Annotated in this window: 57 protein-coding genes (1 of these 57 only partly in view); 38 read left to right on the top strand and 19 right to left on the bottom strand. The window is 35.8% G+C overall.

What is annotated here, in order from left to right; all coding sequences use genetic code 11:
* Positions 1 to 46: 46 nt before the first annotated feature.
* The 5 genes from B0A80_RS03240 (at position 47) to B0A80_RS03260 (ending at position 3226) form a co-directional block, all read left to right on the top strand.
* Positions 47 to 772 (top strand): PH domain-containing protein, encoded by a 726-nt coding sequence (locus B0A80_RS03240; RefSeq protein ID WP_394364266.1) that lies wholly within the window; start codon positions 47 to 49, stop codon positions 770 to 772.
* Positions 773 to 775: 3 nt separating this feature from the next.
* A complete protein-coding gene (locus B0A80_RS03245; RefSeq protein WP_083342535.1) occupies positions 776 to 985 on the top strand; it encodes a TM2 domain-containing protein in 210 nt (69 codons plus the stop codon).
* 22 nt (positions 986 to 1007) lie between these two features.
* Positions 1008 to 1430: a hypothetical protein gene (locus B0A80_RS03250; RefSeq protein WP_233430702.1), complete on the top strand. Its 423-nt coding sequence runs from the start codon at positions 1008 to 1010 to the stop codon at positions 1428 to 1430.
* 24 nt (positions 1431 to 1454) lie between these two features.
* Positions 1455 to 1658, top strand: a complete 204-nt coding sequence (locus tag B0A80_RS03255) for a hypothetical protein (RefSeq protein ID WP_083342537.1) — start codon at positions 1455 to 1457, stop codon at positions 1656 to 1658.
* Between the two features lie 215 nt (positions 1659 to 1873).
* Complete coding sequence (locus B0A80_RS03260; protein WP_089076404.1) at positions 1874 to 3226, top strand: GH1 family beta-glucosidase; 1353 nt, start codon at positions 1874 to 1876, stop codon at positions 3224 to 3226.
* Between the two features lie 313 nt (positions 3227 to 3539).
* Here the strand turns inward: B0A80_RS03260 and B0A80_RS03265 are convergent, their stop codons facing one another.
* Positions 3540 to 4172 carry a hypothetical protein gene (locus B0A80_RS03265; protein WP_089059966.1) on the bottom strand — a complete coding sequence of 211 codons (633 nt, stop codon included), beginning with the start codon at positions 4170 to 4172 and terminating at the stop codon, positions 3540 to 3542.
* Positions 4173 to 4505: 333 nt separating this feature from the next.
* Here B0A80_RS03265 and B0A80_RS20680 point away from each other — a divergent pair, with 333 nt between their 5' ends.
* Together B0A80_RS20680 and B0A80_RS03270 are read left to right on the top strand one after the other, a co-directional pair.
* Positions 4506 to 4688 (top strand): hypothetical protein, encoded by a 183-nt coding sequence (locus tag B0A80_RS20680; protein WP_035746157.1) that lies wholly within the window; start codon positions 4506 to 4508, stop codon positions 4686 to 4688.
* Positions 4689 to 4984: 296 nt separating this feature from the next.
* Complete coding sequence (locus B0A80_RS03270) at positions 4985 to 6454, top strand: tetratricopeptide repeat-containing sensor histidine kinase (RefSeq protein WP_089076455.1); 1470 nt, start codon at positions 4985 to 4987, stop codon at positions 6452 to 6454.
* Between the two features lie 148 nt (positions 6455 to 6602).
* Here B0A80_RS03270 and B0A80_RS03275 read toward each other — a convergent pair whose 3' ends face one another.
* Positions 6603 to 7151 (bottom strand): 5' nucleotidase, NT5C type, encoded by a 549-nt coding sequence (locus B0A80_RS03275; protein WP_070907555.1) that lies wholly within the window; start codon positions 7149 to 7151, stop codon positions 6603 to 6605.
* Positions 7152 to 7235: 84 nt separating this feature from the next.
* Between B0A80_RS03275 and B0A80_RS03280 the strand changes: the two genes are divergently transcribed.
* A complete protein-coding gene (locus B0A80_RS03280; protein WP_017495294.1) occupies positions 7236 to 7985 on the top strand; it encodes a DeoR/GlpR family DNA-binding transcription regulator in 750 nt (249 codons plus the stop codon).
* 210 nt (positions 7986 to 8195) lie between these two features.
* Here the strand turns inward: B0A80_RS03280 and B0A80_RS03285 are convergent, their stop codons facing one another.
* Entirely contained in the window at positions 8196 to 9188 is a 993-nt protein-coding gene (locus B0A80_RS03285) for a tail fiber protein (RefSeq protein WP_089076405.1), read from the bottom strand.
* A 200-nt stretch (positions 9189 to 9388) separates the two neighbouring features.
* Between B0A80_RS03285 and B0A80_RS03290 the strand changes: the two genes are divergently transcribed.
* Together B0A80_RS03290 and B0A80_RS03295 are read left to right on the top strand one after the other, a co-directional pair.
* Complete coding sequence (locus B0A80_RS03290) at positions 9389 to 10198, top strand: helix-turn-helix domain-containing protein (protein ID WP_089076406.1); 810 nt, start codon at positions 9389 to 9391, stop codon at positions 10196 to 10198.
* A gap of 148 nt (positions 10199 to 10346) precedes the next feature.
* Positions 10347 to 10904: a YybH family protein gene (locus B0A80_RS03295; RefSeq protein WP_208861477.1), complete on the top strand. Its 558-nt coding sequence runs from the start codon at positions 10347 to 10349 to the stop codon at positions 10902 to 10904.
* 98 nt (positions 10905 to 11002) lie between these two features.
* Here the strand turns inward: B0A80_RS03295 and B0A80_RS03300 are convergent, their stop codons facing one another.
* The 11 genes from B0A80_RS03300 to B0A80_RS03350 form a co-directional block, all read right to left on the bottom strand.
* Positions 11003 to 12451: a TolC family protein gene (locus B0A80_RS03300; protein ID WP_089076407.1), complete on the bottom strand. Its 1449-nt coding sequence runs from the start codon at positions 12449 to 12451 to the stop codon at positions 11003 to 11005.
* The gene (locus B0A80_RS03305; RefSeq protein WP_089076408.1) at positions 12444 to 15611 is read right to left on the bottom strand and encodes an efflux RND transporter permease subunit; all 3168 of its coding nucleotides are present in this window, start codon (positions 15609 to 15611) and stop codon (positions 12444 to 12446) included. Before B0A80_RS03305 ends, B0A80_RS03300 begins: the two co-directional genes overlap by 8 nt.
* A 24-nt stretch (positions 15612 to 15635) precedes the next feature.
* A complete protein-coding gene (locus B0A80_RS03310; RefSeq protein WP_017495288.1) occupies positions 15636 to 16718 on the bottom strand; it encodes an efflux RND transporter periplasmic adaptor subunit in 1083 nt (360 codons plus the stop codon).
* 173 nt (positions 16719 to 16891) lie between these two features.
* Positions 16892 to 17278, bottom strand: a complete 387-nt coding sequence (locus B0A80_RS03315; protein WP_233430703.1) for a hypothetical protein — start codon at positions 17276 to 17278, stop codon at positions 16892 to 16894.
* Positions 17279 to 17538: 260 nt separating this feature from the next.
* Positions 17539 to 17943, bottom strand: coding sequence for a GNAT family N-acetyltransferase (locus B0A80_RS03320; protein WP_089076409.1), 405 nt, complete (start codon positions 17941 to 17943; stop codon positions 17539 to 17541).
* An 80-nt stretch (positions 17944 to 18023) separates the two neighbouring features.
* Positions 18024 to 18635, bottom strand: coding sequence for a hypothetical protein (locus tag B0A80_RS03325; RefSeq protein WP_070907384.1), 612 nt, complete (start codon positions 18633 to 18635; stop codon positions 18024 to 18026).
* A gap of 176 nt (positions 18636 to 18811) precedes the next feature.
* Positions 18812 to 19204, bottom strand: a complete 393-nt coding sequence (locus B0A80_RS03330; protein ID WP_089076410.1) for an ACT domain-containing protein — start codon at positions 19202 to 19204, stop codon at positions 18812 to 18814.
* 21 nt (positions 19205 to 19225) lie between these two features.
* A complete protein-coding gene (locus B0A80_RS03335) occupies positions 19226 to 20482 on the bottom strand; it encodes an alpha/beta hydrolase-fold protein (protein WP_089076411.1) in 1257 nt (418 codons plus the stop codon).
* A gap of 105 nt (positions 20483 to 20587) precedes the next feature.
* Positions 20588 to 22459, bottom strand: a complete 1872-nt coding sequence (locus B0A80_RS03340) for a M1 family metallopeptidase (protein ID WP_070907387.1) — start codon at positions 22457 to 22459, stop codon at positions 20588 to 20590.
* 214 nt (positions 22460 to 22673) lie between these two features.
* Entirely contained in the window at positions 22674 to 24254 is a 1581-nt protein-coding gene (locus B0A80_RS03345) for an NADP-dependent glyceraldehyde-3-phosphate dehydrogenase (protein WP_089076412.1), read from the bottom strand.
* 77 nt (positions 24255 to 24331) lie between these two features.
* A complete protein-coding gene (locus B0A80_RS03350; protein ID WP_017495279.1) occupies positions 24332 to 24643 on the bottom strand; it encodes a rhodanese-like domain-containing protein in 312 nt (103 codons plus the stop codon).
* A 432-nt stretch (positions 24644 to 25075) separates the two neighbouring features.
* Here B0A80_RS03350 and B0A80_RS03355 point away from each other — a divergent pair, with 432 nt between their 5' ends.
* On the top strand, positions 25076 to 25702 hold the full coding sequence (locus tag B0A80_RS03355) for a Crp/Fnr family transcriptional regulator (protein ID WP_089076413.1): 627 nt from the start codon (positions 25076 to 25078) through the stop codon (positions 25700 to 25702).
* A 190-nt stretch (positions 25703 to 25892) separates the two neighbouring features.
* A complete protein-coding gene (locus B0A80_RS03360) occupies positions 25893 to 26678 on the top strand; it encodes a sulfite exporter TauE/SafE family protein (RefSeq protein WP_089076414.1) in 786 nt (261 codons plus the stop codon).
* 254 nt (positions 26679 to 26932) lie between these two features.
* Here the strand turns inward: B0A80_RS03360 and B0A80_RS03365 are convergent, their stop codons facing one another.
* From B0A80_RS03365 to B0A80_RS03380, 4 genes are all read right to left on the bottom strand, one after another.
* A complete protein-coding gene (locus B0A80_RS03365) occupies positions 26933 to 27379 on the bottom strand; it encodes a GNAT family N-acetyltransferase (RefSeq protein ID WP_089076415.1) in 447 nt (148 codons plus the stop codon).
* A 642-nt stretch (positions 27380 to 28021) separates the two neighbouring features.
* Positions 28022 to 29098 carry a cytochrome d ubiquinol oxidase subunit II gene (gene cydB / locus B0A80_RS03370; RefSeq protein ID WP_089076416.1) on the bottom strand — a complete coding sequence of 359 codons (1077 nt, stop codon included), beginning with the start codon at positions 29096 to 29098 and terminating at the stop codon, positions 28022 to 28024.
* A 2-nt stretch (positions 29099 to 29100) separates the two neighbouring features.
* Positions 29101 to 30444, bottom strand: coding sequence for a cytochrome ubiquinol oxidase subunit I (locus B0A80_RS03375; RefSeq protein ID WP_089076417.1), 1344 nt, complete (start codon positions 30442 to 30444; stop codon positions 29101 to 29103).
* A 270-nt stretch (positions 30445 to 30714) separates the two neighbouring features.
* Entirely contained in the window at positions 30715 to 31308 is a 594-nt protein-coding gene (locus B0A80_RS03380) for an HD domain-containing protein (RefSeq protein WP_089076418.1), read from the bottom strand.
* 212 nt (positions 31309 to 31520) lie between these two features.
* Here B0A80_RS03380 and B0A80_RS03385 point away from each other — a divergent pair, with 212 nt between their 5' ends.
* The 25 genes from B0A80_RS03385 to B0A80_RS03505 all read left to right on the top strand — a co-directional run bounded on the left by B0A80_RS03385 (position 31521) and on the right by B0A80_RS03505 (position 56108).
* The gene (locus B0A80_RS03385) at positions 31521 to 32936 is read left to right on the top strand and encodes an MBL fold metallo-hydrolase (RefSeq protein ID WP_089076419.1); all 1416 of its coding nucleotides are present in this window, start codon (positions 31521 to 31523) and stop codon (positions 32934 to 32936) included.
* Positions 32937 to 33069: 133 nt separating this feature from the next.
* On the top strand, positions 33070 to 33633 hold the full coding sequence (locus B0A80_RS03390; RefSeq protein WP_017495271.1) for a YeeE/YedE family protein: 564 nt from the start codon (positions 33070 to 33072) through the stop codon (positions 33631 to 33633).
* Positions 33634 to 33643: 10 nt separating this feature from the next.
* A complete protein-coding gene (locus B0A80_RS03395) occupies positions 33644 to 34120 on the top strand; it encodes a DUF6691 family protein (protein ID WP_089076420.1) in 477 nt (158 codons plus the stop codon).
* Between the two features lie 73 nt (positions 34121 to 34193).
* Positions 34194 to 34715, top strand: coding sequence for a GNAT family N-acetyltransferase (locus B0A80_RS03400; protein ID WP_083342539.1), 522 nt, complete (start codon positions 34194 to 34196; stop codon positions 34713 to 34715).
* Positions 34716 to 34911: 196 nt separating this feature from the next.
* Complete coding sequence (locus B0A80_RS03405; protein ID WP_089076421.1) at positions 34912 to 36489, top strand: glycerol-3-phosphate dehydrogenase/oxidase; 1578 nt, start codon at positions 34912 to 34914, stop codon at positions 36487 to 36489.
* A 28-nt stretch (positions 36490 to 36517) separates the two neighbouring features.
* Complete coding sequence (gene glpK, locus B0A80_RS03410) at positions 36518 to 38014, top strand: glycerol kinase GlpK (protein WP_089076422.1); 1497 nt, start codon at positions 36518 to 36520, stop codon at positions 38012 to 38014.
* Positions 38015 to 38042: 28 nt separating this feature from the next.
* Complete coding sequence (locus tag B0A80_RS03415; RefSeq protein WP_089076423.1) at positions 38043 to 38774, top strand: MIP/aquaporin family protein; 732 nt, start codon at positions 38043 to 38045, stop codon at positions 38772 to 38774.
* A gap of 438 nt (positions 38775 to 39212) precedes the next feature.
* Positions 39213 to 39674, top strand: coding sequence for a MarR family winged helix-turn-helix transcriptional regulator (locus tag B0A80_RS03420; RefSeq protein WP_017495265.1), 462 nt, complete (start codon positions 39213 to 39215; stop codon positions 39672 to 39674).
* Between the two features lie 4 nt (positions 39675 to 39678).
* Entirely contained in the window at positions 39679 to 40311 is a 633-nt protein-coding gene (locus B0A80_RS03425; RefSeq protein ID WP_070907400.1) for an NAD(P)H-dependent oxidoreductase, read from the top strand.
* Between the two features lie 30 nt (positions 40312 to 40341).
* Entirely contained in the window at positions 40342 to 40908 is a 567-nt protein-coding gene (locus B0A80_RS03430; RefSeq protein WP_017495263.1) for a YceI family protein, read from the top strand.
* 207 nt (positions 40909 to 41115) lie between these two features.
* Entirely contained in the window at positions 41116 to 42396 is a 1281-nt protein-coding gene (locus B0A80_RS03435; protein ID WP_070907401.1) for a hypothetical protein, read from the top strand.
* Between the two features lie 300 nt (positions 42397 to 42696).
* Complete coding sequence (locus B0A80_RS03440; RefSeq protein WP_089076424.1) at positions 42697 to 44097, top strand: anthranilate synthase component I family protein; 1401 nt, start codon at positions 42697 to 42699, stop codon at positions 44095 to 44097.
* A 110-nt stretch (positions 44098 to 44207) separates the two neighbouring features.
* On the top strand, positions 44208 to 44657 hold the full coding sequence (locus B0A80_RS03445; RefSeq protein WP_089076425.1) for a hypothetical protein: 450 nt from the start codon (positions 44208 to 44210) through the stop codon (positions 44655 to 44657).
* An 85-nt stretch (positions 44658 to 44742) separates the two neighbouring features.
* On the top strand, positions 44743 to 45309 hold the full coding sequence (locus B0A80_RS03450; RefSeq protein ID WP_089076426.1) for an anthranilate synthase component II: 567 nt from the start codon (positions 44743 to 44745) through the stop codon (positions 45307 to 45309).
* Positions 45310 to 45456: 147 nt separating this feature from the next.
* The gene (trpD, locus tag B0A80_RS03455) at positions 45457 to 46449 is read left to right on the top strand and encodes an anthranilate phosphoribosyltransferase (protein ID WP_089076427.1); all 993 of its coding nucleotides are present in this window, start codon (positions 45457 to 45459) and stop codon (positions 46447 to 46449) included.
* An 85-nt stretch (positions 46450 to 46534) separates the two neighbouring features.
* Positions 46535 to 47335, top strand: a complete 801-nt coding sequence (gene trpC / locus B0A80_RS03460; protein ID WP_089076428.1) for an indole-3-glycerol phosphate synthase TrpC — start codon at positions 46535 to 46537, stop codon at positions 47333 to 47335.
* 83 nt (positions 47336 to 47418) lie between these two features.
* Positions 47419 to 48081, top strand: coding sequence for a phosphoribosylanthranilate isomerase (locus B0A80_RS03465; protein ID WP_089076429.1), 663 nt, complete (start codon positions 47419 to 47421; stop codon positions 48079 to 48081).
* Complete coding sequence (gene trpB / locus B0A80_RS03470) at positions 48071 to 49252, top strand: tryptophan synthase subunit beta (RefSeq protein WP_089076430.1); 1182 nt, start codon at positions 48071 to 48073, stop codon at positions 49250 to 49252. Before B0A80_RS03465 ends, trpB begins: the two co-directional genes overlap by 11 nt.
* 13 nt (positions 49253 to 49265) lie before the next feature.
* Complete coding sequence (locus B0A80_RS03475; RefSeq protein ID WP_089076431.1) at positions 49266 to 49586, top strand: gamma-glutamylcyclotransferase family protein; 321 nt, start codon at positions 49266 to 49268, stop codon at positions 49584 to 49586.
* 9 nt (positions 49587 to 49595) lie between these two features.
* Positions 49596 to 50333, top strand: coding sequence for a carbon-nitrogen hydrolase family protein (locus B0A80_RS03480; protein ID WP_089076432.1), 738 nt, complete (start codon positions 49596 to 49598; stop codon positions 50331 to 50333).
* A gap of 94 nt (positions 50334 to 50427) precedes the next feature.
* Positions 50428 to 51195, top strand: coding sequence for a tryptophan synthase subunit alpha (trpA, locus tag B0A80_RS03485; RefSeq protein WP_089076433.1), 768 nt, complete (start codon positions 50428 to 50430; stop codon positions 51193 to 51195).
* Between the two features lie 291 nt (positions 51196 to 51486).
* Positions 51487 to 52116 (top strand): TetR/AcrR family transcriptional regulator, encoded by a 630-nt coding sequence (locus tag B0A80_RS03490; protein ID WP_070907412.1) that lies wholly within the window; start codon positions 51487 to 51489, stop codon positions 52114 to 52116.
* The gene (locus tag B0A80_RS03495; protein ID WP_017495250.1) at positions 52106 to 53425 is read left to right on the top strand and encodes a TolC family protein; all 1320 of its coding nucleotides are present in this window, start codon (positions 52106 to 52108) and stop codon (positions 53423 to 53425) included. Before B0A80_RS03490 ends, B0A80_RS03495 begins: the two co-directional genes overlap by 11 nt.
* 12 nt (positions 53426 to 53437) lie before the next feature.
* Entirely contained in the window at positions 53438 to 54517 is a 1080-nt protein-coding gene (locus B0A80_RS03500; RefSeq protein WP_089076434.1) for an HlyD family secretion protein, read from the top strand.
* A gap of 4 nt (positions 54518 to 54521) precedes the next feature.
* Positions 54522 to 56108 carry an MDR family MFS transporter gene (locus B0A80_RS03505; RefSeq protein WP_017495248.1) on the top strand — a complete coding sequence of 529 codons (1587 nt, stop codon included), beginning with the start codon at positions 54522 to 54524 and terminating at the stop codon, positions 56106 to 56108.
* A 185-nt stretch (positions 56109 to 56293) separates the two neighbouring features.
* Here B0A80_RS03505 and yaaA read toward each other — a convergent pair whose 3' ends face one another.
* Positions 56294 to 57052 (bottom strand): peroxide stress protein YaaA, encoded by a 759-nt coding sequence (gene yaaA, locus B0A80_RS03510; RefSeq protein WP_089076435.1) that lies wholly within the window; start codon positions 57050 to 57052, stop codon positions 56294 to 56296.
* 353 nt (positions 57053 to 57405) lie between these two features.
* On the opposite strand from yaaA, the gene B0A80_RS03515 reads away from it, so the two are divergent.
* A protein-coding gene (locus B0A80_RS03515; protein WP_165769216.1) for a CCA tRNA nucleotidyltransferase crosses the window boundary here: on the top strand, positions 57406 to 57671 show its 5' portion. It continues 1162 nt past the right edge of the window; the window shows 266 of its 1428 coding nt (coding positions 1-266); the start codon lies at positions 57406 to 57408; its stop codon lies off the right edge, out of view.

Below are 57671 nucleotides of genomic sequence, written 5' to 3' on the forward strand. Positions count from 1 at the left end.
TCCTTCGGGGGCTTTTTTTATGGTCCAATTATAAATTTTCCAGATTATGGATTTCCGTAAAATACTGATTCTTAATGAACCTACATTTGATAAAAATAAAAAAATGATTCGTTCAGATCAGCTATTATTAGAATTACCGAACGCAAATAATAATTTTAAAAAACCAATTATGATAAACGATTTAAAAAAATTCTTAAACGAAGAACAAGACCCAAAAGCCGTTGAAAAACTATTAACCAAGGTCAATGGATTACTCACCTCAGGTGAACAGGTAGAATACATAGCAGTACAAAAAAAACCAGCCTTAAATTTATCACCCGACTGTATTGCCCTAACAAACAAAAGAATAATCTTCTGTAGGCCGAAAAATTTAGGTTTGTCAATGGATTTTCAGGATTATGCCTGGAAAGATATTTTAGATTGTCACATGAAGGAAGGAATTATGGGTGCAACTTTTACGATGAAGACGACCACAGGAAAAATGAACATGCTTGATTATTTGCCTAAGTCACAGGCTAGAAAATTGTATCAATTTGCTCAGGAAAAAGAAGAAGAAATGATTGTTTACAGACGCGAACGCGATCTTGAAAACAAGAGAGCAATTGCCGGAGGAGGAATAACTGTAAATACCGGGACATCAGTTCCTCAAAGTACAGAGCAAAAAGAAGATCCTATTGAAACACTTAACAAACTCAAAAAATTACTGGAAGGCGAAATCATTTCTCAAATAGAATTTGACTCAAAAAAAACAGAAATATTATCTAAAATGTAAATTATGAAAAGTAAACTAACTGCAACAATTTTAACTTTCTTTCTTGGAGGACTTGGAATTCACAAATTCTATTTAGGAAAATCAACACAGGGAATAATGTATATCTTATTTTGCTGGACATTTATCCCCTCTATACTAGCTTTCTTTGAATTTTTCGGATTGTTATTTATGTCGGATCATTCCTTTAATGTGAAGTACAATAATGGATTCTAGCTTTTAAACACATTAAAAAAATATGCTTAATAATTATAGAATCTTCTATAAAATCTCATTTCTACTTCTAACATTAGGAATGTGCTCATGCCATAAAAAATTACCTCCTCAAAAAATAAACACTTTTTATCAGGAGGTAATTACTCCGGCAGATCGCCAGACTATTAATCCCGAAGAAGCCAAAACCTACCACATAGACACTGAATATCAATATAAATACCGTACAGGCACTTCAGGGGATTATGAATACAACTATAACGTAAAAGGGATTGATATCAAGGGAGATTCGGTTTTTGGAAACATCAATGTAAAAGGAAAATATGGCGCAGGAATCTTAACGTTTGATACCATTCCTGATCTCGAAATTAAAACAGAATGGATAGAACATGGAAAACTAAATGCCACAGATTTAAAAGGGAATACTTATCAACTAGTCGTTCAGTAGCCAATTTCCCAAAAACCTATTCTTATGAAATACACTTTACTTTTTATATTTTTAACCTCTTTTCATCCCTTTGAAGCCAAAGTATTTATCTGTGGCCCAACAGGTGCCAAAAAATACCATTACAATGAAAATTGTCGTGGTCTGAGCTCCTGTCGTAGTGAAGTTACGAAAGTCTCCCTCAAGCGTGCACAAGGCCTTGGACTCACCCTTTGCGGTTGGGAAGACTGACCTTTTCAAAGCGACAGAAATTCTTTTAAACATTTGATAATAATCACTTTACATTTAATTCACATTAGTTTTATTAATTTGAATAAAACTAAACGTTATGAAATTCTTTAATCTAAATTTTCTAGTTTCATTCAAAGAATGGCTTTTTTTAAGAGCAATGCAATCTTCTTTCCTTCATTAATAAATTACAATTTTAAAAAGGAAAGTACAATTGAATGAATAAAGTTGAGACCTCATTTTTGCATAAAAACCAATTTGGAGATGATTTCTTGTGGGGTGTTTCAACCGCCGCTTTCCAAATTGAAGGCGCACATGATACCGACGGAAAAGGTCCTTCTATTTGGGATGTTTTTACTTCTCAGAAAGGAAAAATAAAGAACGGACATCATGCTTCAACTGCTTGCGATTTTTATAATTCGTACCAAAACGATATCGATTTAATTCGTGAGCTGAATATTCCGAACTTTCGATTTTCGATCAGCTGGCCCCGAATCATGCCTACCGGGGTTCCTCCAATTAATCAGGCCGGAATAGCCTATTACAACAAAATCATTGACGCTCTGCTCTCGGCCGGAATTGAACCGTGGATTACACTTTACCACTGGGATCTTCCACATGATTTAGAGCTAAAAGGAGGCTGGACCAATCGCGAATCGGTTAACTGGTTTTCGGCCTACGTTGAAATCTGTGTGCAAAATTTTGGTGATCGGGTTAAAAACTGGATGGTAATCAATGAACCCTCCGTTTTTACAGGTGCGGGGTATTTTCTGGGCATTCATGCTCCAGGAAAAAAAGGCATTACCAACTACCTGAAAGCCATGCACCATGTCACTTTAGCTACAGCAGCAGGTGCCAAAATAATACGAAATCGTATACCGGACGCTCATATTGGAACAACTTTCTCCTGTACACATATTGAACCCGCAACTCAGTCTTCTAAAGACATCGAAGCAGCGAAACGGGTAGACACTTTATTAAACAGAACTTTTATCGAACCCATTTTAGGAATGGGTTATCCCCAAGGCGATTTACCGGTATTAAAGAAACTTAATACTTATATTATAGAAGATGATCTCAATAATTTGTCTTTTGACTTTGATTTTATTGGTCTGCAATGTTACACTCGCGAAGTTGTAAAATCATCTTTACTTATTCCGTATATCGGTGCTGAACTAATCAGTGCCGAAAAAAGAAATGTCATTTCAACCGATATGGGATGGGAAGTTTACCCTCCTGCTCTTTATGAGGTACTTAAAAAATTTAATGCCTACAATGGCATCAAAAAGATTATTATTACCGAAAATGGCGCCGCTTTTCCCGATACTCTAAAAAATGGAAAAGTATATGATATTAAGCGTACGCACTACATTCAGGACCATTTGGAGCAAATTCTAAAAGCCAAAAAAGAAGGTCTAAATGTTGACGGTTATTTTGTTTGGACACTTACTGACAATTTTGAATGGGCCGAAGGTTACAACGCCCGTTTTGGATTGATACACGTAGATTTCGACACCCAACAAAGAACCATCAAGCATTCAGGATTGTGGTTCAAAGATTTCTTGTCTTAAGATAAACGCTGAATAAAGTAATTTTTCTCCACTTCCATTGACGAAATCAGAACAAATTTTATTGACTTAAAAAGTAAAAAATACGACACCGAAATCTTATATTTTTTTTGTGTTAAAAAGCAAAAAAAACACCAAAAACCCTTGATTTCATTAGGTTTACTGGTGTTTTTTTCTTATCTTTATAGTATAAATAACAGCCAATATATGCCGAAAAACACACTCTTTACACGCCTGAATTTTGTTTCAAAAAATGATTCATTTTACTTCTTCCTGCATTTTATTTTTCAAAATGCTTCTCTGTTTTATTTCAAAACTATTCCGTTTGGTCTTTTTTACGCACAAAGTATAAACGTGCAGAAGACACAAAAGCGACCGCCCCAACTGTAGCTGTAATTATTTTTCGTGGATAGATTTTCTTAACTATTTTTCTTGAGAGTACGTACTTAAAATTATAGAAACGATTTCCTTTTTCAGAATAACTTTCCACGAGATTGCCTTCTTCGAGGTTGCTTTCTTCGATGATCTCGACCTCAGCAGCTGCATTAATTTCGACAACACTTATCATGTGTTTGACCTCATTAATTCGACACTTTTCATTGTACTTTTTAAAAGGACGTGGTTGAAAGTCTACCATAATTGCTGCCAGATTTATGGCATCAATATTTGATGGATCGGTCTCTCCTTTAAAAAAAGTTTCGATCGGTCTGAACTTATCTTTTTGTTCATTAAACTTATTTTTTCGTGTATGATCAAAATCTAAACACAATAAATTTCTGAAAACATTTAAGTCGTCCTGAGTCGGATTATTTTCAAAAATAATCCAACACAAGTCACGGAGCTTTGCGCGCGAAGGGTTGTACAAATAATCAAAGTATTCACCTTCTTTCTCGATCTCGTATTTGCTCTTAATCGCTTTTTTGTATTCTTCTAATGTCTGGCTATGCATGGTATTTTTTTGGGAATTTTCGGGAATTGTTGGGAATCTCAGGAAAACGAGGGAATTCTGGGAATCCCCTACCATTAAAGGCTTTAAAGTGTCTTTTCTTTGCCATAGAAATTAGTTCAAGTTTTATCTGCAGATTAAAACAAAAATATAAAACTAGTTCAAATTAACAGTGTAAAAAAAACCGTAAGACCGATTTTATTCGGGAAGTATAAATAACGTCTTACTGTTCTACACATTGTACTTCCCAAAAAACCAATATTGGTATTGCCCTAACCAACCTCCGGACTATTTCCGGTCAGCAATACCCATGTCTAATTTCTAAATCTAAATAATATGAAAAAGCTAATAATTTTTATCGCTTTCACGATACTATTCACCATGTTCTCCTGTACACCTGATGAATACGAAACTCCAACCAAACAGGAAACAAAGAAATCTATTGATCCTGCAAAACCAACTTTTGCTGATGGTCCTGGTGATGACAAAAATCAACCACCACCACCACCAGAAATTTAATAAATATATCTTTGTAGTATCTAATTAATTACTATTTTCGGGGAAAGTAAACTTATATGTTACGGTCCCCGTTTTTTTATTTTATTATCTTTTTTTTACTGTTTTCCTGTACAGAAAAAAAAACTATTAATATCAACATAGAATCTAAACGCAAAGAGGCACTTAGCATAAGAAATAAAGCAATTCAAAATTTTAATAACCAAAATTTTAATACTGCTTTTGACCAATTTAACAAATCAAAACTACTTTATGAAAATTTAAAAGACAGTGCCAATATTGGATACATACTTATTCAAATGGCGGCAATTCAGCAAGTAAATGGAGACTACTATGGTAGTAAGGAAACAGTAACCGATGCATTACCATATGTTAAAAAAAAGAGTCTCTACGTCGCTGCCATAAACAATACACTAGGTATTGCAGATAAAGAACTCTCTCTTTATGATGACGCCATTCTTTACTACGAAGAGGCAGCTAAAGACTATAAAGACCCCGTTGAAAAACAAGCTCCTTTAAATAATATTGCATCCATCTATATCCAGCAAAAAAAATACGATAAAGCAATCAATCTTTTAGAATCTTTTTTAAGAAAAAAATTATTAAACGAAAAAGCTCAACCAACGAAGAAGCCCTTAATTTTGGATAACTTAGGTTATGCATATTTCAAAAAAGGAATAAATGAAAAAGGATTTCGTTTAATGAGCGAAGCTCTTCAAATAAGAAATGAAATTAATGATACTTATGGAAGCATCGAAAGTTACCTGCACCTTGCCATTTACTATTCTAAAAAAGACAATCAAAAATCTAATAAAAATGCCCTTGAGGCATATAATATAGCTACAAACCTAAATAGTATTGACGAAAGATTAGAAGCACTTCAAATTTTAATCTCAAATGATCACAGTCCACAAACCAGCAAATATGTGCAAAGATATTTTAAACTAAACGACAGTATCATTAAGGTTCGAAACAACTTTAAAAATAAGTTTGCCAAAATTAAATACGATGCTAAAGTAGAAAAGGATGAAAATGCCAAACTTCGTTTAGAAAAAGCCGAAACTCAATTGTCTCTCCAGAGAGCTAAATATCTCAAAATTGTATCTGCAATTATTTTCTTTTTCTTAATCGTTCTAATTGTAATTGTAGTGCGTTACTATAAAAACAAGAACAAAGCAATCGAATTTAAAACTTCGTATATGACCGAAGCCCGCATCGCGAAAAAAATTCATGATGAATTAGCAAACGATGTTTATAATGTCATTGCTTTTGCAGAGTCACAGCCTTTATCTAAAGAAAACACCCGAGAAAATCTACTCCAGAAACTAGATGATATTTACGGACGTGTAAGAGGAATTTCCAGAGAAAATAACAAGATTGAGACCGGTGCAGATTTCACTTACAGCATTAAAGAAATGCTTTCGACTTACAAAACCAACGAAAGAAACATTATTGTCACCAATTTAGAAAGCATTAACTGGGAAACGATTAACGACACTAAAAAAATTACCATAAGCCGAATTTTACAGGAATTAATGGTGAATATGAGAAAACACAGCAATGCCAGTATTGTTGGGATAAAATTTGAAAATAACGAGAAATCAATCGCAATAAACTATACCGATAACGGGAAAGGTTTTGAAAAGGCCACTATTGCAAAAAATGGTCTGCAAAACATGGAACAACGCATCCAGGCCGTTAAAGGCACGATTTCTTTTGATACAGCACCGGATAAAGGATTTAAAGCAAACCTATCTATACCCAAATAAATTCAACATTATAATTTGACTATCTAATAACCTGCATATACAAAAAAAGCCTTTCAAGATTACTCTCAAAAGGCTCTTTCCCTTCAAAAAACAGGTTAATAAAAAACTAATCCTGTATACTATTTCGTTATTTTAAGGCAAATAAACTTTAGTTTAAATTAGATACAATGTCTTTCTCTAAAATTTCAACGGCTTCTTTCCAGTTGTTTACCCTTAAATGGTGCGTTAGATTAACGTTATGAAATGCGGTAAACATGATTGGTTTTCCCATGCAATGATCTAAATTTTTTCTGTGATCATCAATCATATAATCGGTATTGATAATTCGTTTGCTGCCGCATAAAATGATATTTTCCCATGTGATAAAAGGAAAATGCTCTGCCAGCCAGGCTACTTTCTCAGCCAGTGATACCGGAAATTCTGTTGCAGCAGAAACAATAAATATTTCAAAGTTTTCTTGTAAACGGCGTAAACTTTCTATTGCGTCGGGTATTACCGGTAGATTTCTGAAAAAATTATCTGCATTCAAAACTTTACGCAAAAGTACCCTGTCACTAAAAGCTTCTTCTTCGCTTAATCCCTGAATGCTTTCTTTTGAAAGTGAGGTTCCGCTCTCTTCATTATACTGTTTTATTAATTGTGCTTCAATGTCGGCAAGTACACCGTCCATATCGATGGCAATAGTTTTCTTTTTCATTTCGATTAATTTTGCAACAAATTTACGCAAATATTGCAAATTATTGCAATTTTAACTTATTTTTGCAATATAAATTTGCACGACATGAAAAAAGAGGAACGTCAAAAAGTAATTTTAGAATACCTGTCAAAAGAACATCGACTTACTTTACAAGAACTTAGCGTCTATTTAAATGTTTCTGAAGACACGATAAGACGGGATGTAAAAGAACTTTCAGATCAGGGATTGTTAAAGGCTGTCCGCGGAGGTGCGGTTGCCCCGTCTCCGATTCCGCTTCATTTTAGAAATAGAGAGAAACATGACCTTGAAAACAAAAAAATAATAGCCGAAAAAGCAATCTCTTATCTAAAAGACGGACAGGTAGTTTTTATCGATGGCGGAACCACTTCATTAGCTTTAGTGGCCAGTTTCCCTTATGATTTGAAAATAACGGTCATTACCAACAGTTTTCCTGTAGCGGCCCTAATTGAAGATTTGCCCAATATCGAATTGATTTTTGCCGGAGGAAGAATGTGCAAAACTTCTTTTGCTACCGCCAGTATTGAGACGATTGATTTTTTCAGAAACTTCAGAGCCAACATTTGTATTCTCGGACTTTGCAGCATTCATCACGAACGTGGTGTTACAGGGATTTTACACGATGATTCTCAGATAAAAAGAAACATGATTCAGCACTCCGATTTTGTTATCGCTCTGGGCTCTATCGAAAAAGTAGGCACTGCTGAATCCTATTTTGTTTGTCCGATTAAAGATATTGACGTACTGGTGACCAATATTGATCCGAAGGATGAAACCTTAAAACCTTATCAAAATGCAGGAGTGACTCTTGTTTAATTTTTGTGATGATAAAAAATGCATTTTATCGCATAAATAAACTGATCCAATCTTTTACTATGATATATTTTAACTTAAAGAAGAATAACAAGGAATGTCAAGTACATCTTCACTAGAACGTTCTTTGTTATAGCAAAACATCAAATAACCTAAACAGTCGAAAAAAAAAAGTCTTTAAAATTTAATTTTTTAAAGACTTCTAGTTTTTAATTACTTTTTCTCAAGAACATTTAACCTATAATTTTGTTCTTCTACTATTTTAATTAAATAGTCAACATTTTTTTGCTGCTCAATTGCATGTAAGGTTAATTCTTCTATTTTTTTAAGCAAACTCAAATTCATCTCTGCTAACATTAATCCATTTTTCTCTATTTCCTGAGCTGAAGGTATTTCTGGTAAATGATTATTTAGTTTAATATATTTTTCGACTTCTCGCAATGATTTTAATTTATAATCATTGGCAAAAACATAATCCGGAAACCTTCCTGCGTTAACCGTTACTTTTACTTCCCGAACATGAATATCTCCGGCAACCGTAAGTTTTGAATCTGGATTTTTCGTACCTATACCAACATTTTTACTATAATCAATACGCATCACTTCTGTGGCATCGGCTCCCCCAATCATAAAAATTGTAGAGGCTGCTCCTCCGGTATTCGGTCCTATTTTAATATCTCCACCATTACCCCCCATAATGTCGTTTACATAGAGATTTGATCTCACCATTACTTTACCATTAACATCTAAAAGAGTTAAGCTATTTGGTTGATCTGTTCCAATACCTAATTTACCTAAAACGTAACTTGTCCCACTACCCCCAATTTTTAAATTTCCAGAAGATTCTACATCGCTTTTGGAGTCTAAAAGATAACGCCAGCTTTCCCATGTATTTTGCTGAAAAAATGCACTCCTGTATAATATTCTGCCCCCATTCCAGGTATTGTCAAAATAAAGTTGTGAATCTAAATGACCTCCTCTACCATTTATCTCGAGCAGAGAGCCCCAGCTAGAGGGTGCACCTGCCCCTTCATAATTATCCCAAAGTCTTATAGACATTGGTTCTACACCAGCTCTGGGTGCACTATTAAAATCTTTTTGAGTCTGGCTCCAGTTTAAACTTTTAGTCCCCAAATTACCATCAAAAGTTTGACTGTACGAAAACGAACAAAGTAGTACAATAAATGAACATAGCTTTTTCTTCATGTGTTTTGTTTTGTTTATTCTGACAAATTTAGATAATCTTCAAAAAAGACTCCTAAAATGCTCTTATTTTTTCTAGCACGGTAATATTTTATTTCTATGTCCTACTATAAAATTCTCCTTACTATTTTTCATAACTTTACATCTATCAATAAATTAATCCTAAAAATCCATTTACTATTTGAAAATTAAACATCCGTAAAATGCAATTCCAATATTTTTTGCCATCAGAAATTCTGAAGCCTTATATCAAACATTACTATATTTTTGAATCAGATTCGGATAAGGAGTTTGAAGATACGGTATTTCCCAGTGGCGAAATGGAAATCATTTTCAATCTTGGTAATGGCATTTGGGAATCATTGGTTGACCAGACTTTCTACAAAACTCCAAAAATTGAATTATGGGGACAGATCACTAAACCTCTTGCCATAAAATCAAAAGGCAAACATACAATGTTGGGAATTCGGTTCTATACTCACACGGCAGCTTATTTTTTTAAGGATGAAATCGGAGTATTCAACAATCAGATTTTCGATCTCGAGGATATAATTGGTAATCCAATAAAACATTTGCACGATCAGTTACTAGAAACTTCTGATATTAAAAAAAGGATCGAACTGATCGAAACCTTCCTGATACAAAAAATTATAACAAACGATAAAATATCGGATAAGATCGAAAAAGTAGCTAACATCTTATCCAGTTTACTCAACGACCCGACTGAAAGCAATATCAACAGTATTTCAGTAAAATATGGTATAACGCCCCGTTATCTTCATAAACTAGTCTTTCAGCATACAGGGCTCGCTCCAAAAGCATTCAATAAAATCAAACGTTTCCAACACAGTCTTAAGCTCATTAACACTACCGAATATCCCTTTACTTCTATTGCTTATGATTCTGGCTATTTTGATCAATCCCATTTTATAAGGGATTTTAAATCCTTTACGGGAACTACGCCAACTTCCTATTTAGAGAATCAGTCCCCTATCAATCAATTAATCATCTAAAAAGAATATACTGCATTACAGAATTAATTCTTAGTACCTTAGAAACTAAGCCCCTTAATTTAAAATTCAGTTCCGATTTGTACAATTCAGACGTTTTTACCCTGACTATCTTTGACAAAAATAATAGTCAATCTAAAAACTTTATACTATGAATTCTTTTAATACGACATCAGAATTGAATCCAAAATCAACCTTTTTCTTAGTTGGTTTTTACAACCTATTTTTTAATCGAAATCTCATTTATCTGACATTCAAATTCATTGCAATTGTCCTGTTGCTTTCCGGCTGTAATTCATCTTCAAAAAATGAAACCGCAGATTTAAGCGAAGCAAAAAAAGCAATACAGGAAAGCAATGCTATTTATTTTGATTCTTTTAAAAACAATGATCCATCCCTATTCCTAGACCGATATGCTGAAGATGCTTCTATCTTACTCCCGAACGCACCACAAATTTATGGAAAAGAAGGTGCAGCCAAATTTTTCAGAAAAGCTTATGATGAATATGGCTTAAGAGGCGGAAAGTTTATCACCACGGCAATATACGGTGACGGTATAGAGTATGTTACCGAAGAAGGCTTGTGGCAATCCTTAAACTCCAAAGGTGAATTAATGGATGACGGGAAATTTTTGGTTCTCTGGAAGAAAACTTCAAAAGGCTGGAAAATGTTCAGAGATTCTTTTAGCAGTAATCGAGAAGCTAAATAATTGAAATAATATCTTTTACATTCTTTTCACCCGCAATTAAAAAAGCCTTTCAAGTATAAAATCTTGAAAGGCTTTTGTCTACAAATTAAAAAGCAATATTATTTCCAACCGCCGCCTAAGTCTCTGTAAACATGGACTGCAGCATTCAATTGTTCTTTTTTAGTATCTACCAATTCCAATTTTGCTTCTAATGCATCTCGTTGTGTCATTAAAACCTCAAAATAATCTACTCTGGCCGATTTAAACAAATCATTAGAAACATCTATTGAAGTGTTCAGAGCATCTACCTGTTGCGATTTAAGATCATAGCCTTTTTGTAAGTTTTCAATCTTCGAAAGTTGATTAGAAACTTCTAAATAAGCATTCAAAATGGTACGATCGTAATTGTACAAAGCCTGAAGCTGTCTTGCATTTGCGCTGGCGAATTCTGCTTTAATCGCATTTCTGTTGATCAGCGGTGCGGCCAGATCTCCTGCTAATGAATACAGAAGTGACTCCGGAAATGTTAACAGATAAGAAGGTTTAAACGCCTGCACTCCTATTGCAGCTGAAATGTCTAATGAAGGATAGAATTCTGCACGTGCCACTTTTACATCTAATTTTGAAGCGACTAATTCTAATTCTGCCTGTTTCACATCAGGACGGTTTGCCAGTAATTGAGACGGAATTCCTGAAGTCACAACAGCCGGTAATAAGCTCAGGAAGTTGTTTGTATTAGTTCTTTTAATTTCCTGTGGATATCTTCCCAATAAAAAGTTGATTTTATTCTCCGTTTCTTTTATTTGCTGAAGAATTCCAAATTCCATACTTTTTGAAGTTAAAACCTCAGCTTCAAACTTCTTCACGCCCAGTTCGGTCGCTCTTGCCGCTTGTTTCTGAATTTTTACAATTTCCAAAGCATTCGTCTGCAATTTGATGGTTTGTTTTACAATGTCCAATTGGGTATCTAAAGCCAGTAACTCATAATAAGAATCGGCTACTTCGGCAATAAGATTCGTAATTACAAAGTTCTTCCCTTCAACTGTCGCTAAATATCGGTTTAAAGCTGCTTTTTTAGAATTGCGCAGTTTTTTCCAAATGTCAACTTCCCAGTTTGCATAGGCCGAAATAGTAAAATCTCCCAATGGATCTGGGGTCTTTACGCCTGGTTTGATGTCTGTATTGGCATCACCCGCACCCTGACTGGTGTAGCGGCCCACTTTCTCTACTCCCGCTCCGGCACGAACACCAACAGTTGGCAATAAAAGTCCTTTTTTTACACGAATGTCATTTCTTGCAATCTCAATTTCCTGCAAAGTAATGTTTAATTCCTGATTGTTCTTAAGCGCAACATCAATTAGCTCTACCAGATTCTGATCTTTAAAATAATCTTTCCACGCTAATGTTGCTGTATTGTTATTAGCATCCTGAATCTGAGTTGTTGTACCAAACGACTCAGGAACTGGTGTGCTTGTTGTTGTAGTCTCAGGAGCAGGGGCTTTACACCCTGCAACCATGAGACATGCACTCAATGCAATACTATATTGATATGATTTGAATTTATACATGATTGTTATCAATTTCTTCTGTTAATGGATTCTCTTCTTCATGTTTCACTAGTTTGTATCTCTCTGCTATTTTTCCAAAGATGTAATACAAACCAGGAATCAAAAACACCCCACAAATCGTTCCGATAAGCATACCTCCTGCCGCAGCAGTACCAATCGTACGGTTACCAATTTTTCCGGGACCGGTAGCAAATGCAAGTGGTAATAAACCTGCAATAAAAGCAAAGGAAGTCATCAAGATTGGACGGAACCTTGCTTTGGCTCCTTCCATTGCAGCTTCCAGAACTGATTTACCTGCAGCATGTCGCTGGATTGCAAACTCTACAATCAAAACGGCATTTTTACCCAATAAACCAATAAGCATTACCATAGCTACTTGTGCATAAATGTTGTTCTCTAATCCTGTTAATTTCAGTAAAAAGAAAGCTCCAAAAATACCTGCCGGTAAAGAAAGAATTACAGATAATGGTAAAATAAAACTCTCGTATTGAGCTGCCAGTACCAGATATACGAATCCTAAACAGATCAGGAATACCCAGATTGCCTGATTCCCCTGTGCCACCTCATCAGCAGAAATACCTGCCCAGTCGATGTCGTATCCTCTGGGTAATTTTTTAGCAGCAACTTCCTGAACAACTTTAATTGCCGTACCGGAACTATATCCCGCTGCAGCAGATCCACTAATTTGTGTGGAAGTATACATATTGTGTCTTGTGATTTCAGAAAGTCCGTATACTTTTTCCAATCTCATAAAAGCGGAGTAAGGTACCATTTCATCACGGTTGTTTTTCACATACAATTTTAGGATATCATCGGGCTGAGCACGATATTCCGGAGAAGCCTGAACAATTACTTTATAGTTAATTCCGAATTTAATAAAACTGATTTCGTAGTTACTTCCCACAAGAGTTGACAAGGTATTCATGGCATTTTCGATGGAAACTCCTTTTTGTTGTGCCAGATCATTGTCGACTTTCATCATGTATTGAGGAAAACTCGAACTATAGAAACTAAACACGTTAGACAATTCCGGATGTCTGTTCAATTCAGCAACAAAGTCATTATTTACCTTTTCCATTTTTTTGTAATCTCCGGAACCTGTTTTATCCAATAAACGAAGTTCAAATCCTCCGGCAGCACCATATCCAGGTACAGCAGGCGGTTGGAAAAATTCGATATTCGCTCCTGCAATATCTTTACATTTTTCCTCCATTTCATGCATGATCTCCAAAACAGATTCTTTTCGGTCGCTCCAATCCTTAAGGTTAACCAAACAAGTTCCTGAGTTTGCTCCTGTACCTTCAGAAAGAATTTCGTAACCTGCCAATGAAGAAACTGATTTTACTCCGTCTATATCTTCAGCAATTTTCTGAACTCGCTCTGCAATATTGTTGGTTCTTTCTAATGAAGAACCCGGAGGTGTCTGAATTACAGCATAGAACATTCCCTGATCCTCATTCGGAATAAATCCGGAAGGAACGGTACTGCTCACTAACCATGTTCCGGCACAAAATCCTAACAAAGCAATTACAGTAACGGCTCTTCTGTTTACGATCTTACCTAATACATTTTGATATTTCCCCTGAGCCAGATTAAACTTGTTATTAAAACCATCTATAAAAACATTAACAGGTGTTTTCTTTTTAGGCAGAGCATGATTATTTTTTAACATCATAGCACAAAGTGCCGGTGTCAAGGTTAAAGCCACAATACCCGAAAGTATAATCGCCGTTGCCATAGTAACCGAGAACTGACGGTAAAACACCCCAACAGGACCTGACATGAATGCCACCGGAATAAATACCGCCGCCATCAGGAATGTAATCGCTATAATTGCCCCTGCAATCTCATGCATCGCTTTTTTAGTTGCTTTCAGAGGCGACAGATGTTCTTCTTCCATTTTGGCGTGAACCGCCTCAATCACAACGATCGCATCATCGACGACGACTCCAATTGCTAATACTAAAGCAAACAAAGTAATTAAGTTCAATGAAATATCTAAGAAAGTCATGAATACAAAGGTTCCAATCAACGATACCGGTACCGCAATTGCCGGAATAACAGTCGAACGCCAGTCTCCCAGGAAAAGAAATACCACTAAACCTACCAAAATAAAAGCTTCTACCAGCGTGTGGATTACTTTTTCGATAGAGGCATCCAAAAATTTAGAAACGTCGTATGAAATTTCATAATCCATTCCTTTTGGAAATTTTTGCTTAATTTTTTCCAATTTCGCTTTTACCTCCTCAATAACCTGATTGGCATTACTTCCAAATGACTGTTTCAATACAATAGCCGCAGAAGGCTTACCATTTAGGTTCGAGTAAATATCATACATCGAACTTCCAAATTCAATATTGGCAATATCTTTCAAACGTAAAAGTTCTCCGTTAGCATTGGATTTTACCACAATATTTCCATATTGCTCTTTTGTGGTAAAACGTCCTGAATATTTCAATACATATTCAAATGCCTGAGAACGTTTACCGGAACTTTCTCCTGTTTTACCCGGAGAAGCCTCCAAACTTTGACTTGACAATGCTTCCATTACCTCATCGGCAGAGATTTTGTACGCCAGCATACGATCCGGTTTCAGCCAGATACGCATAGCATATTCACGAGTTCCCAGGATATCTCCGGAACCAATACCATTTACCCTTTTCAATTCTGAAAGTACGTTGATATCAGCGTAGTTGTACAAGAACTTCATGTCGGTATTTTTGTCTGTACTGTAAAGGTTCACGTACATCAACATACTCGGCACTTCTCGGGTAATTTTTATACCCTCTCTAATTACTAATGGAGGTAATTTATTGGTAACCGAAGCTACACGGTTCTGAACGTTAACCGCCGCTTGGTTGGGATCTGTTCCTAAGTTAAAAACTACTTTTATAGTCGCCTCACCATCATTTCCGGCATCAGAAGACATGTATTTCATTCCCGGAACTCCATTTAAAGCTCTTTCTAAAGGAATAATAACTGCCTTGATCATTAATTCACCGTTAGATCCGGGATAATCTGCAGTAACATTCACCATTGGTGGTGAGATTGTAGGGAATTGCGTGATAGGTAAATTCAATACCGACAATACTCCTAAAAAGACAATTATAAGCGATATTACTATCGACAGTACAGGTCTTTGAATAAATTTATTAAACATTTTTTATTTTTTTAATGATTAAACCTATTCTGCTTTTAAGCGTAAATTGTTCATTACCGCTTTAGGAGATTGGAATTCATATTTGATTTTGTCGTTCTCTTTTACTTTTTGAACTCCTTCAAGTAAAATTTTATCGGTATCGGCAAGTCCGGTTCTGATCACATACAAATCAGGGATTTCACCTGTTATTGTGATTTCTCTTGAATTTACTTTATTGTTCTTATCGATCACAAAAACATATTTTTTATCCTGAATTTCGTAAGTCGCTTTTTGAGGAATTACGATGGCATTCTTAAGCGGAACAATCATCTGAACCTGCCCTGTTTCTCCATTTCTAAGCAATTTTCCTGAATTAGGAAATCGTGCTCTGAACGCAATATTTCCGGTTTCATTATTAAACTCACTTTCGATAACTTCTACATTTCCTTTTTCTTTAAAAGTTTCACCGTTAGCCAAAACCAAGCTTACTCTGTTATCAGCACGATCTTTTACATCGGTCTGGTATTGTAGATATTCCGGTTCTGAAACATTGAAATAAGCAAACATCTGACTGTTGTCTGAAAGACTCGTCATCAATTCACCTTCATCAATAAGGCTTCCTAATTTTAATGGAATACGATCGATAGTTCCGTCAAACGGAGCTCTGATTTCTGTAAATGACAAATGAAGTTTTGCCAGTGCTACTTCGGCTTTTGCAGATTGCAATTTTGCCTGTGCTACACTTAATTCGTTCTTAGAAACGATATTTTTATCTGCCAGTAATTTGGCATTTTGAAGTTCTATTTCTACTGATTTTTGTTCAGCTTGTGCTTTTAGTAATTCTGCCTGATACATATTTGGCATAATTTTAAACAACAGCTGCCCTTTTTTTACAAATTGTCCTTCATCCACAAAGATGTTTTGTAAAAAACCTTTTTCCTGAGCACGGATCTCAATGTTACGTACTGATTTGATTTGTGAAACGTACTGTTTCGTAAACGAAGTGTCTATTTTTACCGGATTGGTAACAACAAATTTTTCTACTTCTTCTTTTTCTTCTTTTTTAGTTGTACAACTAGTTAGGCACACCAGGGCAATTAAGCCTGTGAACAAGATAATTCTTTTCATGATTTTAATGGAAATTAAGCGATTGAGTGCTTGGAATACAGTGATTCCTTTAGATGAAAAAATGCATCAGGTGCCCTTAGTCAGAACTTAACTTTCATATAAGATGAAGTAGCAAAAAATACATCAACAAAATATGCAGATCACAACTTAGGCAACCGATGTATATTGTTGAATCAAATTCTTAGTACTCGTTGAGTAATGTAGATAGGATTTGAGTTGCCACATAAGGACAGGAAGATTTTAAAACGATTATAATCGTTTGCAGCAGTCTGACTGGTAGCAAAGGAAAGATACCAACTGTCAAGTAAGCTGTAATTTGTTGTAAACAAATGGTTTGAAAGGCCACCTTTAAGATCATCACTTCCAAGGCATTCTTCTTCAGTATCACAATCAGCATCTTCTATAATAGAACTGCCCTGATCCTGATTGGTGAATTTTACACGGTGTCTTTTCTCAAGGTGGTGAGAATGGGAGTCTTTAGGAGTACCCGCATTAAGATATTGCCCTCCGCCAAGCAGAAGCAAATTCATAAATACTAAAAAGACTATTAACTTTCTCATTTGGGTGCGAAAGTAAGGAAAGTATCGAAAGAAAAAAAGATTTTTTTATAAGCTTTAACATTTAATAAAACACGAAAACGTTTTCAGGGTTTTAATAGGCTGATTTTGTGATAAAAAAACACTCTTTCTTGCCTAAAAATCATAAAAAATTGACTCTGATTCAGAATCAAATTGATAACATTTCAAAAAACATCAAAAAAACATCAAAATCGCAAATATCTGAGGATGTATATTTTATTTCAAAAAGTAAGCTCTGTTTTCTAAAGTAAAATCTCCATTATGGTAAATTCCTGTCCTGCTTTTTCAAAAACCTGCCCCGTATCCTTCATGCCCAGTTTCTCATAAAAAGCTTTTTTATTAACTCTGGCGTTACACCAAACTTTTTTCAATTTCTTTTCTTTTGCTAATTCCAAAATATATTTTACAAGCTCAGAACCAATACCTTTCCCCTGATATACTTCCAGCGTAGCCAGCTTTCTGAACTGCATTTTGTCATCATTGATGAAACAGGAAACAATTGAAACCAGCTTATCCTCCACAAAAACGCCAAAGTGTAATCCTAAAGCATCTTCTTCTAACTGTACAAACTCAAACGGCTGATCCAGCCACATTACTTCATGTCTGATTTGCCAGGTCTCCGAAGCCTCTATTGTTTTGATTTTCATTGTTCTGCTAATTACTCTTTTACACACAAAGATATTTCATAAAAACAGAAAAAGGGAATCTAAGTTGATTCCCTTTTTTACTATTCTACTTTTATATAAAATCGCTCTGTATTATTGTCGGTTATTTTTTCAATACCCTCATCTCCCTTCTTACCAACATTAATGACATGTAATTCATTTCCATTTATGGTGCAATTCCAAACTGTACCATCAGATAAAATAATGTCCGAAAACAATGCATCTGATTTCTCTTTGTTGTAATACACTAATTTCTCAGACTTAATAAGTTTTTTTTCCTGCGTTTTCTTATTCTTCTCATACGAAAAGATTTCATCATCTTTAATCTCAATTAATTCCTCAAAATCTTTCTGAGAAGCTGCATTGTTTTGACTAGCAGCCCAAACCGGCTTATCTCCGACCATTTTCCAGGTACCAATAGCCTGCTTTAAAAGATGTTCTCTCAAAACTGTTCTTAAGGTATCTACTTTTTTAATCGATTCCTGACCTATTGTATTATCAGGTTTAATTTTTGAGGCAATGTAAAACAAGTCAATTGCTTTCTTATAATCTGCTTTTTCATAGTAATCTAAAGCTAATTCGTATCTGCTTTTCTGAAATGCGATTTTAGGGTTGTTTTGAGCAAAGTTTTTAAAACAGATTAATAAAACAATAAAAAATAGTTTCTTTTTCATTAATAATGTAGGTTTTCATTTTTTTGCAAACCTAGTTTTTTAATCGCAGACTTCCATCTCCTTTTTAACTTTTTTTTAATTTAAATATAAGATTTTACCTATAAATCATCAGAGAAGAAATTCAACGACCCTGTCTCTCTTATATTTATTGCTACTTTTTACTATTTTACTCTAATTTAGACTGAAAATAAATTTAAAACTTCCATTGCTTTATCTGTGTCTTTTTTAGCCACGAAGATATGATCATGATAAAAAGCAGCCACGACATTACAGCTAATACCATTCTCAGAAAGTGCTTTCGAAAAAGCCGCCGTTAAACCAACTGCTTCTAATGAAGAATGCACCGTGAGTGTGATCCAGGACATTACAACTGAGTAATCCAACTTTAATGTGTCTGCAATTTCTTTTTTCAAAATCAGAGTAATTCCCTCATTTTCTTTGAACAACATTACAATATCATCCATAGACATGTTCCCGATCTTTTCTACTTTACAGAAAACATAATCTCCTAAATTATGCTGAGGTTTCATGCTTTTTAGCAATTTTTCCAAATCTTTTTCTCCTGACATTTTAAGTTTTTGTTAAATCGGTTATTTTAGTTTCTCCAGCTTCCCCTTTGCTTCCGAAAAGTTTTTATCCAACAGCAGCGCCTTTTCGTAACTGGCAATTGCATTTTTCTTATCACCATTAGCTTCATAAAAATCTCCAAGGGAATCATATACGTTTGCACTTTTAGGATAATTGGCAACATTTAACTTAAACAGATAACCGGCCAAATCCATATCTTTTTTTCCTAAAGACTGATAACCATAAGCATTTACGGTATTTTCAGGAACATTAACGGTATAACCCAATTTTTTTGAAACATTCTCGAAGTGTTTTTCAATCTTAGCAAAAACTGCTTTATTAAAATTAAACTGTTCCGTAATGGAAAGTTTCAATTGATTGAACTTAAACAGAAAACGCAGACCATCATAGGTGGCGATCAATGGCACAGATCCGTGATTGTCATCGTTGTAATATTGGTACGCATAATTCAGATTGCTTTTCTTATTGTTCTGCAAAAAATCATTGAAATCTAAAATAGAACGGATATGTTTGGTAAGAAGTGTTGCATCTTCTCTAACTTTTTCAATATTCATCCCCTCATCCATAGTATTTGCAACGGCCATAAATAAGGAAACTTTTGACAGGTTTTTATTGGCTAATTTTTTCTTCGTATCTGCTAAAAACTTCTGACGATCCCACCACAAACTTGGATCGATCGCAATATAAGAGTTAAATAAGTCGGTATGATTAGTAAGGATATTCAGGGCTGTCAACCCTCCAAAAGAATGTCCAATCAAAGTTTTAAAAGGTGCTGTGGGGTATTTACCATCGATATACGGAATCAGTTCTTTTTCAAGAAATTCAACAAATTTTTCTCCTCCCCCAGACTGATCACTTAGGCTTTGGGGCACAAAAGGAGGATCTACATCCGAATGTGTTGGGGTTAAATCACGATTTCTATTAGTGTTCGTAATCCCTACTATAATCATTTCCGGACAATTTGTATTTCCGTTCGTCTCGCTTAATTCTTCAATGATTCCCACAACTGAGCTAAAATGTCCCTCGGCATCGAGTAAATAAACGACCGGATACTTTTGTTTTGCTAAACCTGTATTTCGTGCACTTTTAGGAAGATGAATCCATATTTTTCTATTTTCGTTTAAAACTTTAGAGGAAATACTATCTATCGTTCCTATTTCAATTTTAGTTTTATTCTGGGAAAAGACAGAACCCGTCAGCAATGTGAATAAACTAAGGAATACTATCTTTTTTTTTAAAATAATTTGCAAACTATTCATCACTTTTTAACTGATTAAAAATTCGTTACTAAAAATTTAACATTCGCTTTTATTACAAACAGAAGCCGCTTTTCTATTGAAAAAAGCGGCTTCTGTTGTATTCTTTTATTTTCCTGACCAGGTATTGTCGGCAGGAGTAGCATCCATAAAAATACCACCATCTAGAACTACTTTTTTAATTGGCTTGCTGCTCTTCACTGTAACAGCGGCCAGTTTTTGATTCGCCTGCCAAACAGCCGGTGTGCTATGAACTGTTTCTGTCGTATTATCTGCGTAGGTTACAATGGCATCAAACGGAATTGCAAAACCACCAACATTGGCTACAGAAATAACATTCTTAGCCACCTTTTTAACGGAAAGATCTAAGTAATTATTCGTGAAAAACCAATTATCAAAAAACCAATTCAAATTTTTACCCGAAGCTGTATTGATCGAATTAAAATAATCCCATGGAACCGGGTGTTTACCATTCCAATTGTCCATATAGGCATGTAATGCTTTTTTAAACAAATCATCACCCAACAAGTCTTTTAAAGCCAGGTATGATAAAGAAGCTTTTCCGTATGAATTATTGCCATAACCAGAATCTGATAACTGTGACGACATAGTGATGATAGGCTGATCTTCTTCTGTAGACGGGTCATTTATATATTGCTCTACTCGAAATTCTTTATAAAACTTGTCGGCGGCTTCTTTTCCGTGCTCTGCGATTCCTATTAAATATTCAAAAGTTGTCGCCCAGCCTTCGTCCATAAAAGCATAACGTGTTTCGTTGATTCCCATATAAAAAGGAAAATAAGTATGAGCTACTTCATGATCCTGAACCAATTGTGCAAAAACAGGATCTCCCATTTGCGAATCATTACACATCATTGGATATTCCATATCTGCAAAACCCTGAAAAGCCGTCATTTTAGAATATGGATAAGGTACTCCCGGCCAATTGTGTGAGAAGAAATCTAAAGCATATTGGTTGTACTTAATCGAATTTTCAAAATCGGTTCCTTTTACATCATAAGCTGCTTGGATACTCGCGCGGCGCTTTGTTTTTTTATCTACAATTACACTTCCGGCATCCCATAAATAATGATCGCTTAAACCAAAACAAACATCTGTAATGTTTTTAGCTTCAAATTTCCAAACGTTCCAATCGCTTTGTTTTGTTACCAGACCGCTTTTCATTTCCTGCTCATTGGCAATGTGTAGAATTTCATCTGTTACGTATGATTTTTTTAAACGTGCAGCAAATTCAGGCTGTAAAACCTCATCCGGATTCAATAAATCTCCCGTTCCGTAAACCACATAATTTTTAGGTGCTTTTACAGAATACGTATAATCATTAAAATCATTATAAAACTCCTGACCTGAAGTATGAGGCAGGTTATCCCATTTATTGTAATCATCAAAAACAGAAACACGAGGATAACTATAGGCTACAAAAAAAGTAGTGTTATCGATTTGCCCCTCTCTCCCGCTCACTTCTGATAGCGGATAATTCCAATCGATATCAATTGTAATTTTACTATGAGGCGGCAAAGGTTTCTTCATTTTTACACTCCCAACCGTACCCCAGCTTTTAGCATCTTCTTTGTAAACTTCTCCTTCTATTTTTAAATTTGTTATTGTCAATCCTTCCGTAAAAAAACCTTCACTATTTAATACCGCTCGTGGCGAGGTTTTTTTATGAATATTATTCACAAATCTAATTCGTAAATTTCTTAGCGTATCATTACTGTTGTTTTCATACACGATCGTTTCGGTTCCGCTAACTATTTTTGTATTGGCGTCTACAGTCAAAGCCATGTCATATTTACCATGATTTTGCCAATAATTTTTCCCGGGTTTTCCATCCATAGAACGAACACCATTAGTATAAGATTCCTTAATGTTCCTTGGCATGTAAAGTTCCTGTGCAAAACTATTTTGTGCTAAAAACAAAAACGCTATAAATAGCAATTGAAGTGATTTTTTTTCCATAAGTTGTTTTAAGATTTTGGTGGTTTGATTGATTATAGTAGTTAGATGACATTTTTAGCTTTAAGTTACATTATTCAGAAAATTTATTTCTAAAAATAAACAATAAAGTCAGAACCTCAATCACACAGAAAATCAAAGACTTAAAAAGAAAATAAAAACCGTCCAATTCAAAAAGAAAAAGACGGCCTCTACAATTAATATATAACCTTGGAAACTACAAAATATAATCGGTATTAATAAAATTCGATTCCCTGCTGTTTAGCAATTCCTGCAAAATTTCATTGTTATAAGCGATATCTTTTGAAGCCACAAACGTACGGATAGAAAAAGAGCGCAAGGCATCCGGAATACTTAAAGTTCCTACAGCAGAATCTTTACGCCCCGTAAACGGGAAGGCATCAGGGCCACGCTGACAAGAACTGTTGAGGTTTACTCTGCATACTAAATTTACTAAGGCATCAATAAGCGGTGCCAAAGTTTTAATATCTTTCCCAAAAAGACTTACCTGCTGTCCATAATTGGATTCGGCCATATCTTCAAGCGGTTCATTGATATCTTTGAAAGAAATAATGGGAACCACCGGTCCAAACTGCTCTTCGTGATACACTCGCATTTCTTTGTTTACCGGATACAAAACTGCCGGAAAAATATAATTTTCACTATGCTTTCCTCCTTTTTCATTCAATACTTTTGCGCCCTTATGTAGGGCATCATCAATTAAGCCCTGAATATATTTTGGTTTGTCTGTTTCCGGAAGCGGTGTTAAAGAAACTCCTTTTTCCCAAGGATTTCCAAATGCCAGACCGTCTACCTTTTCAGCAAAACGTTTATTGAATTCTTCCGCAATAGATTCATGTACATATAGAACTTTTAGTGCCGTACAACGTTGTCCGTTAAACGATAAACTTCCGGTAATACATTCCTGAATCGCCAGATCTAAATCGGCATCAGGTAAAATAATCGCCGGGTTTTTCGCTTCCAGACCTAAAATCAAACGAAGTCTGTTTTTATTTGGATGCTGATCCTGTAATGCTATGGCTGATTTACTGTTTCCGATTAACGCTAAAACGTCAATTTTTCCCGACTTCATAATAGGCGAAGCTACTTCTCGGCCACGGCCGTAAACAATATTGATTACTCCTTTCGGAAAACTGCTTCTGAACGCTTCCAACAAAGGCGAAATACATAAAACACCATGTTTTGCAGGTTTAAAAATCACAGTGTTTCCCATAATTAAAGCGGGAATCAACAATGAAAAAGTCTCATTTAAAGGATAATTATAAGGTCCAAGGCACAAAACTACACCCAGAGGCCCACGACGAATCATCGCATTAACACCCTGAACTTTTTCAAAGTGCGAGCTACGTCCGTTTAGTTCCTTATAACTGTCTATGGTATCCTGAATATATTCAACGGTTCTGTCAAATTCTTTTTGCGAATCGCCAAGGTTTTTTCCAATTTCCCACATCAAAAGTTTCACCACCTCATCGCGGGTTTCCTTCATCTGTTTTACGAAATTCTCCATGCATTTAATGCGGTCAACGACCTTCATCGTTGGCCATAAGCCCTGACCTTTGTTGTAAGCGGCATTGGCAGCTTCTACTACTTCAGCGGCCTCCTTCTCTTCCATGAACGGAATCGATCCTAATAAAGTTGGCGTGTATTTTTCGGTTGAGGAAATGGTCGAAAAAACCGGGGTTGTTTGCCCCGTCCATGGTTTTAATTCTCCATTTACAAGATAAGTATCTTGATTGATCAAATTTTTAATTTGAAATTCTTCGGGTATTAAACTCATAATTTGGTCTGTTATAGTTTGGTTATTAATAGCATTTGAAAAAGAAAAAAGAGGCTTTATAGGCCTCTTCTTCTGTTTTATGGATTTACGGTTTCACCTTCCCAATCCAGAATTCCACCAAGCAAATTGTAGGCATTACTAATCCCTAACTCATTCATAATCTGACATGCTTTGGCACTTCTGGCACCAGAACGGCAATACACATAATAGTTTTTGTTTTTATCAAGCTCTTCGATTTCATAAATAAACCCTTGTCCTTTATTAATGTCGATGTTTACGGCATTTTCAATGTAGCCGTCATTAAATTCGTCTTCAGTTCTTACGTCCAGTATAACTGCATTCTCGTCAGCAGCCAGCTGATTAACCCAATCTTCTTGTGATAAATTCATAGTAAATGTGTTTTTGTAAAATTACGACGTTTCTATTGATTAAAAACGTGCCAAATGCGATTTCGATTATTATTCTCAGAAAACGTTTTAGAGAAAGTACTATAATCAGTGAAAAGCAAATTTACTTACTATTTTTAAAAATATAGTCTATAAATTCGATAGAAAATAGGATTTTTTCATTTACACAAAACACCTCTTAAATATAATTTTCTGATAATTTATACCATTGCAATCCCCTATCTTTGTAATAAATTATAGATTTTAATTTTAATTTAATAAAAATGTTCTTCACGAATGTTTTTTGCCACTGATTAAAAGGATTAAAATATTCGCCACGAATTTCCACAAATTAATTCGTGGAATTTGTGGCAAAAAAAGTGTAAACCTGTTCAAACCGTAAAAACCGTGGGCATTAATTCCCTCCTATTATCAATGCAAAACTCACTAAAAAATATATTCCCTAATTTTTCCGACGAACTTATTGCAACAATTGAAGAAAACGGAAGTGCACAGGATTTTGAAGCCGGAACCATTTTAATGCGAACCGGACAATACATTAAAAACACCGTGTTAATTACCAAAGGAAAAATTAAAATTTACCGCGAAGGCGAAGATGGCGGCGAGTTTTTAATGTACTACCTACAACCCGGGCAAGCCTGCGCCATTTCGATGATCTGCACTGCTAAAAGCGAAAAAAGCCAGATAATGGCAAAAGTTGTCGAAGATGTTTCGGTTATGATGATTCCGTTACAAATGATGGACAAATGGATGATGGAACACCGAACCTGGTATGAATTTGTAATCGATACCTACCGCAGCCGCTTTGAAGAAGTTTTGGAGGTCGTTGACAATATCGCTTTCCGTTCTATGGACGAGCGTCTGGAATTTTATCTCAAAAGACATTCTGATGCCTGCGGCTGCTCTGAAGTAAATCTTTCGCATCAGGAAATTGCAACGGAATTGAATACTTCCAGAGAGGTAATCTCCAGACTCCTCAAAAAAATGGAACAACGTGGCCTGGTCAAACTCAACCGCAATCAAATCGAACTTTTAAAATAGACAGTTGCCATAGATTAATTTGATTAAATTGATTTTTTAACGATATGACGAATTTACAGCAATGCTGATTTAAAAACTAACCCAACAGAAATCCTATTAATCTTTTTAATCTGTGGCAAAATACTCTTATGTGATAAATGTTACTGTGAGTCTCTCTTAAACGAAGCATCTTTGCGTTAAAACAAATGCAATGGAATATTTAGGATACTTCGCCTCAATCATTATAGGAATATCACTAGGCTTAATTGGCGGAGGCGGATCTATACTAACCATTCCGATTTTGGTGTATTTGTTCAAAGTAAATCCGGAGCAGGCTACTTCTTATTCTTTATTTATAGTGGGATTAACTGCCATGTTTGGAAGTTACAGTCATTACAAAATGGGGAATCTTAAACTTAAGTCAGCTTTGTATTTTGCGATTCCTTCTGTCATTTCGATTCTGATTATTCGGGAAGTTATTTTTCCTCAAATTGCTTCTACCCTGTTTTCTATAGCTTCATATTCGGTTTCCAAAGATTTTCTCATCATGATTATCTTCTCGGTATTGATGATTACAGCAGCAATTTCGATGATCCGAAAAAATAAACCCGAAACAAAAGCCACCGAAACTAATTATATTCAATTAAGTCTAATTGGAATTTTAGTTGGAATTGTGACTGGATTTTTGGGTGCCGGAGGTGGTTTTCTAATTATCCCTGCACTGCTTTTCTTCGCTAATTTACCCATGAAACAAGCCGTTGGAACTTCATTGTTGATTATTACGATTAACTCTTCGATAGGTTTCGGCGGCGATTTATACATCGGAACTCCTATCGATTATACTTTTTTATTAGGGGTTTCGGCAATGGCACTCTTCGGAATGTTTATAGGAAGCCAGCTTTCTAAAAAAATCGACGGTGCTAAACTAAAACCCATTTTTGGATGGTTTGTTCTCGTAATGGGATTTTATATTATTACCAAGGAAGTTTTGTTTTAAAGTTTTAAAGTTTCACGCAGATTCAGCAGATTTTTATTTTGGTTAATTGTAGAATATCTTTACTATAGATGTAAAAAAAAGCATAAAAACTTTATTTTTAGACCAAATAATCACAATCATTGTCATTTCAACGAAGGAGAAATCTCCGCGAGAAGCTCGACAAAGATTGACTTTCGTTGCGGAGTTACTTGCGGAGTTTCCTCGTACCTCGGAATGACAAAAGTGTGCAGGCTAACTTTACACTTAAGCCTTTTTTACTTCCACCAATAATAATAGTTATGTTGACCGTCGTATTCAAAACCACAGCGCGGATATAATTGGTTTCCTATATCATTTGTTTTTTCGGTTTCCAGCATCAAACCACAAGCATTTGTTTCCTCACACCATTCTTTACTGCGATCAATTAATGCCACAGAAAATCCTTTACCCCTGTAATCAGGATGCACAAAAAGATCATTTAGTAACCATAGTCTTTGCATTTTAGTAGAGCTAAATATTTTATAGAGCTGTACAAAACCAACTGCTTTTCCGTCTGCAATCGCTAAAAAAATATCCGATTCATTATGCAACAATCGTTCTTTAAGAAATGCTTTGCCTGCCTCAACATCAGATTTCTGACGATAGAAAACACGATAGAGGTCAAAAAGTTCAGCTGTTTCATTGAGATCTTCTAAACTTGCTTTTTTGATTTGGTAATTCATTATTGTAAATTTTGAGATTAAAAGAACGAAAATATTCTAAAACTTAAACTCTTTTATAGTCCAGATTTCATAAAACGGGATCATCCAGAACTTAATTCTTTTCAAAAGATTAACTTAAACAAAAAAACAAATGATCTCTTTTACCACTTCTATTAAACCCTGAATTTTGATAAAGATGAAAACCAAAAAAACAACCTAAAAATTACTTACATTCGAAACCTTACGCTCTGAAAGAGCCTTAGCAACAACATGGTGGGAAGCACTATGAATGAAAAAAGATTATGATGATAAGCCCTGAAAGGGCGAAAGCCTAATCTCAAAAAAAAATATCCTTTATATATTTTTGAGAAACATTTATTCTTCTTTAATCTATTACTACTCATTTGCTTTAGCCCTTTCAGGGCAATATTCACTGCTTCTTAATTCGTAGTGCGATGCACTACGTTATTACTTTAAGGCTTTCAGCCTATTTTTAAAGGTTTCAAATCACAAAATTTATAAAAATAATCTTTCACAACTTTACCTAATAACTCTTTTTTTTGCTAAAGCCATCTCGGAATCAAACAAAAAAACCGTTGGTTAAAACCAACGGCTATGCATATCATTAATTCGTGAAAATTTGTGAATTCGCGGTTATAAATCCTAATGTTCCCCATATCCTATATCATCCATCTTCCCACTGAATACGCGGTATTGAATAATAAAATAGATAATCACCAAAAACAAAGCGATAAAAAACCAACTCATTCCGGCATTCAATCCGTATTCGTGCGCCGCAGTGTTATAAATAGTTAAGGACGGATTCACTTTATTAGTCGAAGGTAAAACATTCGGAAAAATGGAAACGGCAGTTGAAGCAAATCCACCTACCAAAAACAGAGATGAAAACAAAAATCCATAACCGTCTTTTTTCCACGAACGTACTTTGAATAATCCTAAAATCCCAACAAAAGTCATCAATGGAAAAAACCAAAGAATTGGATTCTCTACAAAATTATGAAAAGGCTTTGGTTCAATAAAGTGCCAGATTTGCAACGAAATACAAACCAAAACCAGCAAGACAATATTCAATTTAAAAACAACATTTTTAAGCTGTGGATTCAATGCTGAATTGGTTTTAAAGATGATCCAGTTTGCGCCGTGGATGGTTAAAGAAACCACACTCACAATTCCCAGGAAAAGTGTAAACCAGTCGATAATTCCCAATTCACTTGCCTGCGGACTAAATGTTGGATTCCACAATGGCAAAAAGAAATAATGTGCCTCCTGAGTCGAAACGCCATTGGTTACCATTCCAAGATTGACTCCGCGCACGATATTTCCTAAAGCAATTCCGAAGAACAAAGCCAAAAGCAAACTTGCAATTCCGAAAGCCTTATCCCAGATTGCTTCCCACATGGGATGATGCACCTGTCCGCGCATTTCCAAACCAATGGCGCGAAAGATCAGCAACCATAAAATCATGATCAAAGGCAGATAAAATCCGCTGAAAGAAGAAGCATACAAAGTAGGGAAAGCAAAAAACAAAACCCCTCCTGCAGCGATAATCCATACTTCGTTGGCATCCCAAAACGGACCGATTGCATTTGTAATTGCTTTTTTGTCTTTTTCAGTTTTGGCAAAAAATAAATGAATAATTCCTGCTCCAAAATCATAACCGTCTAACACAATATAAACGGCCAAAATTCCCATTAAAACTACGTACCAAAAAAATTCCATACTTATATATTTTCAGTTATGACTTCAGTGTGAGGTCCTTTATTGATAATTTTTCCAATCAAAAGCAAAAACAGCATTCCAAGCAAAAGATACAATCCTATAAATCCCAACAAAGTAAACAGGGTATTTCCGGAAGATACCGTTGGAGAGGCTCCGGCTGCTGTTCGCATTAAATTATAAACAAGCCAGGGTTGTCTTCCCAGCTCCGCCGTATACCATCCGGTAGTATTGGCAATGTAGGGAAACGGCATCATAAAAAGCAAAGACCAGAGAATCCACTTGGTTTCGTACAATTTACCTCTGATCAATTGAAACAAGGCCAAAGACATCAAACCAATAAAAAGCGTTCCAAGTCCCACCATAATATGATAGGCATAGTATAACCCTGAAATATTAGTAGGATGAAGATCTTCTTCAAACTGATCCAAGCCTTTAATTTCCTGCTCCCAGTTTCCATAAGTCAGGAAACTTAAAATATTAGGTACGGCAATTTTATTATCCAATTTTTTGTCTTTCACATCGGGCTGACCGATTAAAACAATTTCAGAACCTTTTTTCTCGGTATGAAAAATCCCTTCCATAGCCGCAAAGGTCACAGGTTGGTATTTCACCACATTTTTGGCCAATAAATCTCCCGTCGGAACAGCCACAATCATACTGGCAATCAATCCAAAGATCACTCCCGTTTTAAGAAACAGTTTTCCAAAAACAATATTCTTTTTGCTTAAAATATAGAAAGAACCAATTCCTGCCACTACAAAAGAACTTGTCACTAAAGAAGCGGCCTGATTGTGTAAATAGGATGGCCATAACCAAGGATTTAGAAACAGTGCTTTGAAATTGGTCAACACGAATTTTCCGTTCTCCAAAATCTCGTAACCTACCGGATTCTGCATCCACGAATGTGTTGCGATAATTAAGTAACCACTGGCCCAGGAACCGATACAAATGAGTAATCCGGTGACAAAATGCCATTTATGTCCCAATAATTTTTCTCCAAACAAAAACAGACCTAAAAAAGAGGATTCCAGAAAAAACGAAAACATACCTTCCATGGCTAATGTCTGACCGATAATCCCTCCGGTTAACTCGGAGAACTTTGCCCAGTTGGTTCCAAACTGAAACTCCATCGGAATTCCGGTTACCACCCCCATCGCAAAATTCAGGGCGAAGATTTTCATCCAGAAATGGGTGGCGTGATTGTATTGTTCGTTTTTAGTTTTGAGATATTTCCATTTGAAGTACACAATGATCAGCGAAAGACCCATTGTAAGTTGCGGAAAAAGATAGTGGAAAGTAATTGTGAAGGCAAATTGCATTCGGTCATAAAAAAGCATTTCTTCCATAGTGGTATTTTATTTATGAAGTCCCACAAATTTACCCATTAAAACCCGAAATTCCTGCCTTTAAAAAAAGTTTATCCCCTGATAATTGTTAAACTTTTCAACAATTTAGTTGTACAAACTGCACTTATGTTTTTAAACCAGAATTGTCATTTCGACCGAAGGAATAAATCGCATTAGGAAATCCGCAAACAAAATCGCTAATCTTTGTCGAGCTTCTTGTGTCATTGCGTGCGATTTCTCCCTTCGGTCGAAATGACAAGATTATCCATACTATTCTTTCTTCAAAATCCCCTTTTCAATACTTTCGTTTATTAATCCTTCGGCATAACTCCATAATATTTTAGAACCTTCTTTTATCACGCTCTTTTTCTCGTGCACTTTATCATAACTTACACCAAACTCTTTCCAGGTTCCTCCATTGTTAGAAGTATTCTGCAACAAAGGCTCTAAACGATCCATCGATCTGGCAAATTTAGCTTCGTTAGTTTCACCTGCTTCAAATTCTTCCCAAATAGCAATTAATTCTTCGGCCTGTTTTTTCGGTAGCAAACCAAAAATACGATTCGCCGCCAATCGTTCTTCATCAGTATTAGAATGATTTTTCTGTGAATCATATATAAAGGTATCACCTGCATCAATTTCTACAATATCGTGTATCAAAACCATTTTCACGACTTTCAGAACATCAATTGGTTCATCTGAATGTTCGGCCAAAACGATTGCCATTAAAGCCAAATGCCAACTGTGTTCTGCATCATTTTCGTTTCGGTCACTATGAAACAGCTTCGTTTTTCGCTGAATGTATTTTACCTTATCAATTTCTTTTATAAAAGCAATCTGATTCAATAAATCTTCTGTTTTCATCTTTTTAACTGTTTATTGGTTTTAAAATGACATTCGTCATATGCAAAATTATAAGTTAAAGCTTAATTGCACGGGTTTAAATCAAATAATATAACTTGTATGATAAAATCCGCTTTTTATTTCACCCCCAAATTAAATTTCTGTAACAATAGTCACTTAATTTCCCGAAAAACAGACTTACCTTTGTATCACATTATTTTAGATTTCAAATCATGAAAATAGAACAAATTTACACCGGATGCCTTGCGCAGGGTGCCTATTATATTACTTCAAATGGCGAAGCCGCAATTATTGATCCGTTAAGAGAAATTCAGCCTTACTTAGACCGTTTAGAGCGTGATCAGGTAAAATTGAAATATATTTTTGAAACGCATTTTCACGCCGATTTTGTTTCCGGACATGTCGATTTAAGCAAAGAAACTCAGGCACCAATCGTTTACGGACCCAACGCTGCCTGCGAATTTGACTGTATTTCGGCAAAAGATGGACAGGAATTCAAAATTGGAAATATCACCATCAAAGTGCTGCATACTCCGGGTCACACTATGGAAAGCACCACTTATTTACTGATTGATGAAAACGGAAAAGATCACGCCATTTTCTCCGGAGATACTTTATTTATCGGAGATGTTGGACGCCCGGATTTGGCTCAGAAAGCAGCCGGGATGACACAGGACCAATTGGCTGGGATTTTATACCATTCGTTACGAGATAAAATTATGACTTTGGCCGATGATGTGATCGTTTATCCTGCCCATGGTGCGGGAAGCGCCTGCGGAAAAAACATGAGCAAAGAAACGGTTTCTACAATAGGAAATCAGAAAGTAAATAACTATGCGTTGCGCGCTAATATGACCGAAGCTGAATTTATTGCTGAAGTCACAGACGGTTTATTGCCTCCTCCAGCCTATTTCAGTATGAATGTGGCGATGAACAAACAAGGTTACGAAAGTTTTGAAACGGTTTTGTACAATGGAATGAAAACCATAAAAGCAGAAGAATTTGAAGCCGTAGCTGAAGAAACAGGTGCTTTGATTCTGGATACCAGAAGTGCTGCCAATTTTAGTAAAGGATTTATTCCGCAATCTATTAATATTGGAATCAATGGCGATTTTGCTCCTTGGGTTGGAACTTTAATTGGTGATGTAAAACAGCCTATTATATTGGTGACAGAAACCGGTCTTGAAGAAGAAACTGTAACCCGTTTAAGCCGCGTAGGATTTGACACGATTATTGGTCACTTAGAAGGCGGTTTTGAAGCCTGGGAAAAAGCAGGTTACGAAATTGATACTGTAAACAGAATCACTGCTCAACAATTTTCAAATGAGTTCAAATTCGGAGAAGACAAAGTAATCGACATTCGTAAAGAAACAGAATATGCTGCAGAGCACATCGAAGATGCGTATAGCAAACCGCTGGCTTATATTAATGATTGGGTAAAAGACATTAACCCAAACGAACATTTTTATCTGCATTGCGCCGGAGGATATCGCAGTATGATTGCCGCTTCGATTTTACAGGCTCGCGGTTTCAGAAATTTTAGCGAAATTGAAGGCGGTTTTGGAGCCATTTCTAAAACAGAAATTCCGAAATCAGATTTTGTTTGTCAAAGTAAAGTGCTGAAATAAAGTTACTGAGGCTCTAAGTCGCTAAGATTCTAAGATTTTACCTTTGAAATTTAACGACGAGACCTTATTAATAAAACACTTAAAAATACAACTCAGAACCTTAGAATCTTAGTAACTTAGAACCTCAAAAAAAATGCTTGAAATCTTAAAAGAACCTTGGCCTTGGTATGTTTCCGGGCCGTTAATCGGATTAACTGTTCCTGTTTTATTGATTCTTGGAAATAAATCCTTCGGAATCAGTTCGTCACTTCGTCACATTTGTGCGGCTTGTATTCCTGCCAATATTTCTTTCTTTAAATACGACTGGAAAAAAGAAAGCTGGAATTTATTTTTCGTTTTTGGAATCTTCCTGGGTGGAGTCATTGCGGCTTATTTCCTGGCAAATCCAAATCCAATAGAAATTAGTCCCGAATTATCAACGAAATTAGCTGCCTACGGAATCACCGATCATAACGGTTTGGTTCCTGCACAATTATTCTCTTGGGAAAGTTTATTCACACTTCGTGGTTTTATCATGATTGTGGTAGGCGGATTTCTGGTAGGTTTTGGAACACGTTATGCCGGCGGATGTACTAGCGGACATGCCATTATGGGAATTTCAAATTTACAGTGGCCATCTTTAGTAGCGACAATCTGTTTTATGATTGGAGGCTTTGTAATGACACTTTTGATCTTACCTTATATTCTTTCACTTTAAAATTTCAAAAATGAGTTTAGAAAATAAAACAGTCGACGGCGAGGGAATCAATGCAAGCCAGAAAAAAGAAACGGTCTTTGGAAATCTTAAATATTTAATTGTTGGTATCTTTTTCGGAATCGTATTCGTAAAAACTGAAATCATAAGCTGGTTCCGTATTCAGGAAATGTTCCATCTTGAATCATTTCATATGTACGGTGTAATTGGAAGTGCAGTTGCTGTTGGAGTAATCTCTGTATTTCTTATTAAAAAGTTCGACATAAAAACACTGCAAGGCGAAAAAATCGAAATTCAACCCAAAACATTCAGTAAAGGACAAATTTATGGAGGTCTTTTATTTGGTTTTGGATGGGCCATTACAGGTGCTTGTCCGGGGCCTTTATTTGCCCAAATTGGTACTGGTGCAACTGTTATTATTGTAACGCTGATAAGTGCCATCTTTGGAACCTGGGTTTATGGTCTTATTAAAGACAAATTGCCTCATTAATATTCTTACTTATATTATACACATCAAACCCAACAAGTTTTAAAAACCTGTTGGGTTTACTAATAGCTAACAGATGACTCACATTACCGAAAACTTAATTTTAAGAAAAGCGATTATTTCTGACGTGCCTTTCATTTGGGAGATTCTGCAAGATGCTATCGAACAGCGAAGACTTGACGGAAGTACACAATGGCAGGACGGTTATCCTAATGAGCTTACCATTCATACCGATATTGAAAATGATCATGGGTACGTACTTACAGAAAACGACACTATTTTATCTTATGCGGCGATTCTTTTTGATAAAGAACCGGCCTACGAAGTCATAGAAGGCCAATGGCTCACTGACGGCGATTATGGAGCTGTTCATCGGGTAGCCGTATCAAAACTCGCAAAAGGTAAAGGTATTGCAACCAAACTGTTTGAAAAGATAGAAAGTTTATGCCTCAAACAGAACATATACAGTATAAAGGTAGACACGAATTTTGACAATATTCCAATGCTTAAAATTTTAGACAGACTGGAGTACACCTATTGTGGCGAAGTTTTTTTCAGAGGAGGAGCGCGAAAAGCGTTTGAAAAAAAACTGATTTAGAAAATAGAATCACAAAATAAAACAAATAGACCCGACAGATTTCAAAATCCTCTGTCGGGTTTTATTTTGTCTGCGATTACGTTCTGTCGTTTTTTTAATACATTTTTTTCTACTAAGAGTATTATCTTCATTTTACTTTCATTAAGTTTACAATACCAGATTTAATCTTACAAAAAAGCGAACCAATCACAGTCCTATGAAACGCTCAGAACAATTGTCGAAACTAGAAAATACGGAACACTGGGATGTAATCATAATTGGCGGGGGAGCAAGCGGTTTGGGGACTGCTCTTGATGCCGCAAGCCGGGGTTATAAGACCATTTTGCTTGAAGCAGTCGATTTTGCAAAAGGAACCTCCAGCCGAAGTACTAAATTAGTTCATGGCGGTGTTCGCTATTTAGAGCAGGGAAATATTCATCTGGTCATCGAAGCCTTAAAAGAAAGAGGTTTACTTGCCAAAAATGCCGGCCATTTAGTAAAAAATCAATCTTTTATAATTCCGAATTACAACTTCTTTGCCGGTTTATTCTACACCATCGGATTGACTGTTTATGATTTATTGGCAGGGCGTTTAAGTTTGGGGCGATCAAAATACCTTTCCAGAAAAAAAACAATTGAAATGCTTCCTGCTGTAGCAGAAAGAAATCTAACCAATGGTGTAATTTATCATGATGGTCAATTTGACGATTCCCGACTGGCGATAAACATTGCTCAAACGGCTATTGAAAAAGGAGCCTGCCTTTTAAATTATGTCAAAGTTGTTAATTTACTAAAGAATGATAACAACCAAATCATCGGTGTTGAAGCCATAAATCATGAAACTGGCAAGAAGTACGAAATCAAAGGGTCGGCTATCATTAATGCGACCGGAGTTTTTACAAATGCCATCATGAAACTTAACGACACTGTATACAAAAAATACATTGTGCCAAGTCAGGGAATTCATCTTGTATTTGATCAATCCTTTTTGCCTGGTGAACACGCTTTGATGATCCCTAAAACAAGTGATGGAAGAGTTTTGTTTGCTGTTCCCTGGCACAATCGAATTGTAGTCGGAACCACTGATACTTTAATTCGAAAACACAGTCTCGAACCCATTGCATTAGAAAGTGAAATTGAATTTGTTTTAGAAACCGCTCAACGTTTTTTGGCTAAAAAACCCACAAGAGCCGATGTTTTATCTGTTTTTGCCGGTTTACGACCTTTGGCTGCACCGGAAGAAGAAGGCAAAAGCACCAAAGAAGTTTCCCGAAGCCATAAAATCATAGTTTCAGAAACCGGATTAATCACAATTACCGGAGGCAAATGGACTACTTACAGAAAGATCTCTGAGGATATTATCGATAAGGCTATCAAAATAGGCAAACTGCCTAAAAAAACTTGTATTACCGAGCATCTTCCGATTCATGGAAATAAAGCCACTACAAATTCAGACAGAACAAATCATTTATATATCTATGGATCAGACCTTCCCGAGATAATAGAACTACAGAAGAGAGAGCCTGAACTGAAAGAAAAATTACATCCGGATCACGAATTTACAATGGCCGAAGTTGTTTGGGCTATTCGATATGAAATGGCAAGAACGGTAGATGACATTCTCGCAAGACGTGTTCGCTTGTTGTTCTTAGATGCCAGAGCTGCCATAGCTTCTTCTGAAAAAGTAGCGCGCCTTCTGGCAAAGGAACTCGGACATGATGAAACCTGGATCCTTAGAGAAATGACCAACTTTCATGGAATTGCAAAAGGTTTTCTTCTAAAAGAATTTCAATAGATTTTTATTAACTTAAGAATATAAGATCATGCAGGACAAATTAATTCTGGCTTTGGATCAGGGAACTACTTCTTCCAGAGCCATTGTATTCAATCATAAAGGAGAAATAGTCAGTATTTCTCAAAAGCCATTTAAACAAATTTTTCCAAAACCGGGATGGGTTGAACATGATCCTAACGAAATCTGGTCTTCGCAAGTTAGTGTCGCTGCCGAAGTAATAGCAAAAGTTGGAATTACGGGCCGCGAAATTGCAGCCATAGGAATTACCAACCAACGGGAAACTACCATTGTCTGGGATCGCGAAACAAGTGAACCTGTCTACAAGGCTATTGTCTGGCAAGACCGCAGAACGGCAAAATACTGCGACGAACTAAAAGCAAAAGGACATACAGAAATGATCCAGAAAAAAACCGGATTAATTCTCGATGCTTATTTCTCCGGAACCAAAGTAAAATGGATATTAGACAATGTTCCCGGAGCACGCGAAAAAGCAGAACAGGGAAAACTTTGTTTTGGAACTGTAGATACCTGGTTAATTTGGAAACTAACCCGAAGTAAATTGTTTATGACGGACGTTTCTAATGCCAGCAGAACTTTATTATTCAATATAAATACTCTGGACTGGGACGACGAGTTGCTGGCATTATTTGATATTCCGAGAGCTATGTTGCCAGAAGTAAAAGAAAGCAGTGCTATATATGGAGAAACGAGCACTACCCTATTCTCGACAAAAATTCCAATTAGCGGGGTCGCCGGAGATCAGCAGGCAGCCCTTTTTGGTCAACTGTGTACCAACTCCGGAATGATTAAAAACACGTATGGAACAGGCTGTTTTATGCTGATGAATACCGGTGAAAAACCTATTTTTTCAGCGCACAACTTATTAACTACAATTGCATGGAAAATCAACGGAAAAACTACCTATGCACTAGAAGGCAGTGTTTTTGTTGGAGGTGCGGCCGTACAATGGTTACGAGACGGCGCAAAAATAATCAATTCATCAGATGAAATCGAAGCTCTCGCAGCAACTGTGCCTGACAATGGTGGTATTTATTTTGTTCCTGCTTTGACCGGTTTAGGAGCTCCGCATTGGGATCAATACGCGAGAGGTGCCATCGTTGGAATCACCAGAGGTACAACAAATGCACATATTGCCAGAGCCACTTTAGAAGGAATTGCTTATCAGGTAAACGATCTGCTCAAAGCTATGGAAGCAGATTCCGGATACAAAGGAATAGAACTACGGGTAGACGGTGGCGCTGCCGCAAATAATTTATTAATGCAATTTCAATCAGACATATTTGGTTCTAATGTAACCCGGCCTACCACATTAGAAACTACCGCTTTGGGAGCCGCATATCTGGCAGGACTAGCTGTGGGATATTGGTCTGGTTTGGACGATCTGAAAGAACAATGGTCAATAGACCAAGTATTTTCTCCAAAAATGGATCAGGCAAAAGTAGACTTATTGGTCAAAAACTGGGACAGAGCTGTTGGCCGCGCCTCGCATTGGATTGAAGAATAAATTTTAATTACTAACTAAACCGTAAAAAATGACTCCTTTTATAGCAGAAATTTTAGGCACAATGATTATGATTTTATTAGGGAATGGCGTTGTGGCAAACGTCTTACTTAAAGATACCAAAGGAAACAATTCGGGTTGGATGGTGATCACATCAGCTTGGGCATTTGCCGTTTTTGTGGGCGTTACTATTGCGGGACCAATTAGCGGTGCTCATTTAAATCCTATTGTTACATTAGGTTTAGCCCTAATTGGAAAATTCACCTGGAATTTGGTTCCTGTTTACATCCTTGCTCAAATGATTGGAGCAATGTCAGGTGCTTTTTTAGTGTGGTTGTCTCATAAAGATCATTTTGCAGCAACAGAAGATGAAGGAACTACACTTGCCTGTTTCTCCACCTCACCCGCAATCAGAAACAATCTCTCCAACTTAATCAGTGAAGTAATTGCGACTTTTGTCTTACTATTTTCAGTTTTTTATATTGCGGGACCAAGTTTGCAAATCGCAACCGATGCTAATGCAACAATTGGCTTAGGAACCATTGGAGCGCTTCCGGTAGCGATAGTCGTCTGGGCAATTGGTCTGTCGCTAGGAGGCACTACAGGTTATGCTATAAATCCGGCAAGAGATTTAGGTCCGAGAATCATGCATGCTATTTTACCTATAAAAGGAAGCAGTAACTGGACGTATGCCTGGATTCCTATTGTAGGCCCCATAATTGGTTCGGGATTAGCTGCCGCACTATATCTGGCAATTAATTAATGCTTAACACACTGAAAGTTCTAAAATTTAGGGCTCCTGGATTTCTCCTATTATGAGCTCGCGTGAGGGATAGAAGCTATCTGCCGAAGCAGTGCGGATAGCCCGACAGCATCCTGATAAGAGGGCGTATAAGCACAACGTAACTTTGCCCTCTTATCAGGATGGTGGCACGCCCTGGTCACCATTAAATTATTTCTTTATATAAGATTTTACCAAGGTTTAATTTTTTGAAAAAGCTTAGTTCGTTTTAAATAAACATTAAATAATTCGCAAATCTTACATTAAATTAAAAACTTATAGTATTTTTACTTTAGTTCTATAGGGTATATGAAGTTTAAAATCAGCGTTATTTTTAATTAACAAAAAATTAACGATACATTTGTATATACAAATATGAAAAGTTATACATTTGTATATACAAATTATACACTTACGACTATGACAATTGAAGAGGTTATAAAAAGTACAGTTAAGATGGATAATGCGAGAAAAGTTATTCTGAATATCATGTACACGCAAAATGTGATTCAGGATCATTTCAACGAATTGATAAAACCGTATGATCTGTCCGGAGAGCAATATAATGTACTGCGTATATTAAGAGGACAAAAAGGAAACCCTGCTAATATGTGTGTGATACAGGAGCGTATGCTGGCCAAAACAAGCAACACGACCCGATTAGTAGACAAATTATTATTGAAAGATTTCGTTACCAGAAATGTTTGTCCCGGTAATCGACGTAAAATTGAAGTTCTAATCACCCAAAAGGGATTGGATGTATTGAAAGAATTAGATCCAAAAGTAGACGAGCACGAGCGTTTGTTTGCTAAGAACATAAGCCCAGAAGAATTAGAATTATTAAACCAATTATTAGAGAAATACAGAACCCAACAAAATTAAAATTATGAGTACATTATTAGACAATCTAAACTGGAGATATGCTACAAAGAAATTTGATGCCACCAAAAAAATATCTTCACAAGATTTAAACACTTTAAAAGAAGCTGTTAGATTAAGTGCTTCTTCATACGGATTACAACCCTACAAAGTTATTATCGTTGAAAATCCGGAAATCAGAGAAAAATTAAAAGCTGCTGCTTACGGACAGACACAAATTACAGATGCTTCTCAAATCTTTATTTTCGCTAACGACTTAAATCTTGGAGCAGATTCTGTAGATGCTTACATCAACACCATAAGTGAAACAAGAGGAGTCCCTGCTGACGCTTTAGGCGGATTCAGTGACATGATGAAAGGTACTATTTCAAATCTTTCTGTTGAAGCTAAAAATATCTGGACAGCAAAACAAACTTATATCGCTTTAGGTACTTTATTGACTGCCGCTTCTGAATTAAAAATCGATGCAACTCCAATGGAAGGGTTTAATGCTGCTGCATTTAATGAAATTTTAGGTTTTGACAAATTAGGCCTAAACACTTCTGTTATTGCAACTGTAGGATACAGACATGATGAGGACGAAACTCAACACTACAAAAAAGTTAGAAAATCACACGAGAATTTATTTATCACTATATAATTATTATTAATCAAAATCAATTTTAACAAAATGAAAAATTTAAAGACAATTGCAATAGCATTATTCGTAGCAGTAGCTGGACTTTCAGTAAACGCACAAACTAAAAAAATCGACGTAAAAGCAAGTACTATCAAATGGGTAGGTAAAAAAGTAACCGGAGAGCACTCAGGAACTGTAAACTTCAAAGAAGGAGCTGTAGTTTTCAAAGGAAAAAAATTAACAGGTGGTAACTTCACTGTTGATATGACTTCATTAACAGCAACAGATTTGACAGGAGAGTACCAAGGAAAATTAAACGGTCACTTAAAAGCTGACGATTTCTTTGGAACTGAGAAATTCCCAACTGCAAAATTAGTTTTCAAAACTATCGGAGCAAAATCTACTGATGTTTACACAGTAACTGCTGATTTAACTATAAAAGGAATCACTAAACCTGTAACTTTTGATATCGCTGTGAAAGGAAATACTGCTACAACAGCTTTCAAAGTGGACAGAACTAAATACGATATCAAATACAACTCTGGTAACTTCTTCCAAAACTTAGGAGACAAAACTATCAATGACGAATTTGAATTGACTGTAGCTTTAAAATTCTAATAGCATAAAAAACAGCAATTCTTATTATTATAAGAAAAACCCCAATAGTTTAACACTGTTGGGGTTTATTTTTGCGTTTTTCCCAAAAAAATAACATTCATAATATTCCCCTAACGCTTTCGTAATACCATACTGGGCTTTGATTAACATTGGCCTTCTACTTTTGAACTTATTAAAAATCAAAAACTAGAAATCAAAATCATAGTTATGAAAGCAAAAATACATCTTATAGTTGTCACGGTTCTTAGTACTTTTTTTCTACAGGCACAACAACAGCCTAAAGGTATTATTGGTACCTCAAACTGGATGAACAACTGGACCAATTTTAAACCTGCCAATACCGAATATAGCGAAGCCACAAACATTATTGCAGGGACCATTAACAAGGACACCAAACTCCTTAAACGCAATACATATCAATTAGTTGGAGTTGTTTACGTTACCAACAATGCCGTATTATCTATCGAACCGGGAACTGTAATACGAGGCGACGATAAAACATGTGGAACTTTGGTCATTACAAACGGATCAAAAATTGTAGCCGAAGGTTTAGAAACAGATCCTATTGTTTTTACTTCCAATAAAGAAACGACCCAAAGAAAACCGGGAGACTGGGGTGGAATTATCATCTTGGGAAAAGCACCAATCAACACCCTTGGAGGAGTACATACTTTACCTTTTGATCTTGAACCAATGCTAAACCACTATGGCGGTCAGGATGCAGAAGACAACTCGGGAGTTTTAAAATATGTACGAATTGAATATTCCGGACGAAAACTAAGTGCTGCCAAAGAACTTAACGGACTTTCCCTTGCCGGAGTGGGAAAAAAAACAATTTTAAGCAATATTCAGATTAGTTACTCTAATGATGACTCTTTCGAATGTTACGGAGGAGATTTAAACCTGAACAATCTGGTTTCTTATCGCACCACCGATGATGATTTTGATTTCACTCAGGGTGCACAAATCAACATCAATAACAGTATTGCCATTCGTCATCCCTTTTCATCGGATATTTCGGGCTCAAGATGTTTTGAAGTTGATTCTTATGACAAAATTGGAAATACAGACATGAGCAAAAAATTGACTAAAATTAATGCCAGTAATATTACGCTTATAAATCTGGAAGAAAACAATCAGGGACTTGTGAGAGAATCTGTTTACGTCAGAGAGAACACTTTTTTTAATTTTACAAACAGTATTGTTTCCGGATTTACGCCTTTTGTTCTACTAGAAGGAAATATTGGAAACGGCGAGGTTAACTTGGGGAAAATTACCTTCAAAAACTTAATCGTCAATAACTGTAATGGTGGAATCACAAGTGAAGCTGGCGGAGCAAATACTGCAATTGAAAGTTATTACAACAATCCTATTTTTGACATTAACTTTACTAAAATCAAAAACAGCGAATTGTTTACAACACCAAATATCAAAGGAAGTCCGGACTTTAGGATGAACGTAAACAACACCATAGCCATTGGTAACTAAGGCCTTAAAACAACCTCGTAGCAACAAAATTTAACAAATTTTAAAATTTAGAAAAGATTTTTTTGACTTTTTATGTCTTGTAATTCAAATTACATTTATATATTTGTGAAATCAAAATAAGATATGAAAACAATAATGAACAATACTTGGTGGTGGAAGAATTTACGTCAAACGTCGTGAACAAAGCTTCCTATGGTATTGTAAAACTATAAATATAAAAGGCTTGTCATCACGACAAGCCTTTTTTTTTGGTCTAAACTCTGATAAGAAAATCTATTAAAAATAAAAAAACGAAATACTTTGAAACCATTTACACTCAACACACACTACAAACAAATTCTGGCAGACACCATTACACCAGTAAGTGTTTACTTTAAAATTCGGGACAAGTTCCCAAATAGCTTACTATTGGAAAGCAGTGATTATCACGGAAATGACAACAGTTTCTCTTACATCTGCTGCAATCCCATTGCAACCATTAAAATTGAGAACGAAACTATTTTAAAAACTTTTCCTGACGGAACTAAAGAACGAATCTCTATCGACAGTTCAACGAATATTCCGGAAATTATTCAGGAATTTTCAAGCCAATTCCAATCAGAGAAAAATGATTTTAAATTTATCAATAATGGTTTATTTGGATACATCTCTTACGATGCCGTTCGTTATTTTGAAAAAGTTTCGATTGCCAAAAAAGACAGAGCTACTTTAATTCCGGATGTGTTTTATGCTGTTTATCAAAATATCATTGCCATCAATCACTTTAAAAATGAAGCGTACATTTTTTGCCATAGTGTTGATGGAAGAAATAATATTTCGGAGATCGAACAATTGTTACAATCCAGAAATATAGCCTCTTATAAATTCACCAAAGAAGGTGAAGGTTTCTCTAATTTAACCGATGAAGAATTCAAACACAATGTAGCTTTAGCCAAAAAACACTGTTTCCGTGGAGATGTTTTTCAACTGGTACTTTCACGTCGTTTTACCCAAGGTTTCAAAGGCGATGAATTCAACGTATATCGTGCCTTACGAAGCATAAATCCTTCTCCGTACTTATTCTTCTTCGATTATGGCGATTTCAAAATATTCGGATCTTCACCTGAGGCACAAATAATTGTAAAAAATAGAAAAGCCGAAATTCATCCTATAGCCGGAACTTTTAAAAGAACCGGAAATGACGAACAGGACGCTGTTTTAGCCAAACAACTTTCAGAAGATAAAAAGGAAAACAGCGAACACGTGATGCTTGTCGATTTGGCCAGAAATGATTTAAGTCGAAATGGACATGATGTAAATGTTGAAAAATACAGAGAAGTTCAGTTTTTCTCGCATGTAATTCATTTGGTTTCAAAAGTAACCGGTTATTTACATGAAAAAGCAACCACTATGCAGGTGGTAGCCGATACTTTCCCGGCAGGAACCTTAAGTGGAGCTCCAAAACACAGAGCCATGCAACTGATCGAAGATTATGAAAAAACAAATCGTAATTTCTATGGAGGAGCCATTGGGTTCATGGATTTTGAAGGTAATTTCAATCACGCTATTATGATTCGAACCTTCCTGAGTAAAAATCATCAATTACACTGCCAGGCTGGTGCCGGAATTGTTGCCAGTTCTGATGAAGAAAGTGAAATGCAGGAAGTTTACAACAAACTAAGAGCCTTGAATACAGCCTTAGAGATGGCGGAGAAAATATAAGTTTTTTTGTTTCAGGTTTTATTTCCGTTGCAACAACGTGAAACCTGAAACCTGAAACTTGAAACTTGAAACAAAACTAAAAAACAACCATAAACACAACCTAAAAAACGATGAAGAACATTATTCCATTTTTGATTGCCATTGTATTATTTACTTCCTGTGAAGCTAAAAAAGAATCGAACACACTTCCTTTAAGCGGAACCTGGCGTCTGATATCAGCTGAAACCACCGAAAAAGATTCTACGTTCTCGACTTTCAATCCAAAAACAAAAATGATTAAAATTATAAATGATAGCCATTTTGCTTTTTTCAATCATGATTTAAATAACGGTAAGGATTCAACAAATGCAGTTTTCTTTGGCGGAGGTGGAAAATACACTTTAAAAGACAGTATTTATACCGAAAATCTGGAATACTTCAATAACCGTCAATGGGAAAACAATAAGTTTGAGTTTGTTGTAAAAATTAAAAACGATACGCTGATTCAAAAGGGAATCGAAAAATTAGAAAAATTAGGAATCGATCGAATTATCACTGAAAAGTATGTTCGGGAAAAATAAAAATTAGTTTCAGGTTTTCTTTGTTTCAGGTTTCAAGTTGTTGAAACCTGAAACCTGAAACCTGAGACTTGAAACAAAAAACACAATGAAAAAAATATTAGTTATAGACAATTACGATAGTTTCACTTATAATTTAGTACACTATCTGGAAGATTTGAACTGTGAAGTTACCGTATACAGAAACGATGAATTTGACATTGAAGAAATCGCCTCTTTTGATAAAATATTACTTTCTCCGGGTCCGGGAATTCCGGATGAAGCGGGATTATTGAAAGCCGTGATTCAAAAATACGCTCCAACAAAAAGTATTCTAGGCGTTTGTTTAGGACAACAAGCTATTGGAGAGGTTTTTGGCGGAACCCTTTCTAACCTTGATAAAGTTTATCACGGCGTTGCTACAAATGTAAAAACAGTAGTTTCAGACGAAATTTTGTTCGAAGGTTTAGGCAGTGAATTTGAGGTCGGTCGATACCATTCCTGGGTTGTTGATGCCAACTTGCCAGATGTTCTTGAAGCCACTTCAGTTGATGAAAACGGACAAATCATGTCGTTAAGACACAAAACTTTTGATGTTCGCGGAGTACAATTCCATCCGGAAAGTGTACTTACACCAAAAGGAAAAAGGATTTTAGAGAATTGGATTAAGAGTTAGACATTAGCCAAAAGTTTTAAAGTCGAAAGTCCCAAAGTCAAATACTTCACCTTTCCTATTAAAACTTAAAACAGTAATCAATTCCAAAAAAACATCAAATTTTGAAGACTTTATGACCTTCGACTTTAGACTTTAAGACTTAAATAAATGAAAAACATACTAAATAAATTAATCAATCACGAAGTGCTTTCGAAAGAAGAAGCCAAAGATGTATTGATCAACATTTCAAGCGGGGCTTACAACCCAAGTCAGATTTCGGCATTTTTGACTGTATTTATGATGCGAAGCATTACGATTGATGAGCTTTCCGGGTTTCGCGAAGCTTTATTAGAATTGTGTATTCGTGTGGATTTATCGGCCTACAATGCTATTGATTTGTGCGGAACGGGTGGTGATGGAAAAGATACTTTCAACATTTCGACTTTAGCTTCATTCGTAGCTGCCGGAGCAGGAATAAAGGTAGCAAAACATGGAAATTATGGGGTATCCTCTATTTCGGGATCAAGCAACGTGATGGAAAAAATGGGTATAAAATTCAGCAATGATCCGTCATTTTTAGAAAAATGTATCGATCAGGCAGGAATTTGTGTTTTACACGCTCCTTTATTTCACCCTGCCATGAAAAATGTCGGACCAATCCGAAAAGAGCTGGCTGTAAAAACATTTTTTAACATGTTAGGTCCAATGGTAAACCCATCTTTCCCTAAAAATCAATTAGTTGGTGTTTTCAATTTAGAATTAGCGAGAATGTATGCTTATTTATATCAAAACACCGATGTTAACTTTACCATCCTTCATTCACTTGACGGTTACGACGAAATCTCATTAACTGGTCCAACAAAAATCATTACAAGCGATATGGAAGGCATGTTGAAACCGGAGGATTTCAACGTCCGTCTTTTATCGCAAAGAGAAATTGAGGGAGGAAGAACCATCGAAGAATCAGCAGATATGTTTGTCAGCATTATTTCCGGAAAAGGAAGTGAGGCTCAGAATAATGTGGTTTGTGCAAATGCAGCAATGGCCATTTCAACCGTAACCAAATGCTCACCTCAGGAAGGTTTTAAGCAGGCCAAAGAAAGTTTGTTTTCCGGAAAAGGACATCAAGTGCTTAAAAAATTACAAGAACTAAGTAAGTAAAAAATAGTTTCAAGTCTTTTTTGTTTCAGGTTTCAAGTTGTTGAAACCGGAAACTTGAAACCTGAAACCTGAAATCAATAAAATAATGAACATTTTAGATAAAATAATTGTAGATAAAAAACGAGAAGTCGTCCTTAAAAAATCAATCATTCCCGTTTCACAATTGGAAGCTTCTGTATTTTTTGGAAGAGAAACGATTTCTCTAAGTCAAAAACTGAAGACAAGTTCGACAGGAATAATTGCGGAGCACAAACGCCGTTCACCGTCTAAATCTGTAATCAATCATAGCTTCACAGTAGAAGAAGTTGTTAAAGGATATGAGAATGCTGGCGCCTGTGGAATTTCAGTTTTAACCGACGGGAAATACTTTGGCGGTTCATTAGACGATTTACTTCTGGCAAGAGCAAGTGTAAATATTCCGCTTTTGCGAAAAGAGTTTATTGTCGATGAATATCAGATTTTAGAAGCCAAAGCGTACGGAGCCGATTTAATTTTACTGATTGCGGCCGTTTTAACCCGCGAAGAAATCAAATCGTTATCGGAATTTGCTAAACAATTAGGATTAGAAGTTTTACTGGAAGTACACAATCAGGAAGAACTAGAGAAATCTATAATGCCAAGTCTAGATATGATTGGCGTGAACAACAGAAATCTGAAAACTTTTGAAGTAAGCCTGGATTTCAGCAAACAGCTGGCCTCTCAAATCCCGAATGATTTTGTAAAAGTTTCAGAAAGCGGAATTTCCTCTATTGAAGCCATTTCGGAATTAAGACCCTATGGTTACAGTGGTTTCCTAATCGGAGAAAACTTTATGAAAACAGACAATGCCGGTCAGGCAGCAACTGAATTTATTAGACAGCTGTATGCTGTAAGCTTTAAGCCGTAAGCTGAAAACCGAAAAACTTTCTTAACATTACTAATTTAGCCTAAAGCTTATTGCCTAAAGCTTAAAGCATAAAAATAAAAAAAATGAAACTAAAAATATGCGGTATGAAATATCCCGACAATATACTCGAAACAGGAGCACTCCTGCCCGATTATATGGGATTTATTTTCTGGGAAAAATCCGCACGTTATTTTGACGGAACGATTCCGGAATTGATTCATACCATCAAGAAAACCGGTGTTTTTGTAGATGAAACGGTTGATAACGTACTATCAACAGCAGACAAATATCATTTACAGGCCGTTCAGTTACACGGAAAAGAAACCGTAGAATTTTGCCGGGAACTGAGAGCTAAGATCGATGCCAAAATTGATGTGACTATTGAAATCATAAAAACATTCTCGATAGATGAAAGTTTTGATTTTAAAGTTCTGACACCTTTTGAAAAGGTTTGCGATTATTTTCTGTTTGATACAAAAGGAAAATTACCGGGCGGAAACGGAACCACTTTTGACTGGAAAATATTAGAAAATTATAAATCTGAGAAACCAATCTTTTTGAGCGGTGGCATCGGAATTGAAGAAATACCTGCGATAAAGAACCTCAAAGTGCCTATTTATGCTATCGACGTAAACAGTAAATTTGAGACAGAACCAGGATTAAAAAATACAACTCTATTAAGAAAGTTTCAGAAAAATCTAAAACCTGCTACTTTAAACCCAAAACAACTATACAATGAATTATAATGTTAACGAAAAAGGATATTACGGAGAGTTCGGAGGAGCCTACATTCCCGAAATGCTTTATCCGAATGTAGAAGAATTACGTCAGAATTATCTAAAAATAACAAGCGAACCAGATTTTAAAGCAGAATTTGACCAATTACTTAGAGATTATGTAGGTCGTCCTAGTCCGCTTTATTTTGCAAAACGTTTGTCAGAGAAGTACAATACCAAAATTTATCTGAAAAGAGAAGATTTAAATCATACCGGAGCACACAAAGTCAATAATACTATTGGACAAATTCTGGTTGCCAAACGTCTGGGTAAAAAAAGAATTATCGCCGAAACTGGTGCCGGTCAGCATGGTGTTGCGACCGCTACGGTATGTGCTTTAATGGGGCTGGAATGTATCGTATATATGGGTGAAATTGACATTGCGCGTCAGGCACCAAACGTGGCACGTATGAAAATGTTAGGCGCTGAAGTCCGTCCGGCACTTTCAGGTTCCAAAACATTAAAAGATGCTACCAATGAAGCTATTCGTGATTGGATTAACAATCCCGTAGATACACATTATATCATAGGCTCAGCAATTGGACCACACCCCTATCCCGATATGGTTACCCGTTTTCAAAGTGTTATTTCAGAAGAAATCAAATGGCAGTTAAAAGCAAAAGAAGGACGTGAAAATCCTGATTATGTAGTGGCTTGTATTGGTGGAGGAAGTAATGCGGCCGGAACTTATTATCACTTTCTGCACGAACCTCAAGTGGGGATTATTGCGGTAGAAGCTGCCGGAAAAGGGGTTGACAGCGGTCACAGCGCCGCCACCAGTAAATTAGGAAAAATGGGGATTATTCACGGCTGTAAAACCCTTTTAATGCAAACTCCGGACGGACAAATCACCGAACCGTATTCTATTTCTGCCGGTCTTGATTATCCCGGAGTTGGTCCTATGCACGCACATCTGGCGCAAACCGGTCGCGGGGAATTCTTTTCTGTAACTGATGATGATGCAATGAATGCAGGTTTACAGCTGACCAAACTGGAAGGAATTATTCCGGCAATTGAAAGTGCACATGCTTTTGCTGTTTTAGATCAGAAGAAGTTCAAACCAAGCGATATCGTAGTGATCAGTCTTTCCGGTCGCGGAGATAAGGATTTAGATAATTATATTGAATATTTTAAATTGTAATAAAATAGCAACTATGGAAAAGTTATTCTCTTATGGAACATTGCGATCAAAAGAAATTCAAATGCGTCTTTTTAATAAGATACTGACCGGAACCCGAGATCAGCTTCACGGTCACAAACTAAAAAGTCTGCAAATCGAAGAAGAATTTGGAATGGCAGATTATGTTGTAGTCGTACCAAGCGCAACCTCTACGGATCCTATACACGGTATTGTTTTTGACGTCACAAATGCCGATTTGGCTAAAGTAGATCTATTCGAATCTAATGCGTATAAAAGAGTTCAGGTAACTTTGAATTCCGGAACAGTTGCCTGGATTTATATCGAAAACAAATAATTCTATACCATGATTCTGGCAGCAGCACAAACAAAACCATTCCGCGAGGATATTGATTCCAACTTATTAGAGCACTATCGTCTTATCGAACTAGCCGTTCAGAATGGAGCAAAATTAATTGCATTCCCTGAAATGTCAATCACAGGTTACGAAAGGGAGTACGCTCAAAAATTGGCTTTCCAAAAAGACGATTCGAGATTAGATCATTTAAGAAAATTAGCTGTAAAAAACAATATCGTCATCATTGCAGGAGCGCCAATCCAAATTGGATCAGCATTATTTATCGGCGAATTTATTATTGCTCCGGACAATTCTGTTTCGATATACACTAAGCAATTTTTGCATGAAGGAGAAGACGAATTTTTTCAATCTTCGTTTGATTATAATCCGATGATTGAAATTGAAAATCAGAAAATTTCATTTGCTATTTGTGCTGATATTGACCATCCGCTGCATCCACAAAATGCATGCAAGAGAGAAACAAATATTTATATTGCCAGTATTTTCTTTTCACCAAACGGGATTCCAAATGCTTACAGGCATTTACAAAATTATGCCGGGAAACATCAATTGAATGTGCTGATGTCTAATTTCAGTGGAGAATCATGGGGATCACCATCAGCCGGACAAAGTGCTTTCTGGAATAATAAAGGTGAACTTATCGGGCAGATGAACGATACAGATTCGGGAATATTATTAGTCGAAAAACTAAATGAGGATTGGACAAGTAAGATTTTAAAAAAATAAAAATAATGCCACAGATTTCAAAGATTCTAACAGATTAAATTATTAATAAAATGGTTGAAATCCTTTTAATCTGTGGCACAAAAAACATAATAAAATGAACAGAATAACTCAAAAATTACAAGAAGATAAAAAGATTCTTTCTATTTATTTCTCAGCGGGATATCCCAATTTGAATGATACCGTTCCCATCATTCAGGATTTAGAAAAAAATGGTGTTGATTTAATCGAAATTGGCTTGCCTTTTAGTGATCCTTTGGCTGATGGACCAACCATTCAGGCAAGTTCAACACAGGCACTTCACAATGGAATGACTACCCAAATTCTTTTCGATCAGTTGAAAAACATCCGCGAAAGCGTAAAAATTCCGTTAATTATTATGGGATACTTTAACCCGATGCTGCAATACGGAATCGAAGAATTTTGTAAAAAATGTGCCGAAATTGGTATCGACGGCTTAATTATTCCGGATTTACCAGTTGATGTTTACGCAGACGAATACAAAGTAATTTTCGAAAAATACGGTTTAATCAATGTCTTTCTGATTACCCCACAAACGTCAGAAGAGCGTATACGTTTTATCGACAGCGTTTCAAATGGATTCATTTATATGGTGAGTTCTGCCAGCGTAACGGGTTCTCAGGCCGGTTTCGGTTTCGGAAATACTCAGGAAAGTTACTTCGAAAGAATTGCCCAAATGGATCTTAAAAACCCACAAATCGTAGGTTTTGGAATTTCAAATAAAGAAACATTCAATCAGGCTACCAAATATGCCAAAGGTGCTATCATCGGAAGCGCGTTTATCAAACATTTGTCTGAGAATGGAAGCGGAAAAATTGCAGAATTTGTTGGAGAGATTAGATAATTAATTTTTCTACTAAAATATATAATACCGTCTGGTTTGTCATTTCTCCTTCGTCGAAATGACACTTGTAATTCGACAAAGATTGACTATTATGCATGAGGATTTCTTATGTGATTTCTCCCTTCGGTCGAAATGGCAAAAACCCATTAAAAGCTGAAAACAGGTCTGTTTTCAGCTTTTTTTATGCAAAATTATCAAGTCTAAACCGTGTTAATATTTTGTTAAAATAAAATTAAACAACTGTTTAATTTAAACACTTGTTTAATTTTGTACCCGATTAGAAACAATACCATGTCAGACTTCGAATTAAACGATAAAAAAATTCAAATTCTGGAAGTTGCTGAAAAGCTATTCTCAGAAAAAGGATTTGAAGGGACTTCGATACGGGATATCTCCAAACATGCAAAAATTAATATTGCAATGGTTTCGTATTACTTTGGCTCTAAAGAAAGACTACTGGAAGCCCTTATTATCTACAAAACTGCCGATTTAAAGCTTCAGCTTGAAAATTTATTACAGGAAAATATCGAACCTCTCGATAAAGTCAATAAATTAATCGAAATTTACATTACAAGAATCAGCTGTAACAAAGGGATTTTCAGAGTATTACACTTCGAGCTTAACTCTAAAAAAAGAGAAAAAAGTATGATCGCCTTCACAGAACTTAAAAAAGGAAATTTAAAATCGGTTGAAAGTATTATTGCACAGGGTCAGTCTAAAGGAGTTTTTAGAAAAGATGTAATTATTCCACTCATTACTCCTACCATTATTGGAACCTTTTTTCACTTTCATATGAATAGACCTTTTTTTGAGGAACTATTAAATTTAAAAACAGAAGAGATGTACAACGAGTACATCAAAAACAGTCTTACAAAGCACATTCAACAAACTATAAAAGCGCTACTTGTTTATGAAAATTAGTCAATTAATGCTCTTTGGGGTTTTCTTCATCGGAATTTCGTCAATAGAAGCACAAGAGAAAACAAGTTTAACCTTAGGCGAGGCCGTACAAATGGCCTGGGAAAAAAGTAACGAAGTTACACTTGCCAACTCTAAGGTAAACACAAAAAAATACGAATTAAAAAGCGTAAAAGACAATCAATACCCGGATATTAAAATTTCCGGTCAATACCAACGTCTTACGAAGGCATCGATTAGTATGCCAAATCAAAGTGAAAATGCCTCTATTGCATCTCCTGACAGAGCAATGTTTGGAATGGCAACTTTGAGCCTTCCTTTATTTTCAGGATTCAAAATTCAGAATAGTATTGAAGCTTACGATAACTTATACGAAGCGGAAAATGCTACAGCTGCCAAAACAAAAGAGGATGTTGCTTTAAAAGTAATTACCTATTATACTGCTTTGTATAAAGCTCAAAAAACATTAGATGTTTTAAATGAAAACCAAAAAAGTGCGAAACAACGTGTTACTGATTTTACAGAATTGGAGAAGAATGGAATTATTCCAAGAAATGATTTATTAAAGTCTCAATTACTGGTTTCAAAAACGCAATTATCTATTGATGAAGCGACTAATAATCTTAACAATATCAACTTCTATCTAACCACTTTATTAAAGTTAGACCCTAACACGAAACTGCAGGTTAATGAAGCTGATTTTTTCAACTTAAAAACAAGCAATGCACCAACATCAGATGCAATAGCTCTTGAAAACAGAAAAGATTTGGAAGCAATTCGTTTGCAGCAAAAAGCTACTGAGTCAAATATCAAAGTAGCAAAAGCAGCCTATTATCCAACATTAGCCTTACTTGGCGGTTATACAGCTCTGGACCTTAAAGACATTATAACGGTAAGATATGCTATGAACTTTGGATTAGGTTTAACTTATGACTTATCCGGAATTTACAAAAACAGTGCTCATGTACGAGTAGCGGAAAGTAAAGCTCTGGAGGTTAAAAATAGTGAAGCTGTAATGACGGACCGTATTAAAGTTGAAGTTCAAAAATCAATTGAAGATTATGATCTGGCAATCAATCAAAGTGTGGTTTACGATGAAGCTCTTCAACAAGCAAGTGAAAATTACAGACTTGTAAAAGATAAGTTTGACAATGGTTTATCAGATACTAATGATTTGGTTGAAGCTGACGTTGAACAATTAAGCGCTAAAATAAATACAGCACTATCAAAAGCTACTATCATTCAAAAATATTACGAATTACTTTCGGTATCCGGACAATTATCACAATCATTCAATCTTTCTAAAATATAATCGACAGCTCTCATGGAAAAGAAAAAAACAAATACTAAATTCATCATTATACTAGCCGTTTTGGTTTTAGTGGGCGGAACTTACGGAATAACTAAGTACATGCACTCTTTAGCTCACGAAGAAACGGACGATGCTCAAATCGAGAAAAAAATGAATCCGATTATTCCAAGAGTATCGGGATATATTAGTAAAGTATACGTAAAAGATAATGATTTTGTAAAAAAAGGGGATACTTTGTTTACGATTGATAAAAGAGATTATCAGTTAAAAATCGATGAGGCTAATGCTGCTTTATTAGGTGCTGAAGGACAATACGAAGCTGCAAAAGCTGATATCGGAAGTGCCAACGCAAGCATCTCTGTGTCGGATGCGCAAATGAAATCTGCAACAGGTTCTATCGAAAGCGCAAAAATCAGATTAAGACAAATTACAAACGACTACAACCGTTACAATAATTTATACAAAACACATACGATTACAAAACAACAATACGAACAGGCTCTATCTGCAAAAGAAGAAGCTGAAAACCAGGTACGTGTTTTGCAAGATCAACAACGAGCTAGTTCTTACCAAAAAACAGTAATTCAATCGAAATCAAAAGTTTCTGACAAACAAACTGAAGTAGCTTCCGCTAATATCAAAAAAGCGAAAACAATGTTAGACGTTGCTCATTTAAACCTTAGCTATACGGTTGTAACTGCTGCAATTGACGGTCAGGTTTCTAAAGTAGATATTCAACCGGGACAATTAGTTCAACCGGGACAATCTTTATTTTACATCATCAACAACAATGAAGCTTGGGTTGTGGCTAACTTTAAAGAAACACAATTGAACAAAATGGTTGCCGGACAAAAAGTAAGTCTAAAAGTTGATGCTTATCCAAACTATGAATTTAAAGGAACTGTAACTTCTTTTTCTCCTGCAACAGGATCACGTTTTTCTTTATTACCTCCTGATAATGCAACCGGTAACTTCGTAAAAACAATTCAAAGATTACCAGTAAAAATTAGTTTAGACGAATCAAACGATCCGGAGAAAGTAAAATTACTAAGACCAGGGATGAATGTTGATGTAGATGTACATTTAAAATAAAATAATGGCAGCAGTACAAGCAGACGAAGATTTAGTAGAATACGGATACAGACGGGTCATCATTACGATTACGGCAGTACTTTGTGCCTTGCTTGAAATTGTAGATACGACAATTGTAAACGTAGCACTAACAGACATGCGAGGTAGCCTTGGTGCTACTTTAACTGATGTTGCCTGGGTAATTACAGCATACGCCATTGCGAATGTGATTGTAATTCCGATGACGAGCTGGCTTTCGCAACAATTTGGAAGACGTAATTATTTTGTGGCTTCTATCATAATATTTACGGTCTGTTCCTTTTTATGCGGAAACGCAACCAACATATGGGAACTGGTAGCCTTTAGATTTGTTCAGGGTATGGGTGGAGGTGCCTTACTCGTAACCGCACAGACCATTATCACCGAAAGTTATCCTGTAGCAAAACGTGGAATGGCCCAGGCTATTTACGGAATGGGAGTAATTGTTGGACCAACTTTAGGACCGCCATTAGGAGGATATTTAGTAGACAACTACTCCTGGCCTTATATTTTTTACATTAATATTCCATTGGGGATCATCGCTACAATTTTAGCGTTAACGTTCGTAAGAAGCCCTAAATATGGAGAAAAATTAAAAGCCAATCAGGTTGACTGGTGGGGAATTATATTGCTTGCAGCCTTTATCGGGTCTTTACAATTCGTTCTGGAGCACGGGCAACAAGACGATTGGTTCAACGATTCAACTATTATAACTTTAAGTGTGGTTACGGTTTTAGGATTGGTCTTATTTATCTGGAGAGAGCTCACTTATAAACATCCAATCGTAAACTTAAGTGTTCTAAAGGACGGAAATCTTAGAATAGGAACCGTAATGTGTTTCATTCTTGGTTTCGGTCTGTACGGATCGACTTTAATTATCCCGATCTACACACAATCTATTTTAGGATGGACCGCAACAGATGCCGGATTATTATTGATTCCAGGGTCTATTACCACAGCAATCATGATGCCTTTTGTGGGGAACATGATTCAGAGAGGAGTTCCTCAGGGATATATGGTTGGAGTTGGATTTTTGGTATTCTTTTTCTTTACCTTTATGATGCAGACCCGTATGACTCCTGATACCGGAGTTGAACATATGTACTGGCCTTTAATTCTAAGAGGAATTGGTTTAGGATTACTTTTTGTCCCTATTACGACACTCTCTCTATCTACCTTAAAAGGAAAACATATTGGTGAAGGAGCTGCTTTTACCGGAATGATGAGACAATTAGGAGGTTCGTTTGGTATTGCCATTATCACCACGTTTATTACTCGTTTAGGACAGGAACACCGAGTGAACTTACTAACCAATTTAGATCCTGCAAAATATGAAGTACAGCAGCGTATTGCCGGAATGCAAAGAGCTTTTATGTCTAAAGGATATAGCGCAGACGTTGCACTGAAAAAAGCTTACCAAGCCATTGAATATTCTGTAATGAAACAAAGTACCGTAATGGCTTATATGGATATTTTCATGTATTTGGGAATTATGTTCTTATGCTGTATTCCAATTATTCTTTTAATCAAAAAAGGAAAAAACAAGATTAATCCTGCTGATGCAATGCATTAATAATAATTGATTTATAATACGTAAAAACGCCGAATTCAAAAATCGAATTCGGCGTTTTTCTTTTAAATATATTTGATCCATCATAAAGGGATTAAAATCCCTCCCTACAATATGATTCGAGCCTACTGCTCTTCAAAAAATCTCAGAAACTTAGCATCTTAGCCCCTCAGAACCTTTAAAAAAACCTATCTCGTAAACACCAAATGATTTCCTTTCGAAAGATTACCATCAAACTGATACCCTTCATAATTAAATCCTTTTAAGTCTTCAATAGTTTCAGCATTAGTATCAATAATATAACGCACCATCATCCCCCTTGCCTTTTTGGCAAAGAAACTGATCATTTTGAGTTTTCCGTCTTTATAATCTTTAAAGTCGGGTGTGATCACAGGAACTTTTAAAGCTTTCACATCTACTGCAGAGAAATACTCATTACTCGCTAAATTGACGAACAGCTCTCCCTTAGATAACTCTTTATTTAATGCTTTTGTCACAGTTGGTTTCCAAAACTCGTGCAGATTTTTATACTCCCCAACTGGCAATTTTGTTCCCATTTCCAGACGGTAAGCCTGCATTAAATCTAATGGTTTCAAAACTCCGTAAAGTCCCGACAGAATTCGAAGTTTGCTTTGAAGAACGTCCAGTTTCTCCACCGGAATAGAATAAGCATCTAAACCAGTATAAACGTCTCCATCAAAAGTATAGACCGCCGGACGGGCATTTTCAGGTGTAAATGGTGTTTTCCAATCCTGATTTCTTTTCCAGTTCAAATCTGATAGCTTAGCTGAAATCGACATTAATTCAGATAACTCAGCAGGTTTTTTAGTCTTTAAGATTTTATGAACTACACGTGCTTCTTTTAAAAAATGAGGTTCTGTATATTGAGTAGTAGGTAATTCTTTTTCGAAATTCAATGACTTTGCAGGCGATATAACAATTTTCATGTGTACATTTTTATATACTCCAAAAATACAAATTGAAATTTTAAAAATAACAGATCTGAATTGATTTGTTCAATCGCATTATAAAGGTTCCTTTTCGCCACAGATTAAAAGGATTTTTTGCAGTTTTTTAATCCTTCTAATCCTTTTAATCTGTGGCGAAATAAAATCGCAAAATTCGCGAAATTCGTGACAAACCAGTTTTCCTCTTTTCCATTTCAACAAAAATTGATGCTTAAAACCACGAATTTCTTCAAAAAAGTGAGCAATAGATTGTATTAGGCATTTTCTATGTTGTAAATTTGCAGTCGTTCATTCTCTTCTTGAATAAACAGATATTTAAAATTAGTGAATTCGTGGCTATACAAACAAATTATAAAACTGCTTTACAACATAAAATCTTCGATATCATTTCGAAGGCATCCCGGGAACTCAACGTTGACAGTTACGTCATCGGAGGTTTTGTTCGGGATTTACTTTTAAACAGAGGTTCTAAAAAAGATATTGATGTTGTTGCTGTAGGCAGCGGTATCGAATTGGCACTTAAAGTTTCTGATTTACTTCCTAATAAACCAAAAGTTCAGGTTTTTAAAACTTATGGAACTGCCATGCTTCGTTTTGA

The organism is Flavobacterium tructae (assembly GCF_002217475.1).
Lineage (GTDB): Bacteria > Bacteroidota > Bacteroidia > Flavobacteriales > Flavobacteriaceae > Flavobacterium > Flavobacterium tructae.

Excerpts from the sequence above, each read along its gene's own strand:
- B0A80_RS03390 (WP_017495271.1), top strand. The coding sequence starts at position 33,070 with ATGCTTGAAATCTTAAAAGAACCTTGGCCTTGGTATGTTTCCGGGCCG.
- B0A80_RS03465 (WP_089076429.1), top strand. The coding sequence starts at position 47,419 with ATGAAACTAAAAATATGCGGTATGAAATATCCCGACAATATACTCGAA.
- B0A80_RS03255 (WP_083342537.1), top strand. The coding sequence starts at position 1,455 with ATGAAATACACTTTACTTTTTATATTTTTAACCTCTTTTCATCCCTTT.
- B0A80_RS03430 (WP_017495263.1), top strand. The coding sequence starts at position 40,342 with ATGAAAAATTTAAAGACAATTGCAATAGCATTATTCGTAGCAGTAGCT.
- B0A80_RS20680 (WP_035746157.1), top strand. The coding sequence starts at position 4,506 with ATGAAAAAGCTAATAATTTTTATCGCTTTCACGATACTATTCACCATG.
- B0A80_RS03480 (WP_089076432.1), top strand. The coding sequence starts at position 49,596 with ATGATTCTGGCAGCAGCACAAACAAAACCATTCCGCGAGGATATTGAT.
- B0A80_RS03415 (WP_089076423.1), top strand. The coding sequence starts at position 38,043 with ATGACTCCTTTTATAGCAGAAATTTTAGGCACAATGATTATGATTTTA.
- B0A80_RS03310 (WP_017495288.1), bottom strand. The coding sequence starts at position 16,718 with ATGAAAAGAATTATCTTGTTCACAGGCTTAATTGCCCTGGTGTGCCTA.
- B0A80_RS03335 (WP_089076411.1), bottom strand. The coding sequence starts at position 20,482 with ATGAATAGTTTGCAAATTATTTTAAAAAAAAAGATAGTATTCCTTAGT.
- trpD (WP_089076427.1), top strand. The coding sequence starts at position 45,457 with ATGAAAAACATACTAAATAAATTAATCAATCACGAAGTGCTTTCGAAA.
- cydB (WP_089076416.1), bottom strand. The coding sequence starts at position 29,098 with ATGGAATTTTTTTGGTACGTAGTTTTAATGGGAATTTTGGCCGTTTAT.
- B0A80_RS03275 (WP_070907555.1), bottom strand. The coding sequence starts at position 7,151 with ATGAAAAAGAAAACTATTGCCATCGATATGGACGGTGTACTTGCCGAC.
- B0A80_RS03450 (WP_089076426.1), top strand. The coding sequence starts at position 44,743 with ATGAAAAAAATATTAGTTATAGACAATTACGATAGTTTCACTTATAAT.
- B0A80_RS03330 (WP_089076410.1), bottom strand. The coding sequence starts at position 19,204 with ATGTCAGGAGAAAAAGATTTGGAAAAATTGCTAAAAAGCATGAAACCT.
- B0A80_RS03500 (WP_089076434.1), top strand. The coding sequence starts at position 53,438 with ATGGAAAAGAAAAAAACAAATACTAAATTCATCATTATACTAGCCGTT.
- yaaA (WP_089076435.1), bottom strand. The coding sequence starts at position 57,052 with ATGAAAATTGTTATATCGCCTGCAAAGTCATTGAATTTCGAAAAAGAA.
- B0A80_RS03285 (WP_089076405.1), bottom strand. The coding sequence starts at position 9,188 with ATGAAGAAAAAGCTATGTTCATTTATTGTACTACTTTGTTCGTTTTCG.
- B0A80_RS03250 (WP_233430702.1), top strand. The coding sequence starts at position 1,008 with ATGCTTAATAATTATAGAATCTTCTATAAAATCTCATTTCTACTTCTA.
- B0A80_RS03345 (WP_089076412.1), bottom strand. The coding sequence starts at position 24,254 with ATGAGTTTAATACCCGAAGAATTTCAAATTAAAAATTTGATCAATCAA.
- B0A80_RS03360 (WP_089076414.1), top strand. The coding sequence starts at position 25,893 with ATGGAATATTTAGGATACTTCGCCTCAATCATTATAGGAATATCACTA.
- B0A80_RS03325 (WP_070907384.1), bottom strand. The coding sequence starts at position 18,635 with ATGAAAAAGAAACTATTTTTTATTGTTTTATTAATCTGTTTTAAAAAC.
- B0A80_RS03240 (WP_394364266.1), top strand. The coding sequence starts at position 47 with ATGGATTTCCGTAAAATACTGATTCTTAATGAACCTACATTTGATAAA.
- B0A80_RS03395 (WP_089076420.1), top strand. The coding sequence starts at position 33,644 with ATGAGTTTAGAAAATAAAACAGTCGACGGCGAGGGAATCAATGCAAGC.
- B0A80_RS03295 (WP_208861477.1), top strand. The coding sequence starts at position 10,347 with ATGAATTCTTTTAATACGACATCAGAATTGAATCCAAAATCAACCTTT.
- B0A80_RS03355 (WP_089076413.1), top strand. The coding sequence starts at position 25,076 with ATGCAAAACTCACTAAAAAATATATTCCCTAATTTTTCCGACGAACTT.
- B0A80_RS03260 (WP_089076404.1), top strand. The coding sequence starts at position 1,874 with ATGAATAAAGTTGAGACCTCATTTTTGCATAAAAACCAATTTGGAGAT.
- B0A80_RS03280 (WP_017495294.1), top strand. The coding sequence starts at position 7,236 with ATGAAAAAAGAGGAACGTCAAAAAGTAATTTTAGAATACCTGTCAAAA.
- trpC (WP_089076428.1), top strand. The coding sequence starts at position 46,535 with ATGAACATTTTAGATAAAATAATTGTAGATAAAAAACGAGAAGTCGTC.
- B0A80_RS03315 (WP_233430703.1), bottom strand. The coding sequence starts at position 17,278 with ATGAGAAAGTTAATAGTCTTTTTAGTATTTATGAATTTGCTTCTGCTT.
- B0A80_RS03380 (WP_089076418.1), bottom strand. The coding sequence starts at position 31,308 with ATGAAAACAGAAGATTTATTGAATCAGATTGCTTTTATAAAAGAAATT.
- trpA (WP_089076433.1), top strand. The coding sequence starts at position 50,428 with ATGAACAGAATAACTCAAAAATTACAAGAAGATAAAAAGATTCTTTCT.
- B0A80_RS03305 (WP_089076408.1), bottom strand. The coding sequence starts at position 15,611 with ATGTTTAATAAATTTATTCAAAGACCTGTACTGTCGATAGTAATATCG.
- B0A80_RS03445 (WP_089076425.1), top strand. The coding sequence starts at position 44,208 with ATGAAGAACATTATTCCATTTTTGATTGCCATTGTATTATTTACTTCC.
- B0A80_RS03425 (WP_070907400.1), top strand. The coding sequence starts at position 39,679 with ATGAGTACATTATTAGACAATCTAAACTGGAGATATGCTACAAAGAAA.
- B0A80_RS03420 (WP_017495265.1), top strand. The coding sequence starts at position 39,213 with ATGACAATTGAAGAGGTTATAAAAAGTACAGTTAAGATGGATAATGCG.
- B0A80_RS03475 (WP_089076431.1), top strand. The coding sequence starts at position 49,266 with ATGGAAAAGTTATTCTCTTATGGAACATTGCGATCAAAAGAAATTCAA.
- B0A80_RS03400 (WP_083342539.1), top strand. The coding sequence starts at position 34,194 with ATGACTCACATTACCGAAAACTTAATTTTAAGAAAAGCGATTATTTCT.
- glpK (WP_089076422.1), top strand. The coding sequence starts at position 36,518 with ATGCAGGACAAATTAATTCTGGCTTTGGATCAGGGAACTACTTCTTCC.
- B0A80_RS03435 (WP_070907401.1), top strand. The coding sequence starts at position 41,116 with ATGAAAGCAAAAATACATCTTATAGTTGTCACGGTTCTTAGTACTTTT.
- B0A80_RS03320 (WP_089076409.1), bottom strand. The coding sequence starts at position 17,943 with ATGAAAATCAAAACAATAGAGGCTTCGGAGACCTGGCAAATCAGACAT.
- trpB (WP_089076430.1), top strand. The coding sequence starts at position 48,071 with ATGAATTATAATGTTAACGAAAAAGGATATTACGGAGAGTTCGGAGGA.
- B0A80_RS03385 (WP_089076419.1), top strand. The coding sequence starts at position 31,521 with ATGAAAATAGAACAAATTTACACCGGATGCCTTGCGCAGGGTGCCTAT.
- B0A80_RS03290 (WP_089076406.1), top strand. The coding sequence starts at position 9,389 with ATGCAATTCCAATATTTTTTGCCATCAGAAATTCTGAAGCCTTATATC.
- B0A80_RS03300 (WP_089076407.1), bottom strand. The coding sequence starts at position 12,451 with ATGTATAAATTCAAATCATATCAATATAGTATTGCATTGAGTGCATGT.
- B0A80_RS03365 (WP_089076415.1), bottom strand. The coding sequence starts at position 27,379 with ATGAATTACCAAATCAAAAAAGCAAGTTTAGAAGATCTCAATGAAACA.
- B0A80_RS03340 (WP_070907387.1), bottom strand. The coding sequence starts at position 22,459 with ATGGAAAAAAAATCACTTCAATTGCTATTTATAGCGTTTTTGTTTTTA.
- B0A80_RS03245 (WP_083342535.1), top strand. The coding sequence starts at position 776 with ATGAAAAGTAAACTAACTGCAACAATTTTAACTTTCTTTCTTGGAGGA.
- B0A80_RS03495 (WP_017495250.1), top strand. The coding sequence starts at position 52,106 with ATGAAAATTAGTCAATTAATGCTCTTTGGGGTTTTCTTCATCGGAATT.
- B0A80_RS03270 (WP_089076455.1), top strand. The coding sequence starts at position 4,985 with ATGGCGGCAATTCAGCAAGTAAATGGAGACTACTATGGTAGTAAGGAA.
- B0A80_RS03405 (WP_089076421.1), top strand. The coding sequence starts at position 34,912 with ATGAAACGCTCAGAACAATTGTCGAAACTAGAAAATACGGAACACTGG.
- B0A80_RS03490 (WP_070907412.1), top strand. The coding sequence starts at position 51,487 with ATGTCAGACTTCGAATTAAACGATAAAAAAATTCAAATTCTGGAAGTT.
- B0A80_RS03350 (WP_017495279.1), bottom strand. The coding sequence starts at position 24,643 with ATGAATTTATCACAAGAAGATTGGGTTAATCAGCTGGCTGCTGACGAG.
- B0A80_RS03375 (WP_089076417.1), bottom strand. The coding sequence starts at position 30,444 with ATGGAAGAAATGCTTTTTTATGACCGAATGCAATTTGCCTTCACAATT.
- B0A80_RS03505 (WP_017495248.1), top strand. The coding sequence starts at position 54,522 with ATGGCAGCAGTACAAGCAGACGAAGATTTAGTAGAATACGGATACAGA.
- B0A80_RS03265 (WP_089059966.1), bottom strand. The coding sequence starts at position 4,172 with ATGCATAGCCAGACATTAGAAGAATACAAAAAAGCGATTAAGAGCAAA.